Below are 57,446 nucleotides of genomic sequence, written 5' to 3' on the forward strand. Positions count from 1 at the left end.
CCACCTCGGGGCCGAGGCCGCTGTCGGCGTAGCCGAGGTGCTCGACGCGGGCGACGCCGAGGGCCTGGGCGCTCGCGCGCAGCTCGTCCATCCGGGTGGCGGCGAGCGTCCCCTCGCCGGTGAAGTCGGTGGAGGCCAGGCCGAGCTCGCCGTCCGTCGCGACGACGACGACGACCCGGTGGCCCTCCGCGGCGGCGCGCGCCATCGTCCCCGAGGTCAGCAGGGCCTCGTCGTCGGGGTGCGCGTGGAAGGCGAGGAGCGTGTGCGGCACAGTCACCCATCTTGGCCCATGGCACAGTGTCTTCCGTGAAGGTGGCGCTCCTGTCCGACTGTTACCTGCCCCGACTGGGCGGGATTGAGGTCCAGACGCACGACCTCGCGCAGCACCTGCAGGCGGCCGGGCACGAGGTCGAGGTCTTCACGGCGACCCGTGGCGCCGAGGGGGAGATGCACGGCGCAGTCACGGTCGTCGACGGTGTGCCGGTGCACCGGCTCGCGGCCCGGATGCCGTGGGAGCTGCCGATCAACCCGTTCGCCCCGGCCGAGCTGCGCCGACGGCTCGTGGCCGGGGGTTTCGACGTGGCCCACGTGCAGACCGGCGTCGTCTCGCCCTTCGCGTGGGACTGCACCCGGGTCACCGTGGGCCTGGGACTGCCGACCGCGATGACGTGGCACTGCATGCTCGCCGGGATGGCGCCGGTCTTCGACGCGGCCCGCTTCGTGCGGCGCTGGGCCGCGCGCGGGGTCGCGATGTCGGCCGTGTCCGACGTGGCCGCCGAGCCGCTGCGTCGGCTCGTCGGACCGGAGGCGACGGTGGGAGTGCTGCCGAACGGCATCGACGTGGCGCGCTGGGCCGTCGGTCCCGTCACGCGCGAGCCGGGCCCGCTGCGTCTCGTGACCGCGATGCGCCTCGCAGCCCGCAAGCGTCCCGCGGCGCTCGTCGAGCTCGTCGCGGAGGCCGAGCGGGTGGCCGGTCCGGGCTCGGTGTCGCTGACGGTGCTGGGGGAGGGGCCCGACCGGCGCAAGGTCGAGGCCCTCGTGCGAGACCGTGGGCTCGACTGGGTGTCGCTGCCGGGGCGCGTGTCGCGCGACGAGCTGCGCGAGAGGTATGCCGCCGCGGACGTCTACCTGTCGCCGGCCCGTCTCGAGTCGTTCGGGATCGCAGCCCTCGAGGCGCGGACGGTGGGCCTGCCGGTCATCGGGCGATCCGGTTCCGGGGTGGGCGAGTTCGTCACCGACGGGGTGAACGGCCTCGTCGTGTCGAGTGACTCGGAGATGTCTGGTGCGATCGCCCGACTGGCCAAGGACGTCGGCGAGGTCGACCGCCTGCGACGGTGGAACGTAACGCACCCGCCCGAGCAGGAGTGGGCGCGCGTCGCGGCGCTCGCCGTGTCGGAGTACGAGCGGGCCGTCGGGCTGGTGCGGCGATGAGGACCAACGTCCCGGGCGGCCTTCGCGTCGTCGGGGTCCGGGGCGATGGCACGCGTGTGGCCGAGGCGCGACTGGGCCACGGCGAGCACCCCGATGTCGTGCTCGGCGCGGCCGGCTGGCTCGTCGAGGACCCGGTCTTCGCGACGGTGGCGGACGACGGGGCGCTCGAGGTCGGCTACCGCGTGCGCGAGCTGGACGGCATACGCCCTCCGGCCGAGGCGGTGCGCCGGGACGCGGGGGTCGGCGACGACGAGGTGGGCGAGCCCTACCAGCGGGTCGCGGCGTACGCCGTCGTGACGAGCGGACGCGGCCTGCTGCTGACGCAGTTCAACGCCCAGACCCACGTGTCGGGGGACTGGGGGCTGCCCGGCGGTGGCCTCGACGACGGGGAGTCGCCCGTCGAGGGGGTCCACCGTGAGGTGTGGGAGGAGACGGGGCAGCGCATCGAGCTCGGCGCGCTGCTCACGGTCCAGTCGCAGCACTGGGTGGGGCGTGCGCCGTCGGGTGTGCTCGAGGACTTCCACGCCGTCCGGATCGTCTACGCCGCAGCGTGTCCCGAGCCCACGGACATCCTCATCCACGACATCGGGGGCACGACGTCCGACGCACGATGGGTGCCGTACGACCGGATCGCCGACTACCGCCTGACGTCCTCGTGGCGATTGCTGGCCGCCCTGCACGAGCTGGCGGGTGAGCCGGGGTCCTAGCCGGGGAGGGGCCGGCTCGCGCCACGTACGACGCTCCGTAGGATGTCGGCCATGGACCTCGTCTACAACCTCCTCGTCGCCCTCCACCTGCTCGGCATGGCCGCGGTCGTCGGAGGCTGGATCGCCGTCCGCAGCGGCCGCACCGTCATCGCCCCGATCGTCTGGGGCGCCCGCGCACAGCTCGTCACCGGCCTCGCGCTCGTCGGCATCGCCTCGGCGATCAAGGACGACGACCACACGGTCAACAACACGAAGATCGCCGTCAAGCTCGTCATCGCCCTCGTCGTGCTCGTCGCCGCCGAGATCGGCGCCGCCCGCGGCCGCAAGGGCCAGGACACCGGCAAACTGCTCGACATCGCGGGCGGCGCTGCGGTCGTCAACGTGCTCGTCGCCGCCCTCTGGTGACCAGGGCTCCGCACCCGGAGGGTTGCTGAGATGCGTTGGAGCGCAGGCGTTCTCGCTGGTCTGCTCATCGGCCTGGTCTGGCTGACGGTGGGCCTCGTGCTGGTGGTCGTCGGGCGCCGACGCGCCCGCGCGTCCCGGGCCGAGGGCGCAGGCAACATGGCCGTCATCGGTTGGTTCCTGCTCGCCGTCGGTGGCTTGACGTGGTTCGCCACCCTGCTGCTGGCCGTCGTGCCCGGTGGCGCCTGAGCGCCCGCACGGGCTCGCGGCCTCCTAGCCAACGGTGAAACGTGCGCCGAGGGCGATGACCGGTGGCACGTCGTGCGAGGTGAGGAAGTGCGACACCCGGCGCACGACGCCGGTCTCGACGTTCCACGCCATGATCCACGTCCCGCTGGGAGCGTCCGACACGTAGACGACGTCGCCGCGCACGGTCCAGCCCAACACGGAGCAGCAGTCCGCCGCTCGCGGCTGCTCCTCGCCGAAGACGAGCATGCGGTCGCGGCCGAGGCTGTTCGTCGCGACGATGACCTGTCGAGGCCTCACGGCCTCCACGTCGCTCGGACCGCCTGCGGCGAGTCTGAACGCGGATGCGAACTGCCTTGCGTCGGAGACGGTCTCGCCCGCCGGTGTGATCCTCGGCCAGCCGACGGTTTGCGGGCGCGTGCCCACGTCGGGGGCGTGCTCGTCGAGGACGGTGCGGCCGCCCTCGACCCGGAACTCACGCGCGCCCGGCCGTCGCGGCGGCTCTGGCCCGGGCCGGCTCGGCGCGACGCCGGGCGACCACAGCCCCACGGCCGACCCGGCCAGCAGGTGGTTGCCCCGCCAGGCCGCCCACTCGAGCGTGCGGGACGGGACGGCCACGGTGTGCACCTGGCGGGTGCCCACGTCGAAGACGACGACCTTGCCGGGCTGGGCGAAGGCGAGCGCCGTCTTGTCGCCCGAGAAGGCCCAGATGCCGAGCGGCGGGTGGATCTGCCCTGAGGCAGTGCGGACGTCCGTCAGCACGACGGTGTCGAGGGTGAGCAGCTCTCCGTCGCCGTAGAGGAGCACGGGCACCCAGCGCCCGGGTGCGCGCCGCTCGAGGTAGACGGCGTCGCCGAAGGCGCCCAGGCCGGTGGGTCGCGGTCCGCTGGCCAGGTGATGCGGCCGCCCGGGGTCGATGACGGCGGGCATCCCCACGTCGAGGACCGGCCGGTCGGCCTCAGCGCCGGCCGTCGGGGCGACGACGTATCTCAGACCGCCGGAGGTGGTGTGCCACACGGCCTGCTGGAGCAGTGGCACCCGCGTGAGACTGACGGGCGACGGTGCCGAGGCAGCGGTGATGACGGGGTCGCGGCTGGCCAGGGTGGCGCCCCCGATGACGAGCGCGGCCGCGGCGACGGCCGTGGCGGCACGGCGCCGCGTCGTCGCCCGGTGCAGCAGCGCGTCGTGCCAGGCGCGCTCTGCCAGGTCGACCTCGCGGACGCCGGCGACCGCGGCCTCCAGGGCCGCGGTGACCTCGTCGTCCGTCAGCGGACGCTGTGCCCCCGGCGCGAGAGCCGCTCGCGCCCGACGCTCGGCCCGGCGCACCCTCTCCGGCGAGCGTCCGACGACCTCCGCGGTGTCGTCCACCGACCGGCCCTCGTACCAGCGCAGCACGAGAACGGCCCGTTCGCGCGGCGTCAGGTCACGCAGGGGCGGCGGCAGCTCGCTCGGGATGCGGTCGGCGTGCAGGTCAAGCTCGGCCGCGGCCACGGCTGAGTGCTGCACGCGCGTCCGGACGTACGCGTCGGGGTCGCCCTGACGGACGTGGTGCCAGTGCAGGGCCAGGCTCGTGAGGGCCGAGAGGACGAGGCGCTCGACCCGCTTCGGGTCGCCGCTGACGAGGAAGGTGGCGCGGAGCAGTCGCAGCTGCCGTGCTCGTGCCCAGGCGGCGAAGTCGGCGTCGGTCTCGCGCATGCGTCCTCCTCCTCCTCCTCCTCCTCCTCCTCCTCCTCCTCCTCCTCCAAGGATGGACGCAGGGCGACTCCCGCGACAGGGGCCGCCCGCTGAGGCGGTGCCTCGAACCGCGGTCAGCCGCCTGCCGCGGGTGTCAGCTGCGCTCGTGGACCAGCTCGCCCCCGACCCGGGTCTGCAGCACCACGGTGTCACGGATGTCGGCGGGCGAGGACTCCTCGAGCGCCCACAGGTCGCGGTCGACGGCGACGAGGTCGGCGAGCTGGCCCGGCATGAGGCGGCCAACGTCGGTGCGGCCGACCGACTCGTGGGCGGCGACCGTGAAGGCGTGCACGGCCTCGGTCAGGGTGATCCGCTCCTCGGGGCGCCAGCCGCCGAGCGGCTGTCCGTCGGCCCGTTGCCTGGTGACGGCGGCGTGCAGGCCGTAGAACGGGTTCGGGTCCTCGACCGGCGCGTCCGATCCGAACGCCACGCGCACCCCGGCGTCGAGGAAGCTGCGCCACGCGTACGACGCGAGCCGACGCGGGCCGATGATCTCGTCCGCGAGCTCGAGGTCGGCCGTGCAGTGGCTGGGCTGCATCGAGGCCACGACGTCGAGCGCGCGGAAGCGCGGGATGTCGACGGGCAGCACGTGCTGGGCGTGCTCGATGCGCAGGAGCCGCTCCAGCCCTTCGGCCCGCACGGCCTCGAAGGTGCTGAGGACGAGGCGGTTGGCCTCGTCGCCGATGGCGTGCGTGACGACGTCGAGGCCGGCCCGGGCGGCGGTCAACGTGCGCTCCAGCAGCAGCTCGTAGGGCATCGCGGCGATGCCGCAGCCCTCGTGGCCGATGAACGGTTCGGTCATGTGGGCCGTGTGCGATCCGAGTGCGCCGTCGCTGAAGAACTTGACCGGCCCGACGCGGAAGACGTCGTCACCCTGGCCCGAGCGTCGCCCCTCGGCGATCGCGAGCTCGAGGTCGGGGTCGCGCGTGCACTTCGTGACCCGCAGCCGCAGGGCGCCGTCCGCGTGCAGCTCGGCGTAGGCGGTGCGGGCGTCCTCGCCGTCGATGTCGGTGATGCTCGTGAGGCCGACGGAGAGGAGCCAGTCCTGGCACCGCTCGAGCCAGGGACGCAGCGGCGACTCCTCGTGCGGGATGACGGCGAGCAGCTCCTGCGCGGACTCGCGCAGGATCCCGGTGGGCTCGCCCGACGCGTCGCGCACGATCTCGCCGCCGACCGGGTCGGGGGTGTCGCGCGTGATGCCGGCCCGTTGCAGCGCAAGGGAGTTGGCCCAGATCGTGTGGCCGTCGACGCTCGACAGCGCGGCCACGCGGTCGCCCGAGACCGTGTCGAGCGCGTGCCGGTCGGGCTGCTCGGGGACGGCCCAGCGGTTGTGGTTCCAGCGGCCGCTGTGCAGCACCTCGCCCTCGGGCAGCGTCTCGGCGTGCGCCCGCACGAGCTCGAGCGTCTCCTCGATCGACCGGGCCTCGCGCAGGTCGACGGACGACAGGTCGCGCGCGAGCCACTCGGTGTGGATGTGGGCGTCGTGCAGGCCGGGCATGACGAGTGCCCCCGGGAGGTCGACCGTCTCGGTGCCCGCACCCGCCGCCTCGACGGCGTCGCCGCCGACCGCGACGACACGGCCGTCCTCGACGAGCAGCGCCGTCGTCCAGGGCACACCGGCGTCACCGGTCCAGATGCGGTCGTGCCGGAAGAGCGTGCGGCTCATGCGGTGGGCACCAGGATGAGCTTGCCCGTCGTGCGTCGACCCTCGAGGGCCTCGTAGGCCGCAGCCGCCTCGGTCATCGGGAAGCGCCCGCCGATGTCGATCTTCAGCGAGCCGTCGGCCACAGCGCCGAGCACCTCGCCGGCCCGCCACTCGTACTCCTCGCGCTCGGCGACGTAGTGCGCCAGCGTCGGACGCGTCAGGAAGAGGGACCCGCCGCTGTTGAGGCGCTGGATGTCGAAGGGGGGCACCTGCCCGCTCGCCCCACCGAAGAGGACCATCGTCCCGCGCGGGCGCAGCGAGGCGAGCGACGCGTCGAACGTCGACTTCCCGACACCGTCGTAGGCCACGTCGACCCCGCGTCCGGCAGCCGTGCGCACCGCGGCCGCCAGGTCGTCGACGGTCGAGTAGTTGATGAGGTGCTGGGCGCCGAGCGCCTCGGCGATCTCGAGCTTCTCGTCGGATCCTGCTGTCGCGACCACGGTGCCGCCGCGGGCCGTCACCATCTGCACGAGGAGCTGCCCGACCCCACCGGCCGCGGCGTGCACGAGGGCGACGGTGCCGGGCCCGACGGCATACGTGCTCGTGACGAGGTAGTGGGCCGTGAGTCCCTGGAGCATGGTGGCGGCCGCGACCTCCAGGTCGACGCCGTCGGGGACGGGGACGAGGAGGTGGGCGGGCTTGTTGACGAGCGTGGACTCGCTCCCGGACGACTGGCACCAGGCCACCCGGTCACCGACCGCGAGGCCGGTCACGCCCGCGCCGACCGCGGTCACGGTGCCGGCGCCCTCCTCGCCGAGGACGAAGGGGGTCGGCACGGGGTAGACGCCCTGGCGCTTGTAGACGTCGATGAAGTTGACACCCGCGGCGGCCACGTCGATCTGGACCTCGCCGTCGATGGGGTCGGGGATCTCGTGGTCGCGGACCTGCAGGACGCTGCGGTCGCCGGGCTCGGAGACGAAGACGCTGGTCGCTCGGTTCATGCTCGCCACCCTACGACTGCGGCCGCCTCCTCCTCGGGCCGGTGGTTCCCGCTGACCCGGCCTCGCCGATGCGCACGAGCAGGGCCAGCTCGTCCTCGAGTGCCGCGAGGAGCGACTCGGGGTCGGGGACGACGGACTCGTCGGCCATGATCCCGATGCGGACGGCGTCGGCATACGTGACGATGCAGAAGCCGAGCGTGTGCCGCCCCGACCCGGGCACCCAGCCGAGCACGCCCGTCACGGGGACGCCGCCGAGGTAGCGGACCTCCCGCGGGCCGGCGACGTTCGTCGTCACGCCGATCGCCTTGTCCGCGAAGAAGTCCACGACCCGGCGCTCCAGCTCTGCGGGGACGCGGCCGATGACGGAGATGAGCGCGAAGGTGAGCGCTGCCTCGGGCGACGCCTTGAGCCAGTCCATCCGCGCCTTCGACAGGGCGAGGCGCCCGAGGGGCGTCGCGTCGCGACTCGGGAAGCGCAGGAAGACGAGCGCGAAGCGGTTGCCGAGCTCGCGCGGGAGCGGCTCGTCGAGCGGTCGGACGTTGACCGGCACCATCGTCACGAGGTCGACCGGCTCGCGGCCACGCTCGTCCTGGTAGGTGTGCAGGGCGCCGGCGACGGCGCTCAGCAGCACGTCGTTGAGCGTCGCGCCGACGAGCCGCCCGGCCTGCTTGAGCCCGGGAAGGGGCAGCGGCTCGGTCCACACGAGGCGCTTGCGGTGCCCGGGGACGCCGCCGACGGCACTCCTGGGGTTCGTCGTCAGGAGCAGGTCGGAGACGACCTGTCCGGTACGGAGGGTGAGCCCGGCGGCATCCGTCACGGCAGCGCGGGCACCCTTGGAGCGCAGGCGATCCCAACCCGAGCGCGTGGTCGCCCGGGCGAGCCGGAGCCCGGACGCGACGACGCCCCCGCCGGTGCCGCCGGTCGGGGCAGCGAGCGGCAGGGTCGCGAGGTCGGTCGTCGCCGGGGGGCCGACGAGGTCGCCGGGCCGTCCGTCGGCGTCCTCCGTGAGGCCGAGCAGCACCCGGGTCAGGGCGATGCCGTCGGCGAGCGCGTGGTGGATGCGGAAGACGAGGGCGGCGCCGGCTCCGTGGCCGTCGACGAGGTGGACCTCCCAGAGCGGGCGCGTGCGGTCGAAGGGCCGCGGCAGGTGTTCCTCGACGTAGGCCTGCAGCTCGGCGTCCGCCTCGGCCGCGGTCCCCCCGCCGGAGAGGGTCACCCGGGTCACGTGCCGGGCCAGGTCGAAGTCCGGGTCGTCCTCCCAGCGGTGCCCGGACAGCCCCCGGGGTCGCCTCGCGAGCTGGCTGAAGACGGGGTACGGCTCGATGATCCGCTCTCGGACCACGTCGAGCACGCGGTCCCAGTCGGGCACCGACTCGAGGAGGACGACCGAGACGATGACCATGAGGTTGGTCGGGCGGTCCATGTTGAGCCAGAGGACGTCGGCCGACCCCATCCGGCGTGGCGGGCGCGGCGGGCGCGGCACCTACGGGCCCGCCAGTCGCGAGAGTGCGTCACCGTCGAGGCGGAAGGTCGTCCAGTCGTCGAGCGAGCGGGCGCCGTGGGCGCGGTAGAAGTCGATGGAGGGGGTGTTCCAGTCGAGCACCGACCACTCGAGTCGCGTCCAGCCGCGCTCGACGCAGATGGCGGCGAGCCGGGCGAGCAGGGCCGTGCCGAGGCCGTGGCCGCGCTGCTCGGGGTCGACGAAGAGGTCCTCGAGCCAGATCCCGGCGCGGCCGGTCCACGTCGAGAAGCTCCGGAACCAGATCGCCATGGCGACGACCGTGCCCTCCCGCACCCCCACGAGGGCGTATGCCGTGGGGTCGCCCTGCGCGGGAAAGAGGGCCTCGCGGAACTGCTCGGGTGTCGCCGTCGCGGAGTCGGGCTCCTTCTCGTAGGCCGCGAGCCCCTGGACGAGGCGGATGAGGTCGGGGACGTCGTCGGCCGAGGCCTCACGGATCTGGAAGTCGCTCACGCCGCCATCCTCTCCCGACGCGCGTGGCTGTGCGTCGTGGTCGGGCGCTGTGGGTGGTTCGACGTAGGCTTGGTCGATCATGAGCACGCTCTTCGACGACCTCCCCATCCCCGGTTTCGAGCACGGTCAGGGCGCGCCCTCTGGCGGGTCCGGGCGCCCCGGGCGTGGCGCGGACGTCACCGAGCAGGGCGTCCCCACGTGGGCCGAGGCCGCCGCCCGCGGCGGCGTCGAGACCGCCCCTCAGGGGCGTGCCGACCTCGACCCCACGGTGCTGCTCGAGGGCCTCAACCCGCAGCAGCGCGAGGCCGTCGTCCACGAGGGCACGCCGCTGCTCATCGTCGCGGGCGCCGGCTCGGGCAAGACCCGTGTGCTCACCCACCGCATCGCGTGGCTGCTCGGCGAGCGTGGCGCCCAGCCGGGGCAGATCCTCGCCATCACCTTCACCAACAAGGCCGCGGCCGAGATGCGCGAGCGGGTCGCCGCGCTCGTCGGCCCGCGCGCCCGTGCCATGTGGGTCATGACCTTCCACTCGGCCTGCGTGCGCATCCTGCGCCGCGAGGCCGCCAAGGTCGGGATGAAGTCGACCTTCTCGATCTACGACGCCGCCGACAGCCAGCGCCTCATGAGCCTCGTGCTGCGCGACCTCGACCTCGACCCGAAGCGCTACCCGCCGCGCGGCTTCTCGGCGCAGGTCAGCAACCTCAAGAACGACCTCATCGACGAGGAGACCTACGCCTCCCAGGTCACCGAGGGCAACCACTACGAGCGGACCGTCTCCGACGCCTACACCCAGTACCAACGCCGGCTGCGCCAGGCCAACGCCCTCGACTTCGACGACATCATCATGATGACCGTCAACGTGCTCCAGGCCTTCCCCGACGTCGCCGAGTACTACCGCCGCCGCTTCCGCCACGTGCTCGTCGACGAGTACCAGGACACCAACCAGGCGCAGTACCAGCTCATCAAGGAGCTCGTCGGCGAGGTCAAGGGCCCCGAGGGCGCGTATGCGGTGCCGCCCGCCGAGCTGTGCGTCGTCGGCGACTCCGACCAGTCGATCTACGCCTTCCGCGGCGCGACGATCCGCAACATCCTCGAGTTCGAGAACGACTACCCCGACGCCCGCACCATCCTGCTCGAGCAGAACTACCGCTCGACCCAGCGCATCCTGCGGGCCGCCAACTCCGTCATCGCGCGCAACGAGGGGCGCCGCGCCAAGAACCTCTGGACCGACTCCGGCGACGGCGCGATGATCACCGGCTACGTCGGTGACAACGAGCACGACGAAGCCGCCTTCGTGGCCAAGGAGATCGACGACCTCGCCGACCAGGGCGTCAAGCCCGGCGACGTCGCCGTCTTCTACCGCACCAACGCGCAGAGCCGCGCCATCGAGGAGGTGCTCGTGCGGGTCGGCCTGCCCTACAAGGTGGTCGGCGGCACGCGCTTCTACGAGAGACGCGAGGTCAAGGACGCCCTGGCCTACCTCCGGGTCGTCTCCAACCCCACCGACACCGTCAACCTGCGCCGCATCCTCAACACCCCCAAGCGTGGCATCGGTGACCGGGCCGAGGCGTGCGTCGCCGCCCTCGCCGAGCGCGAGCGCATCCCGTTCGTCGCGGCGCTCGGGCGGGCCGAGGACGCGCCGGGCATCGCGACGCGCTCGGTCGCGGCGATCCAGGGCTTCACGGCGCTGCTCGAGAAGCTCCGCACCTCCTACGAGGCCGACGACAGCATCGCGGCCCTGCTCGAGATGACGCTCGAGGAGAGCGGCTACCTCGCCGAGCTGCGCGCGAGCCACGACCCGCAGGACGAGACCCGCGTCGAGAACCTCGCCGAGCTCGTCGCCGTCGCGCAGGAGTACGACGACCGCCGCGCCACCGAGCTCGAGGAGTCGGGTGGCGAGCTGGCGCCAGGTGTCGAGCCCGAGGACGTCGGTCCCGCAGGCGCGCTCGAGGAGTTCCTCGAGCAGGTCTCGCTCGTCGCCGACGCCGACGAGATCCCCGACGAGCCCGAGGCGAAGGCGCAGGGCGTCGTCACCCTCATGACGCTGCACACCGCCAAGGGCCTCGAGTTCCCCGTCGTCTTCCTCACCGGGATGGAGGACGGCACGTTCCCCCACATGCGCGCGCTCGGCGACCCCAAGGAGCTCGAGGAGGAGCGCCGCCTCGCCTACGTCGGCATCACACGCGCCCGTGAGCGGCTCTACCTCTCGCGCGCGGCCGTCCGGTCCGCCTGGGGTGCGCCGCAGTACAACCCGCCGTCGCGCTTCCTCGACGAGATCCCGGGCGACCTGCTCGACTGGCAGCGCCTGGGCCCGTCGTTCAGCGGGGCCCGCGGCTCCGACCGTCCGGCCGTGGCGACGCTCGCGGCCCGGCCGGGCGTCCGCAGCGCCGGCAAGCGTCCGGTCATCGCGCTCCAGTCGGGCGACCGCGTCAGCCACGATTCCTTCGGCCTCGGCACCGTCGTGCGCGTCGAGGGCGACGGCGACAAGTCGATGGCGCACGTCGACTTCGGAGCCGACACCGGCACGAAGCGCCTGCTCCTGCGCTACGCCCCGCTCGTCAAGCTCTGAACCGCCGTCCGGGGCGGGTTGGAGCTGTCACAGTCGGTGGCGTATGCCGTGTGGCTCAGCCCTGGCGTCAGCCGGGCTCCGTTGTGGCACAACGGGATACGGCATACGGCATACGGCATGCGGCAGGCGACTGGAGGTAGCGGCCCCGATGGGACGGGGAACGCGACGAGGCCCGTCCCCGGAAGGGGACGGGCCTCGTGTCACTGAAGGGCCTCGGTCAGAGGTGGACGCCGTGCTTGGCGAGCCAGGTGCGAGGTGCGACGGCAGAACCGTCGTCGGGGTGGATCTCGAGGTGCACGTGCGGGCCGGTCGAGTTGCCGGTGCTGCCGCTGTAGGCGACGCGCTGGCCGGGGGAGACCTCGTCGCCGACGGAGACGAGCAGGCGGCTGTTGTGGGCCATCCACGAGACGGTGCCGTCCCAGTAGCGGATCTTGACCATGTTGCCGTAGCCCTCGGTGGACCAGCCGGCGAAGACGACGGTGCCGCTCGAGAGGGCCCGGACCGTGCTGCCCGTGGGGCACGCGAGGTCCTGCGCGGGGTGCATCTTGCCCCAGCGGAAGCCGAAGCCGGAGGTCAGGGTGTAGCCGGCGACGGGGGAGACCCAGCGGTGGGCCATCGCGATCGCACGCTCGCGGGCTGCGGCCTTTACCTTGGCGGCGGCGTCGGCCTTCGCCTTCTCCGCGGCGGCCTTGGCGGCCGCGGCCCTGTCTGCAGCGGACTGGGCCTCCGTGGCGGTCTGCGCGGCAGTGGCCGTGGCACTGACGATGAGCGTCTTGGCGTCGCGGGCCATGTCACGCGAGGAGCGGGCGCCGGACCGGCTCGCGGCAGCGGCGGCGACGACGTCGGGGTCCGCGGTGAGACCGAGACCTGCGACCGAGTTGGAGACGTTCTTCATGGCAGCCGCTTCGGGGCTCAGCTCGCTCGCACCGGCGTCGCGGATGACGAGGCCACCGGCGACGGTCGAGGAGAGCAGAGCGACGGGGACGACGAACTGTCGACCCCGCGAAGGCTTGGCTGCCGGCCTGTGCCGGCCGGAGTAACTGGTTTTGGGCACGAAAAAGATACCTATCGGTCACAGATGGCGAGCCGCCAGCCTAACGTGACCATTTCGTTATCCAAAATCACGCCACGTTTCTGGACGTCCCGGCGCCGCAGTGGAGGGACGCGACTGCGCATGACACTAGGGCATGTCGGGGCCCCGGTGCGGGATGTACACAGGAGGATCTGCGCGAATTCGCAGCCTCTCGTGACAGGGGTCGGCCGGGTCAGCGCGAGGGCACCACACGACCCGCGGTGCCACCCCGACGGGTCGTCGACGTGCTGGTGCGCCGGCTCCCCAGGGAGCTGACCCCGGGGGTGACGGTCGCTCCCGAGGTGTCGAGGTGGGCGAGGGCCGTGGAGATCCCGTGCACGACGCTGCTCGTGATCGGCAGGCTCATGTGGCCGACGCCGTGCAGGGCGATGTTGTGGACCATGAGGTCGTCGTGGTGCAGGGCGGCGTTGCGCTGGGGCACGACGACCTGGTCGAGGTCGGACCAGTAGACGAGGAACCGGGTCTGGCACTCCTTGACCGGGGCGGCGAGCTCGTCCATGAGGGCGCTGCCCGGACGCAGCTGACGGGTCAGCCCGTTGTTCCACGTGTAGGCGAGGTAGCTGCCCTGGTGCGGGGTGCCGAGCGTGACGAGCGTGTGCACGTGCTGGTCGCCGCCGAGCCGGGTCACGTAGTAGCGCGCGATGAGCCCGCCCATCGAGTGCCCGATGACGTGGATCCGCTCGTACCCGGTCTCCTCGACGATCCGCTCGACCTCGGCGCCCAGGGCCGCGGCCGCAGCACGGACGTCGCCGGTGAAGATGGAGTAGTTGATCGTCTCGATGCGCCCGAAGCCGCGACGCACGAGGCCGCGCCGCAGGACGGTGAAGATCGAGCGGTTGTCGACCATGCCGTGCACGAGGAGGATCGGCGTCTCGGCGGCCTCGACGTTCTGGATCGCGAGTCCCCGCTGGCTCGGTGGCAGGTGACCGAGACGGTAGCCCTGGCGCCGGTCGCTGGCGCGCGAGCCGAGCAGCCCGAGCGGGTAGAGCCCGAGGTGCAGCCCCATCCACGTCGCCTCGAGAGCCGCGCCCGCGATCCCGGTGGGGGTCAGGAGCGCTCCGGCGAGCTCCCCGACGGTCGCCACGAAGCCCCGAGGGCCCGCTGCGCCACACTTCGGGGTGCCGGCCTGTCGCGGCGTCATCGCCGCCCGTGCTGCCACTGCCACGTCCCGAACGTACCCCGACCGGTGGGCGATGCATCACTATTGCGCGTCGCGTCTCGCGGGGCTGGCTAGAGTGCCCGGCATGAGCGAGTCCCTGGGCGCCGACGCCGTGACCGACGACGAGACCGCGAGCGCGACCGGAGCGGGTGCGGCGTCGACCGACGTCATCCGCGTGGTCGTGGCCAAGCCGGGTCTGGACGGGCACGACCGGGGCGCCAAGGTCGTGGCCCGGGCGCTGCGCGACGCCGGCATGGAGGTCATCTACACCGGCCTGCACCAGACCCCCGAGCAGATCGTCGAGGCCGCCATCCAGGAGGACGCCGACGTCGTCGGGCTCTCCGTCCTCTCGGGCGCCCACATGACCCTCTTCGCGCGCGTCGTCGACCTCCTCGCCGAGCGCGACGCGAGCGACATCGTCGTCTTCGGCGGCGGCATCATCCCCGAGGACGACATCTCCGAGCTCGAGAAGCTCGGGGTGGCCAAGGTGTTCACGCCGGGCGCGACGACGATGGAGATCGTCGGCTGGGTCCGCGAGCACGTCCACGCCGCCTGACCAGCCCTGATCAGCCCTGACCAGCCCTGACCAGCCCCCGCCAGGTCACCCTCGCCCGCCCACGTTTCGCGCGCTCCACGCCCGAGCGCGCGAAACCAGCAGGGAGCGCGGGAGGTTCTGGGCGCCCGGTGCGTACTTCGCGCGCCCAGGCCGCGCCGGACCCGACTGTCCACACCCTTCGGCCATCGGGCCGCACCGTCCACAGCTGCGCGACCGGACCGGCGCGCCACCATGCATGGCCGAGATCCTGCTCGGGTGAACCTCGAGCTCATTGCCAGACACGGAGTCTTCAGCGCGCGAGACGCCCTGCGCGCCGGTGTCGACGGGCGGGCGCTGGCCCTGCTGTGCCATCGCTACGTCTGCACGAGGCTGACCCACGGGTGGTATGCCGTGGGCGTCCCCGCGGACGAGCGTGACCGTCACCGGCTCTGTGCGATCGCGCTCTCCCGAGCCTATGAAGGAGCGGCCGTGGTCAGTCACTCCTCGGCACTCGTCCTGCTCGGGCTGCCACTGCACGGCGTGGACCTCGGCGTCGTGCACCTGACCCGCGTCCGGCCGCTCGACGCCCAGGCGCCCCAGCCCTGGAGCGGGCAGTCCCGCCGTCGCCCCGGGCTCCTGCTCCACCGCGAGCAGGAGGGAGTCGCTTGGGTCGGCGCGCCATCCGCGGGTGGCCACACTCACCCGGCCCCGCTCGCTCCGGTCGGGCACGCCGCCGTCGGCGCCGGACTCGTCGGCGAGCCGACGGCAGCCCTCGTGGCCGCCGACGCCGCTCTCGCTCGAGGGCTGTTGACAGCCGAGTCGTTGCCCGTGGCCATCGCCGACTTCGAGGGCCACCGCGGCGTGGGTCCGGTGCGTGCCGCGCTCCGGTGTGCGGACGGCCGGCACGAGTCCCCGGGCGAGTCGCTGACGGCATACGTCCTGCGCGGGCTCGGCCACGACGTCGAGCCGCAGTTCGAGGTCGTGGCGGAGGGCAGGACCTACCGCGCCGACTTCCGCATCACGGGCACCCGCGTCCTCGTCGAGTTCGACGGCAGGGTGAAGTACGCCTCGGGTGACGGCGCGGTCCTCTTCGACGAGAAGCGTCGTGAGGACGCGCTGCGCCGCTGCGGTTGGGTGGTCGTCCGGCTCACGTGGTCCGAGCTCGCCAGACCGGAGCTGGTCCACGGCCGCGTGCTCGAGGCCCTCCGCCTGGCCGCTCTCGCCGCCTGAGACCGCACACCACCGGCGCCGCCACCAGCACGCAGAGCTCGGCCCCGGGCATACGCCCGGATCGCGCGCTCCTGGCGTGAGCGCGCGATCCGGTGAAGGGGCGCGCGAAAGGACCCGCGCACCTGCGTGTCTCGCGCGCTCGTGCGCTGAGCGCGCGAAACGGAAGGCGGGGCGGGGTGGGATGCGGGTGTGATCTTCGTCCGGTCGGGCGCACCCGATGGGGTCGCCACACGTCACAGCCACTAGAGTCCGAGGGACAGCCTGATTCGGTTGCGCCTCGGCGCAGGGCCCGTCCGAGCGCGAGAGCGTGAGCACGTGGGCCCCGGGACGCCGCAGCGACGCGATCGACGACGATTCGAATCGACGACGAGGACGGACCCCACCCGTGGATCTCTTCGAGTACCAAGCCCGCGACATGTTCGAGAAGCACGGGGTGCCCGTGCTGGCCGGCGCCATCGCCACCACCCCTGAGCAGGCCCGAGCGGCCGCTGAGCAGATCGGACCGAAGTCGGGCGGTGTCACCGTCGTCAAGGCGCAGGTGAAGACCGGCGGCCGCGGCAAGGCCGGTGGCGTCAAGGTGACGAAGAGCCCCGACGAGGCGCAGGCCGCTGCCGAGGCCATCCTCGGGATGGACATCAAGGGCCACACCGTGGGCACCGTGATGATCGCCCAGGGCGCCCGCATCGCGGAGGAGTACTACTTCTCGGTGCTGCTCGACCGTGCCAACCGCACCTACCTCGCCATGTGCTCCAAGGAGGGCGGCATGGAGATCGAGCAGCTCGCCGTCGAGCGCCCCGAGGCCCTGGCGCGCGTCGCCGTCGACCCCAACACGGGCATCGACGCCGCGAAGGCGCAGGAGATCGTCGACGCCGCGGGCTTCGACGAGGCCGACAAGGCGGCCATCGCCGACGTCATCCAGAAGCTGTGGACGGTCTACCGCGAGGAGGACGCCACGCTCGTCGAGGTCAACCCCCTCGTCAAGACCGAGGACGGCCAGATCGTCGCGCTCGACGGCAAGGTGACGCTCGACGAGAACGCCGGCTTCCGCCACGCCGACCACGAGGCGCTCGAGGACACCGCCCACGCGGACCCGCTCGAGGCAGCGGCCAAGGAGAAGGACCTCAACTACGTCAAGCTCGACGGGTCCGTCGGCATCATCGGCAACGGTGCGGGTCTCGTCATGAGCACCCTCGACGTCGTCGCGTACGCCGGCGAGGAGTTCGGCGGCCAGAAGCCGGCCAACTTCCTCGACATCGGTGGTGGCGCCAGCGCCGAGGTCATGGCCAACGGCCTGCACATCATCCTGTCGGACCCCCAGGTCAAGAGCGTCTTCGTCAACGTCTTCGGCGGCATCACCTCCTGCGACGCCGTGGCCAACGGCATCGTCGGTGCGCTCGACGCGCTCGGTGACGAGGAGGACCGCCCGCTCGTCGTGCGCCTCGACGGCAACAACGTCGAGGAGGGTCGCCGCATCCTCCAGGAGCGCAACCACCCGCTCGTGACGATCGAGCCGACGATGGACGGCGCCGCGCGCCGCGCCGCCGGGCTCGCCGCCCGGCCCGCCGCCAACTGACCCCCTCGCCACAGAAGAGAGAACGAGCGAACATGGCTATCTTCCTCAACGCCGACTCGAAGGTCATCGTCCAGGGCATGACCGGGTCCGAGGGCATGAAGCACACCCAGCGCATGCTCAAGTCGGGCACCGACATCGTCGGCGGCGTCAACCCTCGCAAGGCCGGCACGACGGTCGACTTCGAGGGCGGCGTCTCCGTCCCCGTCTACGGCACGGTCAAGGAGGCCATCGAGGCCACCGGCGCCAACGTGTCCGTGATCTTCGTGCCCGCGCAGTTCACCAAGGCCGCGGCCGTCGAGGCGATCGAGGCCGAGATCCCCCTCGCCGTCGTCATCACCGAGGGCGTCGCGGTCAAGGACACGGCGGAGTTCTACAACTACGCCAAGGACAAGGGCACGACGCGCATCGTCGGCCCGAACTGCCCCGGCCTCATCACCCCGGGCGTCAGCAACGCCGGCATCATCCCGGCCGACATCTCCGGCACCGGCCGCATCGGCCTCGTCTCGAAGTCGGGCACGCTGACCTACCAGATGATGTACGAGCTGCGTGACTTCGGCTTCAGCTCGGCCGTCGGCATCGGTGGCGACCCGATCATCGGCACGACGCACATCGACTGCCTCGAGGCGTTCCAGAACGACCCCGACACCGACGCGATCGTCATGATCGGCGAGATCGGTGGCGACGCCGAGGAGCGCGCGGCCGCCTACATCAAGGAGCACGTCACGAAGCCGGTCGTCGGCTACGTCGCCGGCTTCACCGCCCCGGAGGGCAAGACGATGGGCCACGCCGGCGCCATCGTCTCGGGCTCCTCGGGCACCGCGCAGGCCAAGAAGGAGGCCCTCGAGGCTGCGGGCGTCAAGGTCGGCAAGACGCCGTCCGAGACGGCCGACCTCATGCGCGAGATCATGAAGGACCTCGCGAAGTAGCCTGCGCCAGCAGCGTTTCCGAGCGGGCGGTCACCTCCGGGTGGCCGCCCGCTCTGCTGTCTCCCGAGGGCGTATGCCGTGTGGCCGGCCCCGGTCGCGCCCGGCGCCCGGGCGCGTGGCCCGGCGGGACGGCATACGCGATCGGTGGTCAGCAGGCCATCAGGCCGATGACGAAGCCGCGGGCCCGCAGCCTCGGGATGAGCAGGTCGAGGGCGGCGACCGTCTGCGACCGGTCACCGCCTCCGTCGTGCAGGAGGATCCGCGAGCCGGCCCGGACGCTCGCGAGCACGCGGTTCACGATCGTCGTGGTGCCGGGGCGGGACCAGTCGCGCGGGTCGACGGTCCAGAGGATCTGGCGCTGGCCGCGGTTCGCGATGATCGTCGCGATGCGCGAGCTCGTCGCCCCGTAGGGCGGTCGCACGCAGCGTGGCCGGTAGCCGAGGGCCGACTCCATCCGGTTGAGCTGCGACGTGACGGCCGACGTCGACAACGTCGTGAGGTCGGGGTGGCTCCACGTGTGGTTGCCGATGAGGTTGCCGTAGGTGCGCAGGCTGCGGGTGATCGACGGGTACCACGAGACGTTCTGGCCGAGCTCGAAGAAGACGGCGTGCACGCCGTACTTTCGCAGGACGGCGAGGACCTTCGGCGTGTAGGTGGAGCTGGGACCGTCGTCGAAGGTGAGGTAGACGGTGCCCGCGTAGGCGACGGGCAGAGAGGTGACCTCGAGCGGCGCGCTGGCGACGATGCCGGCGCGCGGGGTCGGGGCCGGGGCGGTCGGGCCGACGGCGGCCACGGTGAGGGCGAGCACTGCCAGCAGGGGTGCCAGCAGGTGGAGGGTTCTGCTGTTCATGATGGGTCATCCCCTTCATCTCCATCGTCCGCCCACCGGGCCGGCCGCGCGGGGCTTCGGGGCTGATCCGTGCCTCACATCCGGCCGCTCTCGGTCCCATCGGCGTGGGCGCTCGCTCCGCGGCGGGGATCTTGTGACCATGGGAGCGACCACGCACGAGCCCGCAGGACCCGCAGCGCAGGAGTGATACCACTGGCCCCGCCGAGCACGACCACGACGTCGACGACCACGTCGGCGACCTCGTCGACCAGCCCCTCGACGGCGATGCCGGCAGCCCTGCGCGCCGGGGCCCTCGCCGCCGTCGGCACGTGGTCGGTCGTCGTCCTGCCCGCGCTCATCGGCTGGGTGGCCGCGCCCGAGAGCTCGGTCGGGTGGTTCTCGGCGGTCTCGGTCGCCAGCGCCGTCTGGTTCCTCGGCCACGGACAGTCGGTCGGTGCGGGCGCCGTGGCGATCTCCATGACACCGCTGCTGCTCCTGCTCGTCTTCGTCCTCATCGCCTACCGCTTCGCCCGTCGTCTCGCGGCGACGGAACGGCTGCGCGTCGGTGCGACTGACTGGAGCCGCGTCGCGCAGTGGGGCGTCGTGCCCGGCTTCGTCATCGGCTACGGCCTCGTGTCCGCGGTCTTCGCGCTCTTCACCCTCGGGGGCCCGGCGACGCCCGGTGTCGCCGCGGTCGTGGGGTCGCTGCTCGTGCCGCTCGCGGCGCTCGGCTTCGTCATGCTCCGGCCCGACGACGAGACCGCGCCGGCGTTCGTGCGCACGTGGTTCCGGCGCGGCCCGACGTGGCTGCCGACGGTGTGGCGCACCGGCTGGCGCGGGGCGGGCGTGCTGCTCGCCCTCGGGTTCGTCGTCGTCGTCGTGAGACTCGTCGCGTCGTGGTCGGCCGTCGCCGACATCCAGGACCAGTACGGCGCCAACCTCGGGGCGATCGCCATCATCGCGCTCGCCCAGGTCGCCCTCCTCGGCAACGCGGCCACGTGGGCGCTCTCGTTCCTCGCGGGCCCGGGCTTCCAGGTCGCCCTCGGCTCGACGATCTCCGCCGGAGCCGCCCAGCCCGGGCTGCTGCCGCTCGTGCCCGTGCTCGGTGCGCTGCCGCAGGCCAGCGACTACCCGGCGACGATGTATGCCGTCGTGCTGGCTCCGGTGCTCGTCGGCGTGTGGCTCGGTCGTCGGGTCGACGCCGAGCTGGAGTTCTTCGGCAACGTGCGGGCCCGGTTGTCGGCCACGGCCGTGGCGGCGCTCGTCGCGGTCGCGGTCGTCGTCGTCCTGACCGCTCTCGGCAACGGTGCGGTCGGCGTCGACCGGCTCTCGGCCGTCGGGGCCCACCTCTGGTCGTTCGCGGCGGCCCTGACGGCCGAGGTCGTCGGGGGTGCGCTGCTCTTCACGGGCGTGCTCGTGCTCCATGACCGTCGCGCCGAGCAGCGTGAGCGCGAGCACCAGTCGGGGGTCGCGACGCAGGCGGGTTCGGACGCGGAGACCTCAGCCCCCGATGCGGACTGACGGGGAGTGTCGACGGACTGACGTGGGCTGACGCGGGACGGTCGGGGTGGCCTCAGCGGGCGACGAGGCCGATCATCCCGGCGTCCTTCAGCGGCGCGCAGTCGCCCTCGGCGATGCTCGTCTGCGCCCGGGCGACGCACTCCTCGTAGGCCTGGACCGAGTCGTAGAAGACGACCTGGAGCGCCAGGGACGACAGCAGCATGCCGGAGATCACCAGCGTCACGACGGGCCAGATCTTCTCCTTGCCGCCGCGCGCCGACAGGAAGCGGAGCAGGCGCACGGTCAGCACGATCGCGAGCACGAGCGGCAGCACGGCGACGAAGCGCTTCGGCAGCGGGAGGTACATCGCCACGAGGCCGAGCAGCACGAGGAGCGCGATGGGCAGGGTGCGCTTGGCCTTCTCACGGGCGAACGCGATCTCCTGCTCCTGCTGCGGCTCGGTCATGTGGTCCATCCTCGCCCATCGCGAGCGGGCGCAGGAGGGCGGGAGTCGTCCGGACTGGCACTGCCCCGGCGCCCGAGCGCCCACACCCCCTCTCCAAGCCGCTGGCACTGCCCCATCTGACGATTCGTCGATGGGAACGGTGCGCGGCCTGCCATGCTGAGTCGGCGGGGGTGCACTCGGCAGAGGAGCCCAACCGTGATGAGCCGATTCTCGCGAATGGTGGCCGTGTTCGGCCTGGTCACCGCCTCAGGCCTCACGGTCGCCACGGTGACGCCCTCACCTTCCGCCGCGGCCGCCGAACCACCGGCCCCACCACCGATCATCAAGCTCTTCGACCTGGTGCAGGATCCGGTCTTGCACATTCCGCTGCCCCAGCCGTACCCGGCTGAGACCCAGGCGGCGCTCACGGCCTTCGAGACGAAGGCGGTCGCCGAGGTGCTCCAGAACAAGTCGCTCCCACCGAGCGACGAGCTGAGCGTCCGGGCGCTCGCCCGCGACGACATCCGCACCCAGCTCTGGGCCGACCTCGGGGTGATCATGCTCAAGCCGGCGGCGAGCAGAACGGCGACGGAGGGACTCGTCCACGCGTGGTTCTCGGCCAAGGTGCGACGCACGCAGATCGGCGCTGCGAAGGCTGCCGTGGGTGAGTACGTCAAGTGGTCAGGACTCACCGAGAGCACGTACACGAAGACCGACACGTACGCCCCCCAGCCGCGGAACGGCTCCGACGGCTACTGCAACTACCACCCGCCGGGCCGGTACGACACCACGGCCGAGTACAACGGACGAGGGACGACGATCTGCACCGAGTCAGGGCTCACGATCTTCAGCTTCCTCGTCTTCTCCCCACCCCGGCCGACCTATGACCAGTTCGTGAAGTACGGGCAGTACCTCCAGCTGGAGGCGCTGTCACAGGGAGTCACGAACGCGTGGAACCCACTGACGTACAACGACTTCACCGTTGATGCGGGGCAGGTGTCCGCACTTGTGGGGATGGGTGTCTCCTTGGCCGCCAGCGGAGCCGCGATCCCCATCGCGCGGGCATTGGCCGTCCCGTTGGGACCGGACAACCTCTTCGTGACCAAGCTGTTCCCGTTCGCGGCCCGGGCGAAGTTCGTCGCCAGCCCCGCACTGCAGGGGGCCGAGGCCACGATCAAGATCGCAGAGGCTGCCGCCGCCGACGCGCAGGCATTGCGCTCGTTCGCGGCGCTCAGGGCTGCCAACTCCCTCAAGGCTGGGGCCGTGACCGCCATCGCCGATGCGGAGACAGCGGCTCGCGCTACGGAGGCGGCTGCGATGGCTGAGGCCCGGCTGACGGCCGGGATCAAGGTCTTCGGTGCCATCACGTCGGTGGTGGGCGCCATCGTCGACATCGTGGTCACCACCACCGTCGCATCGATCCAGATCAACAGCGACCTCGAGGCGCCGAAGAAGCTGGCCGAGTTGCTCACGAAGGCGGAGGGGACCCCTGATCTGGCTGCACTGATGAAGCAGGCTGATGCCTACCCGGGAATGATGGCCACCTTCCTCAACGAGACCTTCCCCGAGCCCGAGTGGGGCTGCAGCGGTTTCATCCAGGTCGGCGTCGAGCTGCATGAGTGCGCGAACGCGCCTGCCACGGGAAGCGAGGGCAACGCGCCTGCGTGGACCGAGGCGGAGCCGCAGTTCCTCAACGGTGTCGCGTCCGGTGGGTCCGTGACGAGCTGGGGCCAGACGCCGAGAATCTCCGTGGACCTGCCCGATGACGAGGGATCTCTCTGGGTCCGACCGCATGGAGAGGGCTGGTGGATCCTGCAGCAGGTTCTTCCCGACGGCACGGTGACACCGGAATGGCAGTCCACGTGGTTCCCGTTCCGCGGGCCTGGTGGTGAGACCTACATCGCCGAGCGCACCCAGAACGCGACGGGCAAGTACCTGTTCAACATCGCCCCGGTCGGCGACACGGCGCTGGACACCTCGTGCTATCCCGGAGGCGGCGCCATCGCGCCGAGCGGGATGGCATGGATGTCGTGCCTCCGGGACGACATCACGTACGTCGACGGTCAGGGGCGCACCGCCAACGTGCTCGAGATGGTCCACGGCACACCGCCGGACCCCGCAGCCCCGGTGGCTCCGCCGCAGGTCCGGCTCGATGGGCCGTGGGAGGCGCCGCAAGGAGTGCCGGTCACCTTCACCGCGTCTGTGCTCGACGACTCCGGCCCGCTGACCTACGAGTGGCTCTACACGTGCCCGGGCGCCCCCGGCGGGTTCTGCATCGTTCCCGGCTCGCCCACGCTCGTCCTGGCGTTCGAGCAGAGCGGGCCCAGCCACGTGGGTGTCAAGGTCACCAACGCTGCAGGGCAGATCGCCTCGGACACACGCTCGTTCACGGTGTCCGAGCCGACGAACGCGATCGAGTTCGTACCCCCGGCCGACATGCAGTTCAGCAAGAGCAACATCTACGGACGGCCTTACGAGACGCAGGGCATCCGTGCCTCGGCGACGTCTCAGCTTCCCGTCACGTTCGCCGTGGACCCCGGCTCCCAGAGCGTGTGCCAGCTCGACTCCGGCACCGTCACCGCGACCGGGGTGGGCACGTGCAGCATCACGGCCTCGCAGGCAGGGGACGGTGTCTTCCCGGCGGCGACCCCGGTCAGCAGGGCGTTCCAGGTGAGGCCGAGCGCGTTCCTCATCACCATGAGCGACGGACCACTGCAGTACTCGGACCCGGCGCCTTCGCTGTCACCCTTCATCCCTGAACCCCTCGCCCTCGACGGGATCACCGGCACGCTCTCCGGATGCGAGCGGCTCATCGGTCTCGTCTCTGCGACCGGGGAGGTCACGGCGGAGCCGGGCAGCTACCCGCTGAACGGCTGCGGCGGCTACTCGAGCGACCACTACGTCCTGGGCTACAGCGGGGCCACCACCGTCACCCCGGAGGACGCCACGCTGTCCAGCACCACCCGAGCGGTGACCGCGCCCGGGCTCGCCGTCATGACGGCCACGTTGGGTCAGGTGGACGACGGCCACCCGGGCGACATCACCCGGGCCCGTGTGGACTTCCAGCTCTTCCGCTCTGCCAACCAGACGGATAGGCCGGACTTCCAGGTGGTCAACCAGGCAGTGAACGCGGACGGGCTGGTGGCACGGACGCTCGAGGGTCTCCCGGCCGACACGTACCGTCTCGTCATCCGCACCACGCCGAACGCGGTGTTCGCGGCGACCGCCTCCGAGCAGAGCCTGGTCGTCGAGGCGGCCGTGGCGCCCTCCCTGGGTCTCGTCCCGGCGAACACCACGGTGACCGCCGGCGAGTCGGTGACCTTCGCCTCGAGCGCGACGGGCAACCCGGCCCCGACCGCGCAGTGGTACCGCGTCACGGCGGGACCGACCTTCACGGCAATCCCCGACGCCACCAGCCCGAGCCTCACGCTGCCGGCAGTGACGTACGCCCAGAACGGTGAGCAGTACGTCGTCAGGTACACCAACGCGACCGGGACGGCGAACTCGGGCATCGTCACGCTGACGGTCCTTCCGGCTGCGCCCCGTGTCGTGACCTCACCCAGCAGCACCAACGGTCTCGCTGGAGGCACGGCGACCTTCATGGCTGCGGCTTCCGGTGACCCCCAACCGAACGTGCAGTGGTCGAGCTCGGGCGACGGGGGCGTGACGTGGACGCAGATCGCCGGCGCCACGACCGCCCGGCTGACTCTCACCGACCTCCGGTCGTCCCAGTCCGGGACGCGGTACCGCGCCGAGTTCACCAACGTCGGCGGCTCCGCCGTGACCGGTGTGGCCGTGCTCACCGTGCTGACCCAGGCGCCGCGCGTCACGTCGGACCCACAGGACGTCACCATGAGGTCAGGCGCGACCGCGACGTTCACGGCCGCGGCGAGCGGGGCACCAGCACCCACTGTGACGTGGCAGAGGTCGAGGGACCGCGGCCGCACCTGGGTGACGATCGCGGGCGCCGACTCCAGGCGGCTCGTCGTCGCCGGCGTCACGCCAGCTGTCACGGGAACCCGGTACCGCGCCGTGTTCACCAACGAGGCAGGTGCCGCCGCCAGCCGGGCGGCCACGCTCACGGTGCGACCCCGGTGAGGGGGGATCGGCCTCCGTAGGGCCCCCTAGACTCGCGCCATGACGAACGCCGCTGCCCGCCGATCGACGTGGACTGACGGTGGTGCCGCCGGTGACCCGGTGCCCGTCGTCGTCCTCGTCTCCGGCTCCGGCACCCTGCTCCAGGCGCTCGTCGACGCCTCGGCCGACCCGGACTACGGCGTGCGGATCGCCGCGGTGGGGGCCGACCGCCCGTGCACGGGGCTCGAGCGGGCCGAGCGGGCCGGCATACCGACGTTCATCGTGCGGCCCGCCGACTTCGAGGACCGAGCCGCCTGGGACAGCGCCCTCGCCGAGCAGGTCGCCGCGGCCGGACCGCGTTTCGTCGTGACGGCAGGCTTCATGCGGATCCTCGGACGGGCGACCCTCGGGGCGCAGCCCGTCGTCAACACCCACCCCGCCCTGCTGCCGAGCTTCCCCGGCGCCCACGGCGTGCGCGACGCCCTCGCCTACGGCGTCAAGGTGACCGGCACGACGTGCCACGTCGTCGACGCGGGCGTCGACACCGGTCCGATCATCGAGCAGCGGGTCGTGGCGGTCGAGGACGACGACACGGAGGAGAGCCTGCACGAGCGGATCAAGGTCCAGGAGCGAGACCTGCTCGTCGACGTCGTGAGCCGACTGGCGCGTGAGGGCTTCGCCGTCGAAGGACGACGAGTTCGGATCGGGCGGCCCTGACCGCTACGCTGGTCGCACACGACTGGCGCGGGTGGGACACCACCGGGGAGTGACGTCGGGAGCATCGACCGCCTGGGTGCCTCGCGAGAACGGATGCCGTCTGGTCAGACCGACCGGATGCGCCGCGACCGATGTCACCGAACCAGGAGTGCACCCCATGACTGCTGCCCCGTCCGCCGCGCCGTCCACCGACACCGACGGCCGCCGCCCGATCAAGCGGGCCCTCGTCTCCGTCTACGACAAGTCCGGTCTCGACGAGCTCGCCCGGGCCCTCGACGCCGCCGGGGTCGCCATCGTCTCGACCGGCTCGACGGCGAAGACCATCGCCGCCGCGGGGGTGCCCGTGACGCAGGTCGAGGAGCTGACCGGCTTCCCCGAGTGCCTCGATGGCCGGGTCAAGACGCTGCACCCCAAGGTGCACGCCGGCATCCTGGCCGACACCCGCAACCCGGACCACGTCCAGCAGCTCGCCGACCTCGGCGTCGAGGCCTTCGACCTCGTCGTCGTCAACCTCTACCCGTTCCGCGAGACCGTCGCGTCGGGTGCGAGCGAGGACGAGTGCGTCGAGCAGATCGACATCGGCGGCCCGTCGATGGTGCGCGCCTCGGCCAAGAACCACGCGAGCGTCGCCATCGTGACGAGCCCCACGGCATACGCCCGCGTCACGGAGGCCGTGACGGCCGGAGGCTTCACGCTGACCGAGCGCCGCCGCCTCGCCGCCGAGGCGTTCGTGCACACGGCGAGCTACGACAACGCCGTCGCGAACTGGATGGGCAACGTCGTCGCCGACACGAGCGACGGCACCGGCTTCCCGGCCTGGACGGGTGCGACGTTCGACCGCTCGGCAGCGCTCCGCTACGGCGAGAACCCGCACCAGAGCGCCGCGCTCTACCGCCACTGGCGCCCGGGCGTGGCCAGCGCGGAGCAGCTGCACGGCAAGGAGATGTCCTACAACAACTACGTGGACACCGACGCCGCCGTGCGGGCCGCGCACGACCACGGCGACCAGCCGACCGTCGCGATCATCAAGCACGCCAACCCGTGCGGCATCGCCGTCGGCGGCAGCATCGAGGAGGCCTACGAGCGGGCCCACGCGACCGACCCCGTGAGCGCCTACGGCGGCATCATCGCGGCCAACCGCACCGTCACGGCGGCGATGGCGGCGGCCGCCAAGCCGGTCTTCACCGAGGTCATCATCGCGCCCGACTACGAGCCCGAGGCCCTCGAGATCCTCACGGCCAAGAAGAACCTCCGTGTCCTGCGCCTGCCCGCCGGGATGGCGCAGGCAGCCGACCCGATCGAGACGCGCGCCATCAGCGGTGGCCTGCTCGTGCAGACCGTCGACAAGGTCGACGCCGTCGTGCGCGGCGAGGGCGAGGCCGTGACCGGTGGCGACGACGCCGCGAACTGGCGGCTCGTCGCGGGTGAGGTCGCGGACGAGGCGACGATCGCCGACCTGCAGTTCGCCTGGCGCGCGATCCGCGCCGTGAAGTCCAACGCGATCCTGCTCGCCAAGGACGGCGCGGCGGTCGGCGTCGGGATGGGCCAGGTCAACCGGGTCGACTCGTGCTACCTCGCCGTGCGCCGCGCGGGGGAGGAGCGGGCCCGTGGCTCCGTCGCCGCGTCCGACGCGTTCTTCCCGTTCGCCGACGGACTGCAGATCCTGCTCGACGCGGGCGTGCGCGCCGTCGTCGCGCCCGGTGGCTCGATCCGCGACGAGGAGATCATCGAGGCGGCCAAGGCCGCCGGCGTGACGATGTACTTCACGGGGACACGCCACTTCGCCCACTGACACCGTCGAGAGGCCACGTCCGGCCCCTCTCGGAACGTCGAAAGGCCAGTTCTCCTCACGGGGAACTGGCCTTTCGACTGCGCCCACCGGGCCACAGGTGGCCTCGACGGTGGTGGCGGCGCGTCAGCGGTTCAGCGGGTCCAGCGGTAGCCGGTGGGCTCGCCCTCGCCGAGGTCGACGATCGCGGCGACCGGGCCGCCGCCGTCAGGGCCCTGGTGGGCAGCCGACACGGACACGAAGACGGCCGGGTCGCCGGTGACCGAGGCGGTGACGCCGCCGACGGCCGACTTGATCTGGCGGTGCCAGTGCACGTCGGAGTCATCGAGCATCGCGTTGCGTCGACCGTGCACGGTGCCGTCCTGGCTCACCTCGCACTTGAGGAAGACGTTGACGAGGCGGCCCTGGATGTCGCTGCTGTGCGGACGCTCCGGCAGGTCGAGCCCAGCGTCCTTGATCGCGCCCCACACGCCGTCGGCGTCGAGCGCGTCCTGCATGACCGAGTGGCCGATGCGGTAGCGGCCGCCGATGCCCGTCGCGTTGCCGACGACGACGACCTGCGCCTGGTCGAGCTCGACGCCCGAGCTGCACGAGGCGACCGACGAGAAGAGCGATCGGTCGTGCATGATGTCGGCGTCGGTCGGCATCTCGATCTCACCGAGGGCGACGGCGATGCCGAGGCCGGTCGTGCCGTTGGAGAGGTCCATCGACTCGTGCGTGTGCTCGGTCCAGACCTGGTGCCCGCGCGACTTCGCGTCGCGGATCGTGTGGATCGTCAGCAACGGTGTCTTGGTCTGGACGTAGTGGACGTCGGCCGGGTCGGTGATGCCGGCGCGCTCCATGGCGACCTTCACGGCGTCGGCGACCTTGCTCACCATCGCCACGTAGCCGATCTCCTCGGGCTTGATCGGCTCGCTCATCGCGAAGCCGACCGTGAGCCGCGGCTCGTCGGACTGCTCGGCCTTGTCGGCCGGGACCGTGGCGAAGATCGTCGCGTGCGGGCTGATGATGCCGTCCGTGCCGCCGGACCACACGATCGGGACCTGCTTGACCTGGTCGGCCGGAGCGCCCTTCTCGACGAGGACCTCGCGGAAGGCGCGGTCGGCGATGATGCGCGTGTAGTCGTTGACGCCCCCGTTGCCCTCGGTCTTGCCGATGATGGCGACGACACGGCTCGCCTCCATGACACCGTCGTCGATGAGCTTTGCGAGCTCTGATGCGTCGGCGACCGAGTGGATGGGGATCTTGCGCACCTCAATGGCTTCGGGCACGTGAATCACCTTTCTCTTTCAGGGTTTTCGATGACGGTTCCGACGTGGCCGTCGATGGCCGGCGCGAGCTGGTCGAGGGCCGTGATGATCGAGCGCGAGCCGCCCGCCCGGACGAAGCGCAGGGCGGCCTCGACCTTCGGGCCCATCGAGCCGGACGCGAAGTGGCCGGCGGCGGCATACGCCTCCATGCCGTCGAGCGTGACCCGGCCGATGTCGTGGGCCTCGGGGGTGCCCCAGCCGGCGACGGCGTGTGCGACGTCGGTGGCGATGACGAGGACGTCGGCGTCGACGGCGCGCGCGAGCAGCGCTGCCGTGAGGTCCTTGTCGATGACCGCCTCGACACCGTGCACGCTGCCGTCGGCGGCGCGGACGACGGGGATGCCCCCGCCGCCGGCCGTGACGACGACGTAGCCGGCGGCGAGGAGCGTGTGGAGCGTGTGCGTCTCGAGGACCTCGACGGGCTCGGGCGAGGCGACGACGCGGCGCCAGCCCTTCTCGCCGCGGTCCTCCCAGCGCTCGCCGTGGTCGATGAGCGTCTGCGCCTGGTCGCGCGGCAGGTAACGCCCGATCGGCTTCGTCGGGTGTGTGAAGCCGCGGTCGTCGGCGTCGACGAGCGTGCGGGTGATGATCGCGGCGACGTGACGCTCGACGCCACGGACGGCGAAGGCGGCCTCGAGGGTGTCGAGCAGCGTGAAGCCGATGGTTCCCTGGGTCTGCGCGCCGCACCAGTCGAGCGGCACCGGCGGCACGACGCTCGCGGCGAGCTCGTTCTTGACGAGAAGGTTGCCGACCTGGGGTCCGTTGCCGTGGGTGATGACGACCTCGTGCCCGGCGGCGACGAGCTCGGCGAGGTGGTGGCTCGCGGTGGCGATGGCCTCGCGCTGGGCCTGGGGAGCCGCGCTGCCGTCGGGCCCGGTCATGGCGTTGCCGCCCAGCGCCACGAGCACCCTCACGGCGCGTCCTCGGTCGTCATGGCGTGAGCCTAGGGAGCGCGGACGAGCGGGCGCGTTGTCACCTCCTGCCCAACGCGACCCCCGACATTGGCAGATGTATGCCGTCGGGTGCGGCGCGCGACCGTGCCGCGCGCGAGCGTGCCGAGCCGGCGGGTGGGCGCCGTCACGAACCACGCCCGGCATACCGGTCGGGCGGGTACGAGGAACATAATGTCCGAGGGGGCGCCGTCCGGGGCGCCACCGACCGAACCGAGAGGTGGGGGACCGTGGGAGTCGGAGTCCTGCTCGCCGTCGTGGGGGCCATCCTGACCTTCGCGGTGCGGGCCAACACGTCCGTCATCAGCCTGCCCATCGTCGGCGTCATCCTCATGATCGCGGGCGCGGCGCTCATCTGGCACGGGAGCAAGGGCACCCGCCGCAAGCGCATCATCACCCGCGAGGAGCGCCCGAGCGGCGCGACGACCCCGACCAACACCGTGCGACAGACGATCGAGGAACGCGACATCGACTGAGCCGCGGACGGTCTGGCGGCCGCTCAGGTGTGCGTGAGGACGTCGGCCCACGAGCGCGGCTCGCGGCCGAGCAGCCGGCGCAGGGCGGCGGCCTCGCCCACGAGACCGCCGCGGTCGTAGGAGGCGAACATCGCCAGCAGGTCGTCGCGCGCCTGGGGCGCGAGCGAGGCGCCGGGTCCGGCGACCCACTCCGCGACCTCGACGCGGACGACCTCGACGGGGTGCCCGAGCACGTCGGCGGCGACGTGCGCCTGCTCGCGCACCGAGAGCACCTCGGGCCCCGCGAGGTCGTAGGTGACGCCCTCGTGCCCGGGGCGGGTCAGCACCGTCGCAGCGACCTCGGCCACGTCGTCGAGGTCGACGTTCGTGAACGGGGTCTCGAGCGAGTAGGGGACCGCGAGCCGGCCCGCGTGGGCGGCGTCGAGGAGGTTCTGGTGGTATGCCGCCGGGCGGAGCACCGTGGCCCCCGGCAGGTGGGTGCGCACGACCTTCTCGGCCTCCGCCTTGCGCAGATGGTGCGGCATCGACGGGTCGTGCGGGTGCAGCACCGAGTGGAAGACGAATCGGGCCACGCCGGCCCGCACGGCAGCACCGGCGACGCGGTCGGCGATGGCGACCTCGTCGGGGTGGACGTTGGGCGCCAGGTGATAGACCCCGTCGACCCCGTCGACGGCGTCGTCGAGACCGAGCCCGGAGTCGAGGTCAACGACCGAGATCGACCGGGCCCCAGCGGCATACGCTGTCTCGGCCCGTTCCGGCGATCGCACGGCAGCGCGCACGGTGACGCCGTGTGACGTGAGGGAGCGCGTGACGGCGCGGCCGGTCTTGCCGGCCGCGCCGATCACGAGGACCGTCGTCACGGTCAGACCCAGTCGACATCCGCCGCAGTCTGTCCCGCGGCGAGCGTCGCGTAGCCGGGGCCGCGGTCGAAGAAGGGCTGCTCGGCCGCACGGTCGCCGCGCAGCTGCTCGCGCAAGGCATCCGAGGCGTCGGCGTCGATGACGGGCTCGTCGAGGTCGCCGGTGGCGACGACGCCGTAGTCGCGGCGCGCGCCCTCGAAGGAGACCTTGCCCCAGCGCAGGTCGCGCTCGACCTCGGCGTAGGGCCGGTCGAGCGGGTCGCCCCAGCCGCCGCCACCCGTGGTGCGGATGCGGATGACCTGGCCGGCCTTGACGACCTCGGCGTCGGCGAGGGCGTCGACGGTGCGCTCCTCCGGACCGCCCACGTCGACGGTGACCTCGAAGGGACGACCGGCCTTGCCGCCCTTGACGCCCCAGCAGGCGAGGATCGACCGGTCGGCGATCGACATGAAGTGGGCGTCCTTGAGCATCCGGATGTGCTTCTCGTAGCCGAGGCCACCGCGGTGCCGCCCGGCGCCGCCGGAGTCGACGGCGAGGCCGAGCCGCTCGACGATGAACGGGAACCGGCTCTCGGTGAACTCGGTCGGCAGGTTGCGGCTGTCGGGCACGACGTGGATCGTGTCCTCGCCGTCGGCGTAGTAGCGCCCACCGGAGCCGCCGCCGAGCACCTCACGCATGAGGTAGTCGTTGCCGTCGCGGTCCTTGCCGTAGACGCCGGTGTAGCGGATCGTCTCCTGGTCGGCCGGCATCTTGCCGTCGACGGCCTTGGCGACGACGCCGGCGAGGACGCCGAGCAGGCGCAGGATGACGAAGGTGCGGGCGTTCGTCGGCGCGGGGTAGATCGGCGTGAGGAGCGTGCCCTTCTCGGGGAACTTCATCTCGATGAGCGGCACGATGCCCTCGTTGACGTCGAGCTCGGCCATCCGCTCGGGGGTGTCGGCGAGGTTGCGCAGGATGGGCGCGAGCCACTTCTTGAGGAAGTTGCCGCCGACGTAGTCGCCGCAGTGGTTGATCGGGCCCTTGGCCTGCGGTGCCGTGCCGGTGAAGTCGATGATCAGCTTGGGGCCGCCGTCACCGGGACCGGGGCCGCCGGTCGACTGCTTGGTCAGGGTGATCCGCTGCGTGTGCAGCTTCGGCTCGTCGACCCCGTCGTGCTCGGCGTAGTCCTCCCAGACGTACGTGCCGTCGGGGATCTTGCTGAGGATCTCGCGGCGGTAGGTCTCGGTCGTCTTGTCGAGGATCGCGTCGAAGGCGGCCTCGATCGTGTCCCGGCCGTAGCGCTCGAAGAGCTCGCCGAGGCGACGGGCTCCCATGAGGCAGGCCGAGCACTCGGCGTCGAGGTCCGCAGCGAGGCTGTCGGGCATACGGCTGTTGCGCGTCATGATGCGCAGCGCAGCCTGGTTCGGAACTCCCTTGTCCCACAGCTTGATCGGCGGGACGGAGAGGCCCTCCTCGAAGACCGTCTGTGCGTTGCTCGGCATCGAGCCGGGGACGGCGCCACCGATGTCGTCGTGGTGGCCGAACGCCTGGACGAACGCGACGACCTCTCCGCCGGAGAAGACCGGCACGGTGACGCAGAGGTCCGGGAGGTGGCCGATGCCGCCCTCCGACTCGTAGACGTCGTTGTGGAAGAAGACATCGCCCTCGCTCATCTCGTCGAGCGGGAAGTCGCGCGCGATGGGGTGCACGAGCGCGCTGTACGAGCGACCCGTCAGCTTGCGCAGCTGGCGGTCGTGGATGCCGGCGCGGAAGTCGTGGGCGTCGCGGATCATGGGGGAGCGTGACGTGCGGGCGATGGCCGTCTCGACCTCCATCTCGACGCTCGCGAGCGTGCCCTCGACGATCTCGACGAGGATCGGGTCGACGGTCGTGCCCTCGGAGGTCAGGCGGTTGCCGTGCTCGTATGCCGTGGGGAGCCCCGCAGGGTTCACCGCCGCGCCGTCGTGGGCGGCCGAGGCGTCAGGGTGCTGCGACCCCGTGGCGGCGTCGACGGGGGCGAGCCGGGTGGCCGCGGTCTGGCAGGAGAAGCACATGTCAGGCCTCCGGGGTGGTCGTCGAGGAGGTTGTCGGTGCGGCGGTGGACCGGGTGATGACGAGGTTGCCGAGCGTGTCGACACGGACGACGAAGCCGGGGTGCACCGGGACCGTCGATCCGAACTCCTCGATGACCGCGGGGCCCTCGACCGTGTCGCCGGCGAGCAGGTCGGGTCGCCACCAGACGTCCGTGTCGACGTAGCCGGCGTCGGCGTCGAAGCAGACCGGGCGCACGCTGCGGTGGGCCCGCTCGCGGACGTCGGCCGCGCCCTCCGACGGCGCGAGGTCACGCAGCTCCGGGCGCGTGATCGGGCCGACACCCGTGACGCGGAGGTTGACCCACTCGACCTGCTGAGTCGGGTCGCCCCGGAAGTCGTAGCCGTAGAGCGCGCGGTGCTCGTCGTGGAAGCGCGAGGCGACGCCCGCGGCATACGCCTCGTCGACGTCTCCCTCGGGCGCGGCGACACGGACCTCGTAGGCCTGGCCGAAGTAGCGCAGGTCGACGGTGCGCGTGTAGCGGTGGCTCTCGCGCGCGAAGCCCTCGCCGTCGAGGGCGCTCGCGGCCTTCGCAGTGAGGTCGTCGAACGTCTTCTGCACGGCGGCGTGGTCGAGCGCGTGGTGACGCGCGACGGACGTCTGGACGTAGTCGTTCTTGACGTCGACGGTGAGCAGGCCGAAGGCGGAGACGTTGCCGGGGTTCTGCGGGACGACGACGCCGGCGAGGCCGAGGATGTCGACGAGGCGGCAGGCGAGCAGCGATCCCGAGCCACCGAACGTCGCGAGCATGAAGTCGCGCACGTCGAGACCGCGCTTGACCGACACCTGGCGCAGCGCGTTGGCCTGGTTCCACGCGGAGATCTCGAGGATGCCGGTCGCGCAGCGCTCGAAGTCGAGGCCCAGGCGGTCCGCGAGTGCGGCCACGCCGGTGCGGGCCGCCTCGACGTCGAGGGGGATCTCGCCGCCGAGCAGGTGCGGGGGGATGCGTCCGAGCGTCACGTGGGCGTCGGTGATCGTCGGCTCGGTGCCGCCCTTGGCGTAGCAGAGGGGGCCGGGGTCGGCGCCCGCGGACTGCGGGCCGACCTTGAGCGAGCCCTCGGGGGAGATCCACGCGATGGAGCCACCACCCGCCCCGACGGTGACGACGTCGATCATCGGGATCTTGCTCGGGTAGGCGCCGACCGTGCCCTCGGTCGTCAGGGTCGGCTCGCCCGCGAGGACGACGGACACGTCGGTCGAGGTGCCACCGCCGTCGCACGTGAGGACCTTGTCGAAGCCGGCCCGGCCGGCGATGAGGCCGGCGCCGAGCGCCCCGGCGGCCGGACCCGAGAGGACCGTCGTGATCGGCTGGTGCACGACCTCGTCGGCCGAGAGCACGCCGCCGTTGGACTTCATGATGTAGAAGGGCAGCTTCTCGGTGCTGCCGACGAACTCGTCGAGCCGGTGGTGGATGTTCGCGACGTAGCGGGACACGTTGGGCTTGACCGCGGCGTCGACGAGGGTCGTCATCGACCGCTCGTACTCGCGGTACTCGCGCAGCACCTCCGAGCTGATCGACACGACGGCGTCCGGGTGCTCGCGACGGAGCACCTCACGCATCGCGAGCTCGTGGCTGTCGTCGGCGTAGGAGTGCAGGAAGCACACGCCGATCGTCGTGATGCCGCGCTCCTTGAACCAGCGGGCGACCGTGACGGCGCGCTCCTCGTCGAACGGGCGGATCTCGTTGCCCTCGAAGTCGAAGCGGCCCCCGACCGTCTTGACGTAGTCGGCCGGCACGATGCGGGGCGGCTTGACCCAGAAGTAGGAGTTGCCGTAGCCGTCGGGGACCGCCTGGCGGGCGATCTCGAGGATGAACTCGTAGCCCTCCGTCGTGATGAAGCCGAGCGCCTCGACCTTGCCCTCGAGGAGCTTGTTCGTCGCGACGGTCGTGCCGTGCGAGACGGCGCTGATGTCGTCACCGCTCGCGTCCATGAGGTCGAGGACCTTGCGGACGCCGGCGAGGAAGCCGTCGGCAGGGTTGCTCGGCGTCGAGGGCGTCTTCGTCGTGACGAGCTCGCCCGAGTCCTCGTCGAGCGCGACGACGTCGGTGAACGTGCCACCGGTGTCGATGCCGATGCGGATCCGGCGGCGTGCGGAGGTGCCTGCTGTCATGGTGAGGATTCAACCGGCGGGACGCCTCCCGGGGCGTTGGCACATGCTGCCAACACCTGCCCGGTTCCGCGCCAACCCTCGCCAGAACCGACCTGACGGCCGCGTCGATGTCGAGGACGAGCCGTCCGCTCCGTCCCCGGGGTGAGCGTGCCACGCTGGCACGACCCGACGAAGGAGCGAGTGAGACATGGCGAAGTACCTCATCGGCGTGGACTTCCAGGCCGGCGACGACCCGGCCCCGATGTCCGACTGGACCCCGGCGGAGGTCCAGGCCCACCTCGACTACTACGAGAGGCTCGTCGGCGAGCTCGAGGCCAACGGCGAGCTCGTCTCGTCGACGATCCTCACAGGCCCTGACCTCGCCAAGATCGTCCGGTCCGACGGTGCGGCGCCGGTCGTCACCGACGGACCGTTCCAGGAGTTCAAGGAGTGGCTCGCCGGCTTCCAGGTCGTCGAGGTCGACTCGGAGGAGCGCGCCCTCGAGATCGCGTCGCTCATGTCGGCGGTGCCGGGGCGCGGCGGCGTGCCCACCCGGCAGCCGATCCACGTGCGCCAGGTCATGGAGGAGGCGCCCGCGAACACCCACGAGATGGACGCCTTCCTGCGCACCGCGGGCGGCACCCGCTGACCTCTGCACCCGCCGTCGACGACCTGCTGCGCGCGCTCGCGCCGCAGGTCGTCGGCATCGTCAGCCGCCGGTTCGGCGACTTCGACTCCGCCGAGGACGCCGTCCAGGAGGCCTTGCTCGTCGCAGCCCGGCGCTGGCCCGTCGACGGGCTTCCGGACGAGCCGCGTGCCTGGCTCGTCACGACCGCCTCGCGGCGGCTCGTCGACCTGTGGCGCAGTGACGCGGCCCGGCGCGAGCGCGAGGCGCGCGTCATCGCCTGGGAGGTCCCGGCACACGACCCCGTCGACCACGACGACAGCCTCACGGTCCTCTTCCTCTGCTGCCACCCGTCGCTGACCCCGGCCTCGGCGATCGCGCTGACGCTGCGCGCCGTCGGCGGCCTGACGACCGCCGAGATCGCCAAGGCCTTCCTCGTGCCGGAGGCGACGATGGCGCAGCGGATCAGCCGCGCCAAGGCCACGGTCCGCGCCTCCGGCGCAGGCTTTCGTATGCCGTCCGGTGCTGACCGCGAGGAGCGTGTCCGCTCCGTGCTCCACGTCCTCTACCTCGTCTTCAACGAGGGCTATGCGAGCACCCACGGCGACAGGGTGCAGCGGACCTCGCTGTCCCGCGAGGCGATCCGCCTGACGCGGATGCTCGTCGACGGGTCTCCCGACCACCCCGAGGCCCTGGGTCTGCTGTCGCTCATGCTGCTGCTCGAGGCGCGCACCCCGGCGCGCAGCGACGCCGCGGGAGCGCTCGTGCCGTTGCCCGACCAGGACCGCTCGAGGTGGGACGTCTCGCTCGTGGCCGAGGGGCTCGACCTGCTCGGCCGGGCCATGGCGCTCGGGGCCGTGGGGGAGTACCAGCTGCAGGCCGCCATCGCCGCGGTCCACGACCGGGCGCCAACCGCCGCGGACACCGACTGGGACGAGATCCTCTCGCTCTACGGGCTGCTCGAGCAGGTCACCGGCAACCCGGTGGTCACGCTCAACCGGGCCGTGGCGGTGGCCATGGCGCAGGGCCCGGAGGCTGCCCTCGCCGTCGTCGACGAGGTCGAGGACAGGCTCGGCACGACGCACCGCTGGCTCGCGGTGCGCGGGCAGCTGCTCGAGATGGCGGGCGACGCGGGCCCGGCTGCCGACCTGCTCGACCGCGCGGCGGCGACCGCGACGAACGAGGCGGAGCGTCAGCACCTCGCCGCCCGAGCCGCTCGACTGCGCTCGCCCCAGCCCTGAGCCACCGCGGCTGGGACCGGGTCGGCGGGCCGTCACTCGTCGGGGGTGATGCCGGCGGCGGGCAGTCGGACGCATGCTGGACACGGAACGAGTCGACGGAACGAGTCAACGGCGCCGGCCGCGCGGGTCACGGCGCACCGAGGCGTGAGGACGAGGCATGGACGAGACCACGGCAGGCGGGACGGACGAGACCGTCGTGCGCTATGAGCCGCTGACGGCCTCGGACCTCGCCGAGCTGGTGCTCGGTCTGGCCGCGGTCGGGGTCGAGACCGTCGGCCGCGTCGTCGAGGCGATCCGGCCACCGACGCTGGTCACGGCCGTCGTCAAGGCTCCGCTGACCGCGGCCCTGAGCGACCTGGACTCCAAGCTTCGGCGCGCGGACTGGTCGCAGGAGCTGCTCCGTCGTGGGCACTCGCGACGGGGCGAGCTGGGTCGACGCGTCGAGGTGACGGCCCAACGGGTGGCCGCGGCCGTCGTTGAGGCCGTGCTCGACGTCGTGGACCTCACCGACATCGTCGTCGACCACGTCGACCTCGACGCGGTCGTGAGCACCGTGGACCTCGACCGTGCCGTCTCTCGGGTCGACATCGACGCGATCGTCTCGCGGGTCGACATCGACGCCATCGTCTCCCGGGTCGACGTCGACGCCATCGTCGAGCGGCTCGACATCGACGGGATCGTCGCCCGGGTGGACCTCGACCGGGCGGTGTCCAGGGTCGACATCGGGGCGGTCATCGAGCGGCTCGACATCGACGGGATCGTCGCCCGGGTGGACCTCGACCGTGCCGTCTCGGGTGTGGACATCGACGCGATCGTCGGCCGGGTCGACATCGACGCCATCGCCGCGCGCATCGACCTCGACGCGATCCTGGACCGGGTCGACGTCAACGCCGTCGCGCAGCGGCTGGACCTCGACGCCGTCGTGGGCAGACTCGATCTCATCGGCCTCGCCGAGTACGTCGTCGAGGAGATCGACCTCCCCGGCATCATCCAGAGCTCGTCCGGGGCCATGGCCTCAGAGGGGATGCGCGAGGTGCGCTGGCAGGGCGTCGGGGCCGACGAACGCGTCGCGCACGTCGTCGACCGCATGCTCCGGCGCAGGCCGAGGGCGCCGGGTCCGGGCCTCCCTGCCACCGAGATCACCACCCGACCCGTGATCCCCGGGTCAGCCGGATGAGCGGCGCGGCGTCATGACGTCACCGTCGCGCCCCGGCCGGGACCCGGTGTCCCGGATCGTCCTGCCCGGCCCGGCCCGTTCGGTCCAGGGGCACCGCGCCGGCATCGTCACTCGGGTGGCCGCCGGAGCCGTCGACCTCGTCGTCGCCCTCCTCGGCGTCGCCCTCATGTATGCCGCGTGGGCGGGCACGATCTTCCTGCTCGGTCCGCAGTCCTTCCACTTCCCCGACCCCGGCGGCCTGCGACTGCTCCTGCTCGTGCTCGGGCTGCTCACGGCATACCTCACCGTCGCGTGGGCCACGACGGGCCGCACCTTCGGCAACCGCCTGCTCGGCCTTCGGGTCGTCGACGACGGCGGGCGCACGATCGGTCTCGCGCGGGCCTTCCTGCGTGCCGCGGCGTGCGTCATGTTCCCGATCGTCCTCTTCTGGGTCGTCGTCAGCCGCGAGAACCGGTCGCTACCGGACATCCTGCTGCGCACGTCCGTCGTCTACGACTGGACGTCCAACGCAGGCCGGGGTCACGAGCCCACGTCGACCCCACGGGCGATCGTGCTGCCCCCGGAGGACTGAGCCCCGACGGCGCGTACCAACGGTCGTCGGTTCGTCGCCGCCGGGTCGGCGCCGGATCGGCGGCGGATCGGCGTCGGATCGGCGTCGGGGCGCCGCCGGAGGTCAGCCGGCCTCGCCGCGGTGGATCGGGGCGTGCGGGAACGACGTCTCGGCGACGCCCTCGAGCTCGGCCCGGTGGTTGCGGATGAGGTCGAGGTTGCGGTCGCGCAGGTGGTCGAACGCCTGCCCGACGTTGGACCCGGGGGTCAGCGACGAGAGCGCGTCGGCCGGGTCGAGCCGGGCCGAGACCCAGCCCGGGTGCGTCGCAGCCTTGGCGACGACGTGGCCGATCGGCGTCACGATGTGCGAGTTGCCGAAGTAGAGCACACCCGCGGGGTCGGCACCGACGGCGTTGGCCCCGATGACGTAGACGTGGTTGTCGTAGGCCCGCGCGCGCGACGTGAGGTCCCAGATGTCGGCGGAGCGCAGCAGCGCCGACGGCCGGCAGATCACCTCGGCACCCTGGACCGCCTGGATGCGCGAGAGCTCGGGGTAGTCGCCGTCGAAGCAGATGATCATCCCGATGCGACCGAGCTCGGTGTCGCACACCGTCACGGTGTCGCCCGGGGTGACCCAGCCGCCGCCGCTGACGATCTCGGAGCAGAACGGGTGCGTCTTGCGGTAGATCCCGAGCACCTCACCCGAGGGGCCGACGAGCACCGAGGAGTTGTAGACGACGCCACGCTCGGGCCCGCGCCCGTAGGTGCCGACGCAGACGTGCACGCCGAGCTCACGGGCCACGGCCTGGATCGGCTCGACCATCGGTCCGGGCAGCTCGGTGACGAGGTCCCAGAGCTCCTCCTTGGAGCAGCCCGGGGTGAAGCCCGTGGTCGCGGTCTCGGGGAGCACGACGAGCTCGGCCCCGGTGGCTGCGACACACTGCCGCGTCATGTCGACGCACGTGTCGACGTTGGCCCGGATGGTCTCGGCGCTGAGGGGGGCCGGGACGGGGGCGACCTGGACGGCCGCGGCGGTGAAGGCACGCATCGTCAGCTCCTCCGACCGATCGCCCAGCCGACGAGGACACCGACGAGAGCGACGGCCCCGCCGGTGACGACGCCGAGGGCGTACTCGCGCCCGGCGAACGACCCCGTGGGAGCCGGCCGACCGGCATACGACACCGGGGTGCCGGGCGCCGCAGCGCCAGCAGGTATGCCGGGTGCCGCGGTCGGCGTGAGGGCCGCGGGGGCGCTCGGGGTGGCGGGGCGGACGCCCGAGATGTCGGCGTCGACGGCCGAGAAGAACTGTCCCGCCATCTTCTTCGTGACGCCGGCGAGCATGCGCTGGCCGACGCCGCCGATGACGCCTCCCACGGACGCGTCCGCGTCGTAGGTCAGGTCGGTGCCACCGGCGCTCGACGGTGCGAGCCGCACGACGACGTCGGCGTCGACGGTGCCGGGCGCGCCCGCACCCGAGGCCTTCATGGTGAAGGATCCGGGGTGCTGCGGGTCGCGCAGTGACACCTCGCCGTCGTAGGTGCCCTTGATGGCGGCGACACCCGCCGTCACGGTCATGGCGTAGTGGTCGGGGCCGAGCTCGGTGAGGCGCTCGCAGCCCGGCAGGCAGCGCGCGAGCACGGCCGGGTCGTGGAAGGCGTCCCACACCTGCTGCGGGTCGGCCGCGAGGGTGGCGGATCCGGTGATCTTCATGCGGTCGGCTCCTTCGATGACGGGTGCGTCGTGCGGGTCGTGCGGTGCAGGGACGGGATCTCGCCGTCCGCGTGGCGGCGGCGCAGCTCCCAGAGGTCGTAGGGCGAGATCGGCATCCGGGTGATCGGGAAGCCCTCGGCGTCCTCGATGGCCGACGCGATGACGGCGGACACGGGGATGCAGCCCGCCTCGCCGGCGCCCTTGATGCCCAAGGGGTTCAGCGGCGACGGGGTCTCGAGGTGGTCGGCCTCGATGGTCGGCACCTCGGACGCGTAGGGCATGAGGAAGTCCATGAAGCTCGCGTTGAGCAGCTGCCCCGACTCGTCGTAGGCCATCCGCTCGTAGAGCGCGCCGCCGACACCCTGGGCGACGCCACCGTGGACCTGGCCCTCGACGATCATCGGGTTGATCATCGTGCCGCAGTCGTGGATGACGCAGTAGCGCAGGATCTTGATCTCGGCCGTGACGGGGTCGGTCTCGACGATCGCCGCGTGCATGCCGTTGGCGAAGGTCGCCTGGGTGGGGGAGTAGAAGTCCCTGCCCTCGAGGCCCGGCTCCTCGTCGTCGGCCACGGGGGGCTTGTCGGGGTCGAAGGTGCCGGCGAACTGCGTCGCGGCCTTGGCCGCCTCGTCGAACGCGTAGCGAAGCGGGTTGGAGAGCACCGACACCGTGCCGAGGCTCATCGACGTCGCCGGAGCACCCTTGACCCGCACCGTGCCCTCGACGATCTCGAGGTCCTCGGGCGACACCTCGAGGGCGTCTGCGGCGATGCGCAGCGCCTTGGCCCGCACGTTGCGGGCGGCGAGGGCGATGGCGCTGCCGCTCATGACCGCGGCGCGCGACGCGAAGGTGCCCACGGCATACGCCATCTTGCGGGTGTCGCCGGTGGTGACGTAGACGTCCTCCATGCGCACGCCGAGCTCCTGGGCGACGATCTGGGCGAAGACGGTCTCGTGCCCCTGGCCCTGCGACGTCAGGCCCGTCGAGACGTTGACGCGGCCGCTCGTCTCGATCTGGATGTGGCCGCCCTCGTAGGGACCGACGCCGGTGCCCTCGACGTAGCAGCCGATGCCGAGCCCGACCTTGCGGCCCTCGGCCTCGGCCTCGCGGCGGTAGTCGGCGAAGTCGTCCCAGCCGACGAGGTCCTTGAGCTTGGCGAGGCTCGCCGGGAAGTCGCCCGAGTCGTACTTGAGCGGGCGTCCGTCCTGGAAGAGCAGGCCGTGGTCCCACGGCATCTCGGCCGGGAGGATGAAGTTGCGCGAGCGCACCTCGGCGCGGTCGAGGCCGAGCTCGTCGGCGATGGCGTCCATCGTGCGCTCCATGGCGAAGCACCCCTGCGGCCGTCCGGCGCCCCGGTAGGGCGTCACGAGAACGGTGTTCGTGTAGAGCGACCAGAACTCGCAGCGGTAGGTCCCCGGCTTGTACGGGCCGAGGAGCTGGGTCGAGGTGATGATCGGGACGATGATCCCGTAGGGCGTGTAGGCGCCGTTGTCGTGCCACAGCTTGACGTCGAGGGCGAGCAGGTGGCCCTCGTCGTCGAACCCGACGGTGACCCGCTGGAGCTGGCCGCGCTCGTGCGCCGCGCTGATGAAGTGCTCGCGCCGGTCCTCGGCCCACTTGACCGGGCGACCGAGGAGGATCGCGGCCCACGGGACGAGGACCTCCTCGGGCCACGGGTGGACGATCTTGACGCCGAAGCCGCCGCCGACGTCGGGGGCGATGCACTCGACCTTCGCGAGCGGCAGGTCGAGCTTGGCGGCGACAGCGGCGCGCACGCCGGTCGAGGTCTGGGTCGAGGAGTACATCCGCAGCTCGCCGCGGTCGCGGTCCCAGCGGGCGTAGACGCCCTTGCCCTCCATGGGCATGCACGCGCTGCGCTCGATGTCGAGGTCGAGCGTCAGGGTGTGCGGGGCGGCGGCCATCGCGGCGTCGACGTCGCCGACCTCCTGGAGCATGTGGGCCGCGACGTTGTCGGGCACGTCGTCGTGCACGAGCAGCTCGCCGGAGCGGGCGGCCTCGATGCCGACGACGACGGGCAGCTGGTCGTAGGTGACGCGGATGCGCTGGCAGGCGTCCTCGGCGACGTAGCGGTCGGTGGCGACCACCATGACGATCGGCTCGCCGACGTGGTTGACCTCGTCCTTGGCCAGGGCGTAGCCGGTGCGGCCGTGGGTCAGCGTCGGGTGCGGGATGAGCAGGGGCAGCGGCTCGCCGACCCGGCCCGGGAGGTCCTCGTGGACGTAGATGCCGACGACGCCCTCGACCTCGATCGCCTCGGAGGCGTCGATGTCGACGATGCGGGCGTGGGCGTGCGGGCTGCGGACAAAGGCGGCGGCGAGGGCGTCGTGCCCGAGGTCGTCGAGGTAGCGGCCGCCGCCGGTGACGAGGCGCGGGTCCTCCTTGCGCCTGATCGGCGCGCCGAACATCTGGGTCGTCACGCCAGCTCCTCCGCCCGCTCGGCCTTGATCTCGGCGGCGCGCAGGACGCTCTTGACGATATTCTGGTAGCCGGTGCAGCGGCAGAGGTTGCCCGAGATGGCTTCTCGTGCTTGCTCGCTCGTCGGTGAGGGGTTCTCCTCGAGGTAGGCCGTGACGGTCGTGAGGAAGCCCGGGGTGCAGAAGCCGCACTGGAGCCCGTGGCACTCGGCGAAGGCCTGCTGGACCGGGTTCATCGACTCGCCGGTCGGGGCGACGCGCGCGTCGGGCGCCGAGCAGAGCCCCTCGACGGTGGTGATCGCGTGGTCCTGCGCCGTGACGGCGAACATGAGGCACGAGCGCATCGGCTGGCCGTCGACGAGGACGGTGCAGGCGCCGCAGACGCCGTGCTCGCAGCCGACGTGGGTGCCGGTCAGCTCGAGGTCGTGGCGCAGGAAGTCCGAGAGCAGCCGGCGAGCGGGCACGGCGGCGGAGTGGCGCACGCCGTTCACGGAGACCGTGACGTCGTGGAGCCGCTCCGTGATGCCGGCAACTTCGGGTCCGAGGTCGGTCATCGTCCTCCCCTTTCCTCACCGAACGCAGCGTTCGGTCGCGAACTCAGTGGTCTAACAGCGCTTTCGCGACCGAACGCAGCGTTCGGTGCGGGGCGTCGGGCGCGGTCGGCGGCCTGGGGGAGTACCCGGCGGGTCAGCTCGGTGACGAGCATGCGGCGGTAGTCGGCGCTCGCGTGGATGTCGCCCTCCGGGTCGACGTGTCCGCGCACCGCCTCGGCGGCGGTGTCGAGCGCCGCGTCCCACGCGCCCGAGCCCGGCTCGACCCCGTCGAGGGCCGGTCCGAGGTCGAGGACCGAGGGCACGTCGGTGACGGACACGAACGAGGCGCGGGCGCCGGAGACGACGCCGTCGGCGACCGTCAGGGCCACCCCGACGCCGGCCATCGCGTAGTCGCCGTGACGTCGGGCCGCCTCGGTGAAGGCCGTGCCGGTGCCGGTCGGGAAGCGGCCGAAGCGCACCGCGACGGCGAGTTCCTCGGCCGCGAGCGACGTCTCGAGGGCGCCGAGGAAGAAGTCGGACCACGCGACCTCGCGCGAGCCGGACGGGCCCGCCACCTCGACGACCCCGTCGGTCAGGGCCAGGATCGCGGGCATCTCACCGGCCGCGTCGGCGTGGGCGATGGAGCCGACCGTCGTGCCGCGGTTGCGGATGGCCGGGTGGGCGACGTTGACGAGCGCCAGGCGCAGGAGGGGGAGGGCGGCATACGCCTCCGCGGAGCGCTCGAGCCCGGCGTGGCGCACGAGGGCGCCGACGCGTACGGCCTCGGGTGTCACCTCGACCGTGTCGAGGCCGGCGACGCGGTTGATGTCGACGAGGTGCGCCGGCGAGGCCAGGCGCATGTTGAGGATGGGGATGAGACTCTGGCCGCCCGCGAGGACCTTGCCGTCGTGCCCGACCTCGGTGAGGACGGAGACGGCCTGCTCGACGGTGAGCGGTGCGTGGTGCTCGAAGGGGGCGGGCTTCACCGAACTGATCCTGCCTTCCGACCCCCGGTGGGGACTAGTGATGGTTGTGCATCGCTGCTCGTGGGCTTTTGGCAACTTCTGCCCTGAACGGGCCGTGGGCCCCCGATCCGAGATCGGGAGCCCACGGGCCGGTGGTGCGTGCTGTCTCAGCGGCGGCGCAGGTCCGGTCCGCCCGGGCGGTCCTGGTAGAGGTCGTCGATGCCGTCGGCGTCGCCGTAGTCCCCTTCCCGTTCGCCGAGCGAGATCATCGTGCCGCTCGCGGCGTCGGCCCGCTCACGCAGGTCTGTCGGGGCGAGGGCGCGGGCCGCGTGGTAGGCCACGATGGTCACGATCGTGCCGAGTGCGATGCCACCGAGCGTGAAGTCCGACGTGAAGACGAGCGAGACGCCGCCGATGCCGATGATGATGCCGGCCGCGATGGGCACGAGGTTGATCGGGTTGCCGAAGTCGACCCCGTTCTCCTTCCAGATCTTCGCGCCGAGCAGGCCGATCATGCCGTAGAGCACGACGGTGATGCCGCCGAGCACGCCGCCGGGCACGGAGGCCACGAGCGCGCCGAACTTCGGCGAGAGGCCGAAGATGATGGCGACGACCGCGGCGACGTAGTAGGCCGCCGTGGAGTAGACGCGGGTGGCCGCCATGACGCCGATGTTCTCGGCATACGTCGTCGTCGGCGAGCCGCCGACCGAGCTGGCGATGACGGTGCCGATGCCGTCGGCGGCGATGGCGCGCCCCATGTAGGGGTCGAGGTTCGACTTCGTCATCTCCGCGACGGCCTTGACGTGGCCGGTGTTCTCCGCGATGAGCGCGATGACGGCCGGGAGGACGAGCAGGATCGCGGCGACCGAGAACGACGGCGCGTGGATGCCGACGATCTCCTTGCCGTCGGCGCCGGTCGTCGACGTCGGCGGGAGGCCGAACCAGGGCTGGCTCGCGAGGTTGTCGAAGTTCGTGCGGAAGTGCGTCGTCACCTTGCCGGCGCCGGCGTCGAAGGACGTGATCTGGCCGAACATCCGGTCGAACAGCCACGAGATGATGTAGCCGAAGATCAGGGCGAGGAAGACCGCGATGCGCGACGCGAAGCCCTTGAAGGCGACGGCGCAGATGATCGTGAACGCCATGACGAGCAGCGCGACCCACTGGTCCTGGGGCCAGTAAATGCTGGCGACGACCGGCGCCAGGTTGAAGCCGATGAGCATGACGACGGCGCCGGTCACGACCGGCGGCAGCACCTTGTGCAGCACCGCGGACCCGGCGAAGTGGATCGCCACACCGACGAGTGCGAGCACGACGCCGGCGACGAGGATCGCGCCCGTCACGTCGGCGGAGGTGCCGCCCTGGGCGCGGATGGCCGCCACCGCACCGACGAAGCTCGCCGACGTGCCGAGGTAGCTCGGGACCTTCCCGTTGACGATGAGCAGGAAGCAGATCGTCGCGATTCCGCTCATCATGATCGCGAGCTGGGCGTTGAGACCCATGACCAGCGGGAAGACGAAGGTCGCCCCGAACATCGCGACGACGTGCTGCGCACCCAGACCGACCGTCCTGCCCCACGACAGTCGTTCGTCAGGGGCCACGACGTCGTCGGGGCCCATCGTCTTGCCGTCCCCGTGCAGTTTCCAGCCCAAGCCCAAAGCCATTCCGACTCCTATGGTTGCCCCATGAGGTGATGGGGGTCACGTCCCACTCCGGGATGGCCGAAAACTACTCCCACGACAGGGGACTGCGTTCGTCAAACGTTGATACACGCCGACGGAGCCCCTCTGGCAGGAGATGACGTATGCCGTCACCCCCGTTCCGGCGGTCCGCCGGCTCCCGCCGTGGAAGCCCACACCCCCTCAGCGGGGTGCGACGTTCCACACCGCAGAGCGCTCGTCGATGGTGCACGCCGATCCGCATGACCGTGGACGCCCGGACCAGCCGCGGGCGCGCAGCACCTGCGCCACCTCGCCGGCCAGTCCGCAGGGGCTCGGGACGAGGTCGGTCCAGTAGCACCGCAGCGTCACGCGGCCGGCGACGAGCGACGAGCGGTCGCGTCGGCCGTCGCGCTGGACGTCGGTCCACGACGCGTGCCCGAGCCTCCCGTCGACCTCCACGACGACGCCCCACTCGTACTCGCGGTCCCGCCGCCCGGCTCGCCCGAACGGCGACTGCGAACGCCCACGCGGCAGGCCGTGGGCGCGCTCGACACCGCGGAGGTAGCGTCGCTCCGCCGGGCTCTCGCATCCTTCGGCGACCTCGGCGAAGACCTCGAGCAGCAGGGACCGGTCACGCTGTCCATGCCTGTCGCCGAGCGCCGACCTCAGGCGCTCGGTGCTCGTGAGCTCGAGACCGACCGCCTTGGCGGCAAGGGCGATCGCACGATCCGGCCCTCGTCCGGAGGACAGGTCGAGCACGGTGTGCTCGACCTGCGTGCGATGCGGCCAGGCGCGAGGGTCGGTCCTGGCCGCCGCGTGCCGGCTCCGCCGGATCGTGACACCCTCGACCGGTCGCGCCCTCCGCTCGGCCGGGATCACGACCGTGATGGTGCCCGGTGCCTGTCTGATGAGGCCCCACTCGTGCGCCGCACTCTCGTGGCTCAGCGCCGACCCCGGGCCCGCATGCAACAGTGCCGCCACGGCGCGGCTCTCCCAGCCGTCGCGGCCGGGCAGGGTCTGGTAGATCCCGGGGTGGACGACCTGCCACCGGCCGGTGCCGAGGCGCCACTCGATCGCCTTCGGCGTCAGGCCTGCATCCAGCGCCTGTTTCCGGGTGAGCAGGCCGGACTGACCGGCGGCCCGTGCCCGGAGGAGTGCGTCCACTCCCTGATCGTCACGCGATCGCCTCCGACGCCGTCCGCCGCCTCCACAGGCCCGTGCTCGTGGAACGTCGGACCCCTGCGCAGGGGTGCGATGTTCCACGAACCGCGCGACACGGCATACGCCAGGGGTGGCAGTCAGATGCCGCGCATCTGGTGGATCTTGAGCGCGAGGGCGAGGGTGAGGCGCAGGTCGGCGTCGGTCGTGAACGGGCCGAGGATCTTCTCGAGCTTGCCGATGCGGTAGCGCAGGGTGTTGTAGTGGAAGAAGAGCAGGCGTGCGGTCTCGGCGACGTTCATGTTCGTGTCGATGAGGATGCTCAGGGTCTGGCGCAGGCCGGCGTACTCCGGTGAGTCGTCGGTGGCCAGCTCGCGCAGCGACTCGGTGACGAAGCGGCGCAGGTCGGCGCCGTCGGGGATGAGCGCGAGCAGCCGGTAGATGCCGAGGCCGTCGACGTGGGTCGTGGCGCCGTCGCCGTGCATCTGGCGGCCGACGGTGACCGCCGAGAGGGCCTCGTCGTACGCCTGGGGCAGGCCGGCGACCGAGGTGATGGGCCGCGAGACTCCGGCCGAGAAGCTGCGTCGACCGCCACCGCCGTCGCCCCGCACGACCCGGACGTACTCGCCGACGATGCGCATGACCTGCTCGGTCTCGGCGCCGGAGGGGACTCCGATGAGGGCGACCACCTCGCGGCTGAATCCCATGACGGGAGAACGGGAGTCGCGCACCGCCACGGCGTGCGTCCAGGCGCGGGCGAAGCGCTGCTGGAGGAAGCGCACCTCGTCGGCGTCGCGGGTCGAACGGTCGTCGTCCTCGTCGGTCTCGGCCACGACGACGACCATGGGCCGGTCGATGTCCCAGCCGAGCGAGCTGGCGTGGGCGACGGCGTCGACGGGGGAGCCGGCACGTCCGGCGAGGGCGTCGCGGAGGAACTCAGCGCGGTACTTGCTCTCGACCGCCGAGACGGCCTGGTCCTTGGTGATGGCGAGGGCGGCGACCGTCGCGGCTCGCTCGAGCAGCCGCACGTCGTCGACCGTCAGGTGCCGGTGGCTGCAGAACGCCATGAGGACGCCGTGGTCGAGGTGGCCGGCGACGATGCGCACGGCGGAGCGGTTGGCGGTCGGGCCGTCGGGGCGCGGGCCCATCGGCTCGGCCTCGGTGAGCAGACGCCCCGTGCGGTCGAAGCACTCGAGGGACAGCGCGTGGTCGAGCTCGCGCTGCGAACCGGCACGGGCGATGACGCGGCCGTCGGTCGTCGTCACCATCACGGCGCCGTCGAGGAAGCCGACCACCTGCTCGCAGAGGTCGTCGAGCGAGCCGCCGGCGAGGACGATCTGCACGAGGGCCCGGTCGGCGTCCTCGAGCCGGCGCAGGATCGCGGTCTGGTGCTCGAGCATCGCGCTCAGCACGTCGGTCGTGAAGGTCGCGATGTGGTCGAGCGGGACGTCGATGAGCGGCAGGCCCGTCGACTCGGCCGCCTTGACGAGGGCGGCGAGCCGCCTGCCCGACAGCCCGGAGACGACGAGCCCTGCGGCTCCGGCGGTGTCGAGGGCGGCGACCGTGGCGGCGAGCGACGCTGCGTCACCGTCCTGCTCCGCGAGGGCCGCCGCGTCGGCGAGCACGAGCCGGTGGGTCAGCCGGGCCGGGGGGTCGTCGCGCAGGGCGGACCGGAGCGGCGTCGTGCTGTCGACGCTGACGTCGAGGCGTGCGGCCTCGGCACGGACGACGCCGTGCGCGGTCGCGGCGAGACCGGCGATGAGCCGGAGCGAGATGCCGGACACCTCGGGCTCGGGCTCGCCGGAGCGCCCCGCGGCTGGCAAGTCACCCTCGGGCAGGGGCGGATCGTTGGCAACTTTCACCATGAGCGCACCCTACCCACCGTCGATAGCGTCACGTCAGCGGTCCGCGGCAGGCGGAGCGCGACGGAGCCGGTCCGGGCCTGGACGGCACGGACGGCAGCGGTCTGACGGCGGAGGTGCGCGCGGGCATGGACGACCTCGACCTGACGCTGCTGCCGGCCGCCGTGTCGCCTCTCGTGGCGGGCGAGGTGGCCGGAACCCCGCGGCGCTGCCGCGTGCTCGCCGCCTTCCCGACGTGCCTCTACCTCGATCTCGGCGCCCACGAGCGGGTCCTCGCCGTGCTCGCCTCCGACGCCGTCTCACTGCCCATCGGCGTCCGCCTCGCGATGCCGTCGTCCAAGGTCCGCTGGGGTGTCGAGCCCGGCGCCCACGTCGTCGTCGGGGAGGGGCGGGTGCGCCTGCCCCGCGCCGACGTCGTCGCGGCCCGGCTGCTCCGGCCGGCGCGAGTGCGTCCCGCGCCGCGCGTATCCGCTGGTGACGGCTGGCTCCCCGAGCCCGGAGTCCTCGGCGACCTCGCCCACGACCTCGCCGCGGCGGCCCTCGCCGGCCGCTCGGCCGATCCGGGCGTCCGCGGACTCGTCGGCGTCGGGCGCGGCCTGACCCCGAGCGGCGACGACGCGCTCTGCGGTGTCCTGCTCACCCTGGCCGCGGTCGATGCTCCGCCGGCCCGGCGCGCCCTGTCGGCGGTGCGCACCGCCGTCCGCTCGGTGCTGCCGTGGACGACGAGCCTGTCGGCCGCGCTCCTCGTCGCCGCGGGAGCGGGGTATGCCGTCCCGGACGTCGCGCGCCTCGTGACCCGTCTGGTCTCCGGACCCGGGTCAACCAACAGGTCGGCCGGCGCCACACCGGGCCTGAGCCGGGCAGGTGCACCGTCGAACCTGTTGGTTGACCCGCCGGAGGGGCGGGGGCCCACCGACCTCAGCGACCTCGGCGCCCTGGTCGACCGGGTGCTCGCCATCGGGCACACCTCCGGCCGCGACCTCTTGTCGGGAGTCAGCGGTGCGCTGCGCGCCGTCGACGCGCTCGAGTCCGTCCCCCGCTCCGAACCCGGACATGCCCCAAGACCCGAATCCCAGGAAGGACTCCACCGTGGCTGACCACGTCGAGCTGAGAACCGGCGCCTACTTCGACTCCGTGACCCTCATGCAGGTCTCGCGCACCGTCGCCGCCGCTCCCGGCGTCGAGGCCGCGCAGGTCGCGATGGCGACCGAGCTCAACCTCGAGGTCATCCGCGGCATGGGCTTCGACGTGCCCGACTCGGCGCCCAACGACCTCGTCGTCGCCGTCCGCGGTGACGAGGCCGCCATCGCTGCGGGGCAGGCTGCACTGGAGTCCGCACTCACCCAGAGCCGTTCTGCCGCAGGCGCGTCCGCCGGCTTCGGCGAGGCGCCGACGGCCCGCACGCTCGGCGGTGCGATCCGCCTCTCGGGCGCCGACCTCGCGCTCGTCTCGGTGCCGGGGGAGCACGCCGTCACCGAGGCGCTCGACGCCGTCCGCGCCGGGGTGTCGGTCATGGTCTTCTCCGACAACGTCCCGGTCGAGGACGAGGTGCGGCTCAAGGACGCCGCTGCCGCTGCCGACGTCCTCGTCATGGGGCCCGACTGTGGCACCGCCGTCGTCGGTGGCGTCGCCCTCGGCTTCGCCAACGTCGTGCGACCCGGCTCCGTCGGCCTCGTCGCGGCATCCGGAACGGGCGCCCAGCAGGTCATGTGCCTCCTGGACGCCGCAGGTGTCGGCATCAGCCACTGCCTCGGCGTCGGTGGCCGCGACCTGTCGTCCGCCGTCGCCGCCCGCTCGACGAAGCAGGCGCTCGCAGCGCTGGCCGCGGACCCGGAGACGACGTCGCTCGTCGTCGTCTCCAAGCCTCCCGCTCCCGAGGTGCTCGCCGACCTGGAGGCGTATGCCGCCGGGCTGGGCAAGCCGGTCCACTGGGCCACGCTCGGGGCCGGGCGGCCGGACCTCACTGGGGCGGTTGAGTCGGTGCTGACCGCCGTCGGCGCGGACGTGCCGGTCTGGCCGACGTGGGAAGGCGCGGGAGCCCGATCGGCCACGACGTCCTCCGGGTCGCTGCGTGGTCTCTTCTGCGGCGGCACCCTCGCCGACGAGGCGATGCTCGTCGCGGGTCCGGTGCTCGGCGACATCCGCTCCAACATCCCGCTGCGACCCGAGCTCGCCCTGGGCGCCGACCTGCGCGACCCGGGCCACGTCGTCATCGACTTCGGCGACGACACGATGACCCGCGGGCGCGCTCACCCCATGATCGACCCGTCACTGCGCCTCGACCGCATCGCCGTCGAGGCCGCCGACCCGACGTGCGGCGTGCTCCTCCTCGATCTCGTGCTCGGCCACGGCGCGCACGCGGACCCCGCTCCGGAGCTCGCTGCCGCCGTCCGTGCTGCCTGCGAGACCGCCGCCGCGAGGGGTCGTGAGCTGCCCGTCGTCGTCTCGGTCACCGGCACCACCTCCGACCCGCAGGGGCTCGACCGGTCGGCGCAGGCTCTCGCGGACGCCGGCGCCGACGTCCTGCTCTCCAACGCCGCAGCCACGCGCCGCGCCCTGCAGCTGCTCGGCCACGACGTGACGGCACCGGAGGGCGCGACGGGCGACACGGCATACGCCTCCGTTGCCGGGACGGCCACCGACGTCGGTGCCGAGCCGCTCCACGGACTCCTTGCTGCGGACGTCACGGTCGCGGCCGCCGGGGTCTCGCTCTTCTCGGACGCCCTTCGGGCGCAGGCGGTCTCGGTGACCGAGGCCTCGTGGCAGCCGCCGATGGCGGGAACGGCGGCCGAGCTCGGTCGGGTCCTGGCCGACCCCCGCCGCGACGCCGCCAACGCCGAGGCACTGCGCCGGATGACCGCGGCAGGTGCCGACCTCGTCGACGTCCGTCCGGCCCACGAGGTGCTCGGGCTCGAGCGGGGCACCTTCCTGCACGCAGGGCCCCCCATCGAGTTCGGCCGCGCCTCAGGGCCGCTCAAGGGTGCGCTCATCGGCGCGATGCTCTTCGAGGGGCTCGCCGACACGGCCGAGGAGGCCGAGGCGAAGCTCGAGAAGGGCGACGGCATCACGCTCGAGCCGTGCCACCACCGCGACGCGGTCGGCCCAATGGCCGGTGTCATCAGCCCGTCGATGTGGGTCTACGAGCTGCGCGACGAGGTGCACGACAACACGTCGTGGTGCTCGCTCAACGAGGGGCTCGGCAAGGTCCTGCGCTACGGCGCCTACGGCCCCGAGGTCATCGACCGGCTGCGGTGGATGAACTCCGTGCTCGGCCCGATCCTCCAGCAGGCCGTGCGCACCCGCGTCGAGCAGCAGGGCCCGACCGACGTCAAGGCGATCATCGCCCAGATGCTCCAGATGGGCGACGAGGGCCACAACCGCAACCGCGCCGGATCGCTCATGCTCCTGCGCGAGCTGCTCCCGACGATGATCACGGCCGACGCGTCGTCGACCGACATCGCGGAGGCCGTGCGTTTCTCCGGTGCCAACGAGCACTTCTTCCTCAACCTCGGTATGCCGGCCTGCAAGCTGAGCACCCTTGCCGCCCATGGCATCCCAGGATCCTCGGTGGTGACGACGATGGCGCGCAACGGCACCGACTTCGGCATCCGCGTGTCGGGGACCGGCGACGCGTGGTTCACGGGTCCGGCCAACACGCCCGAGGGCCTCTTCCTCGGGTCCTTCGGCCCGGACGACGCGAACCCCGACATCGGCGACTCGGCGATCACCGAGACGGCCGGCATCGGCGGCTTCGCGATGGCCGCCGCGCCCGCGATCGTGAAGTTCGTCGGGGGCGACGTGCCGTTCGCGCTGCGGGCCACGCAGACGATGTACGAGATCACCGTCGGCGAGCACACGGCCTACCAGGTGCCGATCCTCGAGTTCCGTGGCACGCCGACCGGCATCGACGTGGCCGCCGTCGCGCGGACCGGCATCCTGCCGCAGATCAACACCGGCATGGCCGGTCGCGTCGCGGGCACGGGCCAGGTCGGCGCCGGTCTCGTGACCCCGCCCGAGCAGTGCTTCACCCAGGCTCTGACTGCCCTCGCGGCGGCCGCGGGCGAGGGCTGACGGAGCGGCCCCCTCAGCTCGGGTCGCGCGGTCGTCGTCGGCCGCGCGGCCCGACCCTCCCTCCGGACCCGACACGCATCTGCCGTGGGAGAAAAGAAGTGGGGCGCTGTCGGCGGCGCCACCTAGGGTGGACAGGCCATGCGAGACTTTCCGCCCCCGATCCGGGCCTACACCGACCGAGGCGCCGAGGCGCCCGACACCCGCTCGCCGCGGGCCTTCCTCTGGTGGATGGTGCGGCAGAACGGCGGCCTGTTCTGGGCCGGGCTGCTCGTCGCCATCATCTGGATGGTGCCGCAGACGGTCGGGCCGTGGATCGTGGGCCGCGCCATCGACACCGGCATCGTCGCGGGCGACCCGTCGGCGACGCTGCAGTGGGTCCTGGTGCTGGGTGCCGTCACCCTCGTCGGCGCGTGCAGCGGCATCCTCTTCCACACGGTCATCGTCCGCGAGTGGCTCATCGCCCTCTACGGCACGACGAAGCTCGTCACGCGCAAGGCGCTCCAGCTCGGCCACGTGCTGACCCGGCGCACGCCGACCGGCGAGGTGCTGTCGGTCTCGGGCAGCGACGGTGACCAGTTCGGTGCCCTCATGGAGATCAGCACGCGGGCCATCTCGCAGCTCGCCGCCTATCTCGTCGTGGCCGCCATCGTGCTCAGCACGTCGGTGCGCATGGGCGTCCTCGTGCTCGTCTCGGCGCCGCTGCTCGTCGTCCTCGGCACGCCGCTGCTGCGGCCGATGCAGCGCTGGCAGGGCGTCGAGCGCTCCCGCAACTCCGAGCTGACGTCGATGGCGACCGACATCGTCGGCGGCCTGCGCATCCTGCGCGGCATCGGCGGCGAAGAGACCTTCGGTGGCAACTACGCCGGGCAGTCCCAGCGCGTGCGCCAGTCCGGCGTCTCGGCCGGTCGCTGGCTCGCCGCCGTCGAGTCCGTCGGCGTCCTCCTCTCCGGTGGCTTCGTCGTCGCCCTGATGTGGCTCGGCACGCGCGAGGTCGCGCAGGGCCGGCTCACGGTGGGCCAGCTCGTCAGCTTCCTCGGCTACGGCCTCTTCCTCGTCCAGCCGATGCGCACCTTCGTCGAGTTCGCCCAGAAGTGGACCCGCTCGGTGGTCTCCGCGCGCAAGGCCGTCGCCGTGCTGTCGCAGCGCCCGCCGTGGGTGCACCCCGACGAGCCGGCTGACCTCGACACGGGCGCCGAGATCGTCGACGGGACGTCCGGGGCCACCATCCGACCGGGCATCCTCACGATGGTCGTCTCGGCCGTGCCCGACGACTCCGCGGCCCTCGCCGACCGCCTCGGCCGCTACCTGCCCAGCGACGAGGGCGCACTCGTCAGCGACGAGATCCCCGAGGAGCTCAAGGGCCGCGCCGCCAAGCGTGAGCGCTCGGCGCGCGCCAGGGCCCGGGAGGAGCAGGCCCGCCGCGACGAGGAGCGGGCCCGTCAGCCGTGGGGCGTCACCGTGGGCGGCGTCGACCTCTCCCGCGTGGAGCTCGACGAGGTACGCCGTCGCGTCCTCGTCAGCGACACCTCGCCCCAGGTGTTCGCGGGCACCCTGCGCTCGGCCGTCGACCCGCTCGGCCGGCTGACGCGGGAGCAGGCCGAGCGGGCGCTGCACACCGCCGCCGCCGACGACGTCTTCGACGCCCTCCCGGGTGGGTGGCAGGGCGAGCTCGAGGAGCGCGGACGGGGGCTGTCCGGTGGCCAGCGCCAGCGGCTCGTGCTCATGCGCGCCCTCGCCGCCGATCCCGACGTCCTCGTGCTCGTCGAGCCCACCTCGGCCGTCGACGCCCACACCGAGGCCCGCATCGCCTCCCGCCTCGGGGAGCACCGGGCCGGGCGCACCACGGTCGTCATGACCGCCTCGCCGCTGCTGCTCCACCACGCCGACGAGGTGATCCTCCTCGAGGGCGGGGTCGCCACCGCCCACGGACGGCACGCCGACCTGCTCGCCGACTCGCCGGCCTACCGCTCGGTCGTCGTCCGCGGCGGCGACGCCGACCCGTCCGTCCTCTCCCACCTCGCCGAGGAGTCCCGATGAGCCGCGCCGACAGCACGGTCGCGACGACCGGCGCCCCGGACGCCGCCGGCATCGCTGACACCACGGACGTCGCGGACGCCACGTGGGTCTCGCTGCTCCCCGAACTGCTCGCAGCCGAGTCCGCCCGCACCTGGGACTCCGCCGTCCACGCACCCGCCGTGCCCGACGAGCTGAGGCCGCCGCAGTCCGCCTCGGTCGGGGAGCGGCTCAGCGCGCTGCACCGGCGCCACCTGCTGCGGGAGCGGCGGGCCCAGGAGTTCGTCGCCGACACGATGAACGCCCGCACCGGCCTGCCCATCGCCGACAACGCACGCGTCGTGCGCTTCATCGGCGGGCTGCTCTCGCAGGAGCGGCTGCTCGTCGTCGCCGTCGTCCTCGCCAACGCGCTCGCCGCCACGGCGGGCCTGCTCGTGCCGCGGCTGCTCGGTGAGCTCGTCGACTCGACGGTCGCCGACGTCGAGGCGGGCCGGGTCGACGCGGCCATGGCCGGGGCCAACTCCGCGGCGCTCGTCGTCGCCGGGCTCGTCGTCGTGCAGAGCGCGTTCACCTTCGCGGCCAAGATCTCCTCGACGGTGCTCGGCCAGAGCGTACTCGCGACGGCCCGCGAGTACATCGTGCACGCGATCCTGCGGCTGCCGCTCTCGCGCGTCGAGAGTGCGAGCTCCGGCGACCTCGTCACGCGAGTCACCCGCGACGTCGGCACGATGAGCGAGAGCGTGCGCTGGGCGCTGCCCGAGGCCATCATCGCGAGCATCACCGTCGTGCTGACCCTCGTCGCCATGGTGAGCAACGCGCCGCTGCTGTCGCTGCCGTCGATCGTCCTCATGTCGCTCGCGCTCTTCCAGGTGCGCCGCTACCTCGGGCGCGCGCCGAAGGGCTACCTCACCGAGGGCGGCACCTACTCGCGCATCAACACCACGCTCACCGAGACCGTGGAGGGCGCCCGCACCGTCGAGGCCCTGGGCCTGACGCGTCATCGGCTGCGTCGCGGCGACGAGGACATCGAGGTGTCCGGCCAGGCCGAGCGCTACACGATGACGCTGCGCAACCTGCTCTTCGCCGTCATGGACATCGCCTTCAGCCTGCCGCGGGTGCTCGTGCTGCTCCTCGGCGCCATCGGCTACGCCCAGGGCTGGGCCACCCTCGGTCAGATCACCACGGCGATCCTCTACACCGAGGCGCTGTGGGGGCCGTTCGACATGCTCGTGCACACCGTCGACCGGGTCCAGGTCGGCATCGCGTCGACGACCCGACTGCTCGGCATCGCGACCGTCCCGCCCGACCGTGAGGCGGGCGCCGACCGACCCACCGGGCCCGAGCTCGTCGGCACCGACCTGCGCTACGCCTACCGCGCCGGTCACGACGTGCTGCACGGCATCGACCTCGACCTCGGCACGGGGGAGCGCCTCGCGATCGTCGGTCCGAGCGGTTCCGGCAAGTCGACGCTGGGTCGCCTGCTGTCGGGCATCCACGGCCCCCGCACCGGGTCGGTGACGGTCGGCGGCGTCGAGCTGGCGTCGCTCCCGCTCGACCAGCTGCGCACCGAGGTCGCCCTCGTCACCCAGGAGCACCACGTCTTCATCGGGTCGGTGCGCGACAACGTCGTGCTGGCGCGCGAGGGCTCGACCGACGAGGAGGTCCGCGAGGCCCTGCGCGCTGTCGACGCCCTCGAGTGGGTCGAGCGGCTCCCGGAGGGCCTGGACACCAAGCTCGGCTCGGGCCACCAGGTGCTGACCCCGGGCCGCGCCCAGCAGATCGCCCTGGCCCGACTCATCCTCGCCGACCCGCACACCATCGTCCTCGACGAGGCGACCTCGCTCATCGACCCGCGCACCGCCCGACACCTCGAGGGCTCGATGAACGCACTGCTCACCGGGCGCACCGTCGTCGCGATCGCGCACCGCCTCCACACGGCGCACGACGCCGACCGCATCGCGGTCGTCATCGACGGGCGGGTCGCCGAGCTCGGCAGCCACGACGAGCTCGTCGAGCAGGACGGGGAGTACGCCGCCCTCTGGCGGGCCTGGACCTCCTGACCGCGGGAGGTCAGGCGTCCACGCGGGCCAGGCGGCGGCGTACGACCGGAGC

General features: G+C 72.3%; 46 protein-coding genes and 1 riboswitch (2 of these 47 only partly in view). Of the genes, 22 read left to right on the forward strand and 24 right to left on the reverse strand.

Going from position 1 to position 57,446, the window contains the following annotated elements; all coding sequences use genetic code 11:
* Positions 1-271: the 5' end (the start) of a PIG-L deacetylase family protein gene (locus tag AB4Z14_RS03200; protein WP_442273903.1), read on the reverse strand. It extends 551 nt beyond the left edge of the window; 271 of the gene's 822 nt are visible here — the first part of the coding sequence; the start codon lies at positions 269-271; its stop codon lies beyond the left edge, outside the window.
* A 35-nt stretch (positions 272-306) separates the two neighbouring features.
* Here AB4Z14_RS03200 and AB4Z14_RS03205 point away from each other — a divergent pair, with 35 nt between their 5' ends.
* The 4 genes from AB4Z14_RS03205 to AB4Z14_RS03220 are packed head-to-tail and all read left to right on the forward strand — an operon-like array spanning position 307 to position 2,789.
* Complete coding sequence (locus AB4Z14_RS03205; RefSeq protein ID WP_442273904.1) at positions 307-1,431, forward strand: glycosyltransferase; 1,125 nt, start codon at positions 307-309, stop codon at positions 1,429-1,431.
* Positions 1,428-2,138, forward strand: coding sequence for an NUDIX hydrolase (locus AB4Z14_RS03210; RefSeq protein ID WP_442273905.1), 711 nt, complete (start codon positions 1,428-1,430; stop codon positions 2,136-2,138). Before AB4Z14_RS03205 ends, AB4Z14_RS03210 begins: the two co-directional genes overlap by 4 nt.
* A 51-nt stretch (positions 2,139-2,189) precedes the next feature.
* The gene (locus AB4Z14_RS03215) at positions 2,190-2,543 is read left to right on the forward strand and encodes a hypothetical protein (protein WP_442273906.1); all 354 of its coding nucleotides are present in this window, start codon (positions 2,190-2,192) and stop codon (positions 2,541-2,543) included.
* Positions 2,544-2,573: 30 nt separating this feature from the next.
* On the forward strand, positions 2,574-2,789 hold the full coding sequence (locus AB4Z14_RS03220) for a hypothetical protein (protein WP_056778315.1): 216 nt from the start codon (positions 2,574-2,576) through the stop codon (positions 2,787-2,789).
* Between the two features lie 24 nt (positions 2,790-2,813).
* On the opposite strand, the gene AB4Z14_RS03225 is transcribed toward AB4Z14_RS03220, so the two are convergent.
* The 5 genes from AB4Z14_RS03225 to AB4Z14_RS03245 form a co-directional block, all read right to left on the reverse strand.
* Positions 2,814-4,481, reverse strand: a complete 1,668-nt coding sequence (locus AB4Z14_RS03225; RefSeq protein ID WP_442273907.1) for a sigma factor-like helix-turn-helix DNA-binding protein — start codon at positions 4,479-4,481, stop codon at positions 2,814-2,816.
* 133 nt (positions 4,482-4,614) lie between these two features.
* Positions 4,615-6,186 carry an amidohydrolase gene (locus AB4Z14_RS03230; RefSeq protein ID WP_442273908.1) on the reverse strand — a complete coding sequence of 524 codons (1,572 nt, stop codon included), beginning with the start codon at positions 6,184-6,186 and terminating at the stop codon, positions 4,615-4,617.
* Positions 6,183-7,166 carry a quinone oxidoreductase family protein gene (locus tag AB4Z14_RS03235; RefSeq protein WP_442273909.1) on the reverse strand — a complete coding sequence of 328 codons (984 nt, stop codon included), beginning with the start codon at positions 7,164-7,166 and terminating at the stop codon, positions 6,183-6,185. Before AB4Z14_RS03235 ends, AB4Z14_RS03230 begins: the two co-directional genes overlap by 4 nt.
* A gap of 10 nt (positions 7,167-7,176) precedes the next feature.
* Positions 7,177-8,619, reverse strand: coding sequence for a wax ester/triacylglycerol synthase family O-acyltransferase (locus AB4Z14_RS03240; protein ID WP_442274019.1), 1,443 nt, complete (start codon positions 8,617-8,619; stop codon positions 7,177-7,179).
* Positions 8,620-8,649: 30 nt separating this feature from the next.
* Positions 8,650-9,246 (reverse strand): GNAT family N-acetyltransferase, encoded by a 597-nt coding sequence (locus tag AB4Z14_RS03245; protein ID WP_442273910.1) that lies wholly within the window; start codon positions 9,244-9,246, stop codon positions 8,650-8,652.
* On the opposite strand from AB4Z14_RS03245, the gene pcrA reads away from it, so the two are divergent.
* Positions 9,218-11,707 (forward strand): DNA helicase PcrA, encoded by a 2,490-nt coding sequence (gene pcrA / locus AB4Z14_RS03250; RefSeq protein WP_442273911.1) that lies wholly within the window; start codon positions 9,218-9,220, stop codon positions 11,705-11,707. The genes AB4Z14_RS03245 and pcrA overlap by 29 nt on opposite strands.
* Before the next feature lie 217 nt (positions 11,708-11,924).
* On the opposite strand, the gene AB4Z14_RS03255 is transcribed toward pcrA, so the two are convergent.
* Both AB4Z14_RS03255 and AB4Z14_RS03260 read right to left on the reverse strand, forming a co-directional pair.
* Positions 11,925-12,761: a M23 family metallopeptidase gene (locus AB4Z14_RS03255; RefSeq protein ID WP_442273912.1), complete on the reverse strand. Its 837-nt coding sequence runs from the start codon at positions 12,759-12,761 to the stop codon at positions 11,925-11,927.
* A gap of 211 nt (positions 12,762-12,972) precedes the next feature.
* Positions 12,973-13,965, reverse strand: a complete 993-nt coding sequence (locus AB4Z14_RS03260; RefSeq protein WP_442273913.1) for a lipase family alpha/beta hydrolase — start codon at positions 13,963-13,965, stop codon at positions 12,973-12,975.
* A gap of 79 nt (positions 13,966-14,044) precedes the next feature.
* Between AB4Z14_RS03260 and AB4Z14_RS03265 the strand changes: the two genes are divergently transcribed.
* The 4 genes from AB4Z14_RS03265 to sucD all read left to right on the forward strand — a co-directional run bounded on the left by AB4Z14_RS03265 (position 14,045) and on the right by sucD (position 18,223).
* Positions 14,045-14,515 (forward strand): cobalamin B12-binding domain-containing protein, encoded by a 471-nt coding sequence (locus AB4Z14_RS03265; protein ID WP_442273914.1) that lies wholly within the window; start codon positions 14,045-14,047, stop codon positions 14,513-14,515.
* Between the two features lie 255 nt (positions 14,516-14,770).
* On the forward strand, positions 14,771-15,724 hold the full coding sequence (locus AB4Z14_RS03270; protein WP_442273915.1) for a hypothetical protein: 954 nt from the start codon (positions 14,771-14,773) through the stop codon (positions 15,722-15,724).
* A gap of 385 nt (positions 15,725-16,109) precedes the next feature.
* The gene (gene sucC, locus AB4Z14_RS03275; protein WP_442273916.1) at positions 16,110-17,297 is read left to right on the forward strand and encodes an ADP-forming succinate--CoA ligase subunit beta; all 1,188 of its coding nucleotides are present in this window, start codon (positions 16,110-16,112) and stop codon (positions 17,295-17,297) included.
* A 32-nt stretch (positions 17,298-17,329) separates the two neighbouring features.
* A complete protein-coding gene (gene sucD, locus AB4Z14_RS03280; protein WP_056778339.1) occupies positions 17,330-18,223 on the forward strand; it encodes a succinate--CoA ligase subunit alpha in 894 nt (297 codons plus the stop codon).
* Between the two features lie 148 nt (positions 18,224-18,371).
* Here the strand turns inward: sucD and AB4Z14_RS03285 are convergent, their stop codons facing one another.
* Positions 18,372-19,073, reverse strand: a complete 702-nt coding sequence (locus AB4Z14_RS03285) for a polysaccharide deacetylase family protein (RefSeq protein WP_442273917.1) — start codon at positions 19,071-19,073, stop codon at positions 18,372-18,374.
* A gap of 264 nt (positions 19,074-19,337) precedes the next feature.
* On the opposite strand from AB4Z14_RS03285, the gene AB4Z14_RS03290 reads away from it, so the two are divergent.
* Positions 19,338-20,573 (forward strand): cell division protein PerM, encoded by a 1,236-nt coding sequence (locus AB4Z14_RS03290; protein WP_442273918.1) that lies wholly within the window; start codon positions 19,338-19,340, stop codon positions 20,571-20,573.
* A 52-nt stretch (positions 20,574-20,625) separates the two neighbouring features.
* On the opposite strand, the gene AB4Z14_RS03295 is transcribed toward AB4Z14_RS03290, so the two are convergent.
* Positions 20,626-21,018 carry a hypothetical protein gene (locus AB4Z14_RS03295; protein WP_442273919.1) on the reverse strand — a complete coding sequence of 131 codons (393 nt, stop codon included), beginning with the start codon at positions 21,016-21,018 and terminating at the stop codon, positions 20,626-20,628.
* Between the two features lie 198 nt (positions 21,019-21,216).
* Here AB4Z14_RS03295 and AB4Z14_RS03300 point away from each other — a divergent pair, with 198 nt between their 5' ends.
* The 3 genes from AB4Z14_RS03300 (at position 21,217) to purH (ending at position 27,583) form a co-directional block, all read left to right on the forward strand.
* Positions 21,217-25,095 (forward strand): hypothetical protein, encoded by a 3,879-nt coding sequence (locus AB4Z14_RS03300; protein ID WP_442274020.1) that lies wholly within the window; start codon positions 21,217-21,219, stop codon positions 25,093-25,095.
* A 39-nt stretch (positions 25,096-25,134) separates the two neighbouring features.
* Positions 25,135-25,791: a phosphoribosylglycinamide formyltransferase gene (gene purN, locus AB4Z14_RS03305; protein WP_442273920.1), complete on the forward strand. Its 657-nt coding sequence runs from the start codon at positions 25,135-25,137 to the stop codon at positions 25,789-25,791.
* A gap of 8 nt (positions 25,792-25,799) precedes the next feature.
* A riboswitch (ZMP/ZTP riboswitch) is annotated at positions 25,800-25,876 on the forward strand.
* A gap of 72 nt (positions 25,877-25,948) precedes the next feature.
* Positions 25,949-27,583, forward strand: a complete 1,635-nt coding sequence (gene purH, locus AB4Z14_RS03310; protein WP_442273921.1) for a bifunctional phosphoribosylaminoimidazolecarboxamide formyltransferase/IMP cyclohydrolase — start codon at positions 25,949-25,951, stop codon at positions 27,581-27,583.
* 131 nt (positions 27,584-27,714) lie between these two features.
* On the opposite strand, the gene AB4Z14_RS03315 is transcribed toward purH, so the two are convergent.
* Positions 27,715-28,851 (reverse strand): ring-opening amidohydrolase, encoded by a 1,137-nt coding sequence (locus AB4Z14_RS03315; RefSeq protein ID WP_442273922.1) that lies wholly within the window; start codon positions 28,849-28,851, stop codon positions 27,715-27,717.
* Between the two features lie 5 nt (positions 28,852-28,856).
* A complete protein-coding gene (locus tag AB4Z14_RS03320; protein ID WP_442273923.1) occupies positions 28,857-29,804 on the reverse strand; it encodes a carbamate kinase in 948 nt (315 codons plus the stop codon).
* 266 nt (positions 29,805-30,070) lie between these two features.
* Between AB4Z14_RS03320 and AB4Z14_RS03325 the strand changes: the two genes are divergently transcribed.
* Entirely contained in the window at positions 30,071-30,316 is a 246-nt protein-coding gene (locus AB4Z14_RS03325) for a hypothetical protein (protein WP_056778362.1), read from the forward strand.
* A 23-nt stretch (positions 30,317-30,339) separates the two neighbouring features.
* On the opposite strand, the gene AB4Z14_RS03330 is transcribed toward AB4Z14_RS03325, so the two are convergent.
* Genes AB4Z14_RS03330 through AB4Z14_RS03340 form a run of 3 tightly spaced genes read right to left on the reverse strand, consistent with a single transcriptional unit; the run spans position 30,340 to position 35,358 of the window.
* On the reverse strand, positions 30,340-31,176 hold the full coding sequence (locus AB4Z14_RS03330) for an SDR family oxidoreductase (RefSeq protein WP_442273924.1): 837 nt from the start codon (positions 31,174-31,176) through the stop codon (positions 30,340-30,342).
* Between the two features lie 2 nt (positions 31,177-31,178).
* The gene (locus AB4Z14_RS03335) at positions 31,179-33,209 is read right to left on the reverse strand and encodes a hydantoinase B/oxoprolinase family protein (protein WP_442273925.1); all 2,031 of its coding nucleotides are present in this window, start codon (positions 33,207-33,209) and stop codon (positions 31,179-31,181) included.
* Between the two features lies 1 nt (position 33,210).
* A complete protein-coding gene (locus AB4Z14_RS03340; protein WP_442273926.1) occupies positions 33,211-35,358 on the reverse strand; it encodes a hydantoinase/oxoprolinase family protein in 2,148 nt (715 codons plus the stop codon).
* A 187-nt stretch (positions 35,359-35,545) separates the two neighbouring features.
* On the opposite strand from AB4Z14_RS03340, the gene AB4Z14_RS03345 reads away from it, so the two are divergent.
* The 4 genes from AB4Z14_RS03345 (at position 35,546) to AB4Z14_RS03360 (ending at position 38,951) form a co-directional block, all read left to right on the forward strand.
* Entirely contained in the window at positions 35,546-35,986 is a 441-nt protein-coding gene (locus tag AB4Z14_RS03345; protein WP_442273927.1) for a YciI family protein, read from the forward strand.
* A 26-nt stretch (positions 35,987-36,012) separates the two neighbouring features.
* Entirely contained in the window at positions 36,013-37,203 is a 1,191-nt protein-coding gene (locus AB4Z14_RS03350; RefSeq protein WP_442274021.1) for an RNA polymerase sigma factor, read from the forward strand.
* A 157-nt stretch (positions 37,204-37,360) separates the two neighbouring features.
* Positions 37,361-38,380 (forward strand): hypothetical protein, encoded by a 1,020-nt coding sequence (locus AB4Z14_RS03355; RefSeq protein ID WP_442273928.1) that lies wholly within the window; start codon positions 37,361-37,363, stop codon positions 38,378-38,380.
* Positions 38,381-38,393: 13 nt separating this feature from the next.
* The gene (locus tag AB4Z14_RS03360) at positions 38,394-38,951 is read left to right on the forward strand and encodes an RDD family protein (protein WP_082619924.1); all 558 of its coding nucleotides are present in this window, start codon (positions 38,394-38,396) and stop codon (positions 38,949-38,951) included.
* Positions 38,952-39,053: 102 nt separating this feature from the next.
* Here the strand turns inward: AB4Z14_RS03360 and AB4Z14_RS03365 are convergent, their stop codons facing one another.
* The 8 genes from AB4Z14_RS03365 to AB4Z14_RS03400 form a co-directional block, all read right to left on the reverse strand.
* Positions 39,054-39,977, reverse strand: a complete 924-nt coding sequence (locus AB4Z14_RS03365; RefSeq protein ID WP_442273929.1) for a carbon-nitrogen hydrolase family protein — start codon at positions 39,975-39,977, stop codon at positions 39,054-39,056.
* A 2-nt stretch (positions 39,978-39,979) separates the two neighbouring features.
* Positions 39,980-40,639 (reverse strand): SRPBCC family protein, encoded by a 660-nt coding sequence (locus AB4Z14_RS03370; protein WP_442273930.1) that lies wholly within the window; start codon positions 40,637-40,639, stop codon positions 39,980-39,982.
* Positions 40,636-43,077, reverse strand: coding sequence for an aerobic carbon-monoxide dehydrogenase large subunit (gene cutA / locus AB4Z14_RS03375; protein ID WP_442273931.1), 2,442 nt, complete (start codon positions 43,075-43,077; stop codon positions 40,636-40,638). Before cutA ends, AB4Z14_RS03370 begins: the two co-directional genes overlap by 4 nt.
* Positions 43,074-43,628 carry a (2Fe-2S)-binding protein gene (locus AB4Z14_RS03380; RefSeq protein ID WP_442273932.1) on the reverse strand — a complete coding sequence of 185 codons (555 nt, stop codon included), beginning with the start codon at positions 43,626-43,628 and terminating at the stop codon, positions 43,074-43,076. The genes cutA and AB4Z14_RS03380 overlap by 4 nt, the downstream gene beginning before the upstream one ends.
* Positions 43,625-44,593, reverse strand: coding sequence for an FAD binding domain-containing protein (locus AB4Z14_RS03385; protein WP_442273933.1), 969 nt, complete (start codon positions 44,591-44,593; stop codon positions 43,625-43,627). The genes AB4Z14_RS03380 and AB4Z14_RS03385 overlap by 4 nt, the downstream gene beginning before the upstream one ends.
* A 146-nt stretch (positions 44,594-44,739) precedes the next feature.
* Complete coding sequence (locus AB4Z14_RS03390; protein ID WP_442273934.1) at positions 44,740-46,233, reverse strand: uracil-xanthine permease family protein; 1,494 nt, start codon at positions 46,231-46,233, stop codon at positions 44,740-44,742.
* A 198-nt stretch (positions 46,234-46,431) separates the two neighbouring features.
* The gene (locus AB4Z14_RS03395) at positions 46,432-47,394 is read right to left on the reverse strand and encodes a type IV toxin-antitoxin system AbiEi family antitoxin domain-containing protein (RefSeq protein ID WP_442273935.1); all 963 of its coding nucleotides are present in this window, start codon (positions 47,392-47,394) and stop codon (positions 46,432-46,434) included.
* A gap of 134 nt (positions 47,395-47,528) precedes the next feature.
* On the reverse strand, positions 47,529-49,253 hold the full coding sequence (locus AB4Z14_RS03400; protein WP_442273936.1) for a helix-turn-helix domain-containing protein: 1,725 nt from the start codon (positions 49,251-49,253) through the stop codon (positions 47,529-47,531).
* Positions 49,254-49,378: 125 nt separating this feature from the next.
* Between AB4Z14_RS03400 and AB4Z14_RS03405 the strand changes: the two genes are divergently transcribed.
* From AB4Z14_RS03405 to AB4Z14_RS03420, 4 genes are all read left to right on the forward strand, one after another.
* The gene (locus AB4Z14_RS03405) at positions 49,379-50,347 is read left to right on the forward strand and encodes an oxamate carbamoyltransferase subunit AllH family protein (RefSeq protein ID WP_442273937.1); all 969 of its coding nucleotides are present in this window, start codon (positions 49,379-49,381) and stop codon (positions 50,345-50,347) included.
* Positions 50,340-53,321 carry an oxamate carbamoyltransferase subunit AllG family protein gene (locus AB4Z14_RS03410; protein WP_442273938.1) on the forward strand — a complete coding sequence of 994 codons (2,982 nt, stop codon included), beginning with the start codon at positions 50,340-50,342 and terminating at the stop codon, positions 53,319-53,321. Before AB4Z14_RS03405 ends, AB4Z14_RS03410 begins: the two co-directional genes overlap by 8 nt.
* Before the next feature lie 138 nt (positions 53,322-53,459).
* Complete coding sequence (locus AB4Z14_RS03415; protein WP_442273939.1) at positions 53,460-55,358, forward strand: ABC transporter ATP-binding protein; 1,899 nt, start codon at positions 53,460-53,462, stop codon at positions 55,356-55,358.
* Complete coding sequence (locus AB4Z14_RS03420; protein ID WP_442273940.1) at positions 55,355-57,394, forward strand: ABC transporter ATP-binding protein; 2,040 nt, start codon at positions 55,355-55,357, stop codon at positions 57,392-57,394. The genes AB4Z14_RS03415 and AB4Z14_RS03420 overlap by 4 nt, the downstream gene beginning before the upstream one ends.
* Before the next feature lie 10 nt (positions 57,395-57,404).
* Here the strand turns inward: AB4Z14_RS03420 and AB4Z14_RS03425 are convergent, their stop codons facing one another.
* On the reverse strand, positions 57,405-57,446 hold the 3' portion of the coding sequence (locus tag AB4Z14_RS03425; RefSeq protein ID WP_442273941.1) for a phosphotransferase. The gene runs 1,101 nt beyond the window's last position; only the last 42 of its 1,143 coding nucleotides appear in the window; its start codon lies beyond the right edge, outside the window — the gene reads right to left on this strand; its stop codon occupies positions 57,405-57,407.

Origin of the sequence: Terrabacter sp. 2TAF16 (assembly GCF_052115065.1) — a bacterium.
In the GTDB taxonomy this organism is placed as follows: domain Bacteria; phylum Actinomycetota; class Actinomycetes; order Actinomycetales; family Dermatophilaceae; genus Terrabacter.

Excerpts from the sequence above, each read along its gene's own strand:
- AB4Z14_RS03210 (WP_442273905.1), top strand. The coding sequence starts at position 1,428 with ATGAGGACCAACGTCCCGGGCGGCCTTCGCGTCGTCGGGGTCCGGGGC.
- AB4Z14_RS03215 (WP_442273906.1), top strand. The coding sequence starts at position 2,190 with ATGGACCTCGTCTACAACCTCCTCGTCGCCCTCCACCTGCTCGGCATG.
- AB4Z14_RS03220 (WP_056778315.1), top strand. The coding sequence starts at position 2,574 with ATGCGTTGGAGCGCAGGCGTTCTCGCTGGTCTGCTCATCGGCCTGGTC.
- AB4Z14_RS03225 (WP_442273907.1), bottom strand. The coding sequence starts at position 4,481 with ATGCGCGAGACCGACGCCGACTTCGCCGCCTGGGCACGAGCACGGCAG.
- AB4Z14_RS03230 (WP_442273908.1), bottom strand. The coding sequence starts at position 6,186 with ATGAGCCGCACGCTCTTCCGGCACGACCGCATCTGGACCGGTGACGCC.
- AB4Z14_RS03235 (WP_442273909.1), bottom strand. The coding sequence starts at position 7,166 with ATGAACCGAGCGACCAGCGTCTTCGTCTCCGAGCCCGGCGACCGCAGC.
- AB4Z14_RS03240 (WP_442274019.1), bottom strand. The coding sequence starts at position 8,619 with ATGGGGTCGGCCGACGTCCTCTGGCTCAACATGGACCGCCCGACCAAC.
- pcrA (WP_442273911.1), top strand. The coding sequence starts at position 9,218 with ATGAGCACGCTCTTCGACGACCTCCCCATCCCCGGTTTCGAGCACGGT.
- AB4Z14_RS03245 (WP_442273910.1), bottom strand. The coding sequence starts at position 9,246 with ATGGGGAGGTCGTCGAAGAGCGTGCTCATGATCGACCAAGCCTACGTC.
- AB4Z14_RS03265 (WP_442273914.1), top strand. The coding sequence starts at position 14,045 with ATGAGCGAGTCCCTGGGCGCCGACGCCGTGACCGACGACGAGACCGCG.
- sucD (WP_056778339.1), top strand. The coding sequence starts at position 17,330 with ATGGCTATCTTCCTCAACGCCGACTCGAAGGTCATCGTCCAGGGCATG.
- AB4Z14_RS03285 (WP_442273917.1), bottom strand. The coding sequence starts at position 19,073 with ATGAACAGCAGAACCCTCCACCTGCTGGCACCCCTGCTGGCAGTGCTC.
- AB4Z14_RS03290 (WP_442273918.1), top strand. The coding sequence starts at position 19,338 with ATGCCGGCAGCCCTGCGCGCCGGGGCCCTCGCCGCCGTCGGCACGTGG.
- AB4Z14_RS03295 (WP_442273919.1), bottom strand. The coding sequence starts at position 21,018 with ATGACCGAGCCGCAGCAGGAGCAGGAGATCGCGTTCGCCCGTGAGAAG.
- AB4Z14_RS03300 (WP_442274020.1), top strand. The coding sequence starts at position 21,217 with ATGAGCCGATTCTCGCGAATGGTGGCCGTGTTCGGCCTGGTCACCGCC.
- purN (WP_442273920.1), top strand. The coding sequence starts at position 25,135 with ATGACGAACGCCGCTGCCCGCCGATCGACGTGGACTGACGGTGGTGCC.
- purH (WP_442273921.1), top strand. The coding sequence starts at position 25,949 with ATGACTGCTGCCCCGTCCGCCGCGCCGTCCACCGACACCGACGGCCGC.
- AB4Z14_RS03335 (WP_442273925.1), bottom strand. The coding sequence starts at position 33,209 with ATGTGCTTCTCCTGCCAGACCGCGGCCACCCGGCTCGCCCCCGTCGAC.
- AB4Z14_RS03340 (WP_442273926.1), bottom strand. The coding sequence starts at position 35,358 with ATGACAGCAGGCACCTCCGCACGCCGCCGGATCCGCATCGGCATCGAC.
- AB4Z14_RS03345 (WP_442273927.1), top strand. The coding sequence starts at position 35,546 with ATGGCGAAGTACCTCATCGGCGTGGACTTCCAGGCCGGCGACGACCCG.
- AB4Z14_RS03355 (WP_442273928.1), top strand. The coding sequence starts at position 37,361 with ATGGACGAGACCACGGCAGGCGGGACGGACGAGACCGTCGTGCGCTAT.
- AB4Z14_RS03360 (WP_082619924.1), top strand. The coding sequence starts at position 38,394 with ATGACGTCACCGTCGCGCCCCGGCCGGGACCCGGTGTCCCGGATCGTC.
- AB4Z14_RS03365 (WP_442273929.1), bottom strand. The coding sequence starts at position 39,977 with ATGCGTGCCTTCACCGCCGCGGCCGTCCAGGTCGCCCCCGTCCCGGCC.
- AB4Z14_RS03370 (WP_442273930.1), bottom strand. The coding sequence starts at position 40,639 with ATGAAGATCACCGGATCCGCCACCCTCGCGGCCGACCCGCAGCAGGTG.
- AB4Z14_RS03380 (WP_442273932.1), bottom strand. The coding sequence starts at position 43,628 with ATGACCGACCTCGGACCCGAAGTTGCCGGCATCACGGAGCGGCTCCAC.
- AB4Z14_RS03390 (WP_442273934.1), bottom strand. The coding sequence starts at position 46,233 with ATGGCTTTGGGCTTGGGCTGGAAACTGCACGGGGACGGCAAGACGATG.
- AB4Z14_RS03400 (WP_442273936.1), bottom strand. The coding sequence starts at position 49,253 with ATGGTGAAAGTTGCCAACGATCCGCCCCTGCCCGAGGGTGACTTGCCA.
- AB4Z14_RS03405 (WP_442273937.1), top strand. The coding sequence starts at position 49,379 with ATGGACGACCTCGACCTGACGCTGCTGCCGGCCGCCGTGTCGCCTCTC.
- AB4Z14_RS03415 (WP_442273939.1), top strand. The coding sequence starts at position 53,460 with ATGCGAGACTTTCCGCCCCCGATCCGGGCCTACACCGACCGAGGCGCC.
- AB4Z14_RS03420 (WP_442273940.1), top strand. The coding sequence starts at position 55,355 with ATGAGCCGCGCCGACAGCACGGTCGCGACGACCGGCGCCCCGGACGCC.